At 59.0% G+C, this 57,671-nt stretch carries 39 protein-coding genes (2 of these 39 cut by a window edge); 21 read left to right on the top strand and 18 right to left on the bottom strand.

Annotated features, from left to right (window positions below):
* The 3 genes in view from KTAU_RS18790 to KTAU_RS18780 are tightly spaced (at most 41 nt apart) and all read left to right on the top strand, a layout consistent with a single transcriptional unit that may run on beyond the window.
* Positions 1-271 carry the end of an ABC transporter ATP-binding protein gene (locus KTAU_RS18790; RefSeq protein WP_151729824.1) on the top strand. 695 nt of this gene lie to the left of the window's left edge, so 271 of the gene's 966 nt are visible here — the last part of the coding sequence; its start codon lies beyond the left edge, outside the window; its stop codon occupies positions 269-271.
* Positions 271-1,005: an ABC transporter ATP-binding protein gene (locus tag KTAU_RS18785; protein ID WP_151729823.1), complete on the top strand. Its 735-nt coding sequence runs from the start codon at positions 271-273 to the stop codon at positions 1,003-1,005. Before KTAU_RS18790 ends, KTAU_RS18785 begins: the two co-directional genes overlap by 1 nt.
* A gap of 41 nt (positions 1,006-1,046) precedes the next feature.
* Positions 1,047-4,214, top strand: a complete 3,168-nt coding sequence (locus KTAU_RS18780; RefSeq protein WP_151729822.1) for an FtsX-like permease family protein — start codon at positions 1,047-1,049, stop codon at positions 4,212-4,214.
* A 105-nt stretch (positions 4,215-4,319) separates the two neighbouring features.
* Here the strand turns inward: KTAU_RS18780 and KTAU_RS18775 are convergent, their stop codons facing one another.
* The 3 genes from KTAU_RS18775 to KTAU_RS18765 all read right to left on the bottom strand — a co-directional run bounded on the left by KTAU_RS18775 (position 4,320) and on the right by KTAU_RS18765 (position 11,932).
* Positions 4,320-6,101, bottom strand: a complete 1,782-nt coding sequence (locus KTAU_RS18775; protein ID WP_151729821.1) for an MFS transporter — start codon at positions 6,099-6,101, stop codon at positions 4,320-4,322.
* 219 nt (positions 6,102-6,320) lie between these two features.
* Entirely contained in the window at positions 6,321-7,097 is a 777-nt protein-coding gene (locus KTAU_RS18770; RefSeq protein ID WP_151729820.1) for a cytidylate kinase-like family protein, read from the bottom strand.
* Positions 7,098-7,408: 311 nt separating this feature from the next.
* A complete protein-coding gene (locus tag KTAU_RS18765; RefSeq protein ID WP_151729819.1) occupies positions 7,409-11,932 on the bottom strand; it encodes a serine/threonine-protein kinase in 4,524 nt (1,507 codons plus the stop codon).
* A 424-nt stretch (positions 11,933-12,356) separates the two neighbouring features.
* Here KTAU_RS18765 and KTAU_RS18760 point away from each other — a divergent pair, with 424 nt between their 5' ends.
* Complete coding sequence (locus tag KTAU_RS18760) at positions 12,357-14,960, top strand: glycoside hydrolase family 15 protein (protein ID WP_151729818.1); 2,604 nt, start codon at positions 12,357-12,359, stop codon at positions 14,958-14,960.
* A 338-nt stretch (positions 14,961-15,298) separates the two neighbouring features.
* On the opposite strand, the gene KTAU_RS18755 is transcribed toward KTAU_RS18760, so the two are convergent.
* From KTAU_RS18755 to KTAU_RS18730, 6 genes are all read right to left on the bottom strand, one after another.
* Positions 15,299-17,485 (bottom strand): multicopper oxidase family protein, encoded by a 2,187-nt coding sequence (locus KTAU_RS18755; protein WP_151729817.1) that lies wholly within the window; start codon positions 17,483-17,485, stop codon positions 15,299-15,301.
* Between the two features lie 769 nt (positions 17,486-18,254).
* Positions 18,255-19,442: an agmatinase gene (gene speB, locus KTAU_RS18750; protein ID WP_151729816.1), complete on the bottom strand. Its 1,188-nt coding sequence runs from the start codon at positions 19,440-19,442 to the stop codon at positions 18,255-18,257.
* 229 nt (positions 19,443-19,671) lie between these two features.
* Complete coding sequence (locus KTAU_RS18745) at positions 19,672-20,313, bottom strand: cyclase family protein (RefSeq protein ID WP_170293426.1); 642 nt, start codon at positions 20,311-20,313, stop codon at positions 19,672-19,674.
* 100 nt (positions 20,314-20,413) lie between these two features.
* On the bottom strand, positions 20,414-21,070 hold the full coding sequence (locus tag KTAU_RS18740; RefSeq protein WP_151729814.1) for a GNAT family N-acetyltransferase: 657 nt from the start codon (positions 21,068-21,070) through the stop codon (positions 20,414-20,416).
* Positions 21,067-21,648, bottom strand: coding sequence for a VOC family protein (locus KTAU_RS18735; RefSeq protein WP_151729813.1), 582 nt, complete (start codon positions 21,646-21,648; stop codon positions 21,067-21,069). The genes KTAU_RS18740 and KTAU_RS18735 overlap by 4 nt, the downstream gene beginning before the upstream one ends.
* 636 nt (positions 21,649-22,284) lie before the next feature.
* A complete protein-coding gene (locus KTAU_RS18730; protein WP_151729812.1) occupies positions 22,285-25,665 on the bottom strand; it encodes an ATP-binding protein in 3,381 nt (1,126 codons plus the stop codon).
* A 380-nt stretch (positions 25,666-26,045) separates the two neighbouring features.
* Between KTAU_RS18730 and KTAU_RS18725 the strand changes: the two genes are divergently transcribed.
* The 6 genes from KTAU_RS18725 to KTAU_RS18700 all read left to right on the top strand — a co-directional run bounded on the left by KTAU_RS18725 (position 26,046) and on the right by KTAU_RS18700 (position 32,667).
* Complete coding sequence (locus KTAU_RS18725; protein ID WP_151729811.1) at positions 26,046-26,564, top strand: GspE/PulE/PilB domain-containing protein; 519 nt, start codon at positions 26,046-26,048, stop codon at positions 26,562-26,564.
* A 195-nt stretch (positions 26,565-26,759) separates the two neighbouring features.
* Entirely contained in the window at positions 26,760-27,884 is a 1,125-nt protein-coding gene (locus tag KTAU_RS18720; protein WP_151729810.1) for a DegT/DnrJ/EryC1/StrS family aminotransferase, read from the top strand.
* A 279-nt stretch (positions 27,885-28,163) separates the two neighbouring features.
* Positions 28,164-29,177 (top strand): Gfo/Idh/MocA family protein, encoded by a 1,014-nt coding sequence (locus tag KTAU_RS18715; protein ID WP_112427277.1) that lies wholly within the window; start codon positions 28,164-28,166, stop codon positions 29,175-29,177.
* An 81-nt stretch (positions 29,178-29,258) separates the two neighbouring features.
* Positions 29,259-30,617, top strand: a complete 1,359-nt coding sequence (locus tag KTAU_RS18710; protein WP_151729809.1) for a polysaccharide deacetylase family protein — start codon at positions 29,259-29,261, stop codon at positions 30,615-30,617.
* Positions 30,618-30,957: 340 nt separating this feature from the next.
* Positions 30,958-31,764, top strand: coding sequence for a LuxR C-terminal-related transcriptional regulator (locus KTAU_RS18705; protein WP_151729808.1), 807 nt, complete (start codon positions 30,958-30,960; stop codon positions 31,762-31,764).
* A gap of 162 nt (positions 31,765-31,926) precedes the next feature.
* The gene (locus tag KTAU_RS18700; RefSeq protein WP_151729807.1) at positions 31,927-32,667 is read left to right on the top strand and encodes a response regulator transcription factor; all 741 of its coding nucleotides are present in this window, start codon (positions 31,927-31,929) and stop codon (positions 32,665-32,667) included.
* Between the two features lie 356 nt (positions 32,668-33,023).
* Here the strand turns inward: KTAU_RS18700 and KTAU_RS18695 are convergent, their stop codons facing one another.
* Positions 33,024-34,076 carry a lipid II:glycine glycyltransferase FemX gene (locus tag KTAU_RS18695; protein ID WP_151729806.1) on the bottom strand — a complete coding sequence of 351 codons (1,053 nt, stop codon included), beginning with the start codon at positions 34,074-34,076 and terminating at the stop codon, positions 33,024-33,026.
* 159 nt (positions 34,077-34,235) lie between these two features.
* Positions 34,236-35,465, bottom strand: a complete 1,230-nt coding sequence (locus tag KTAU_RS18690) for a glycosyltransferase (RefSeq protein ID WP_151729805.1) — start codon at positions 35,463-35,465, stop codon at positions 34,236-34,238.
* A gap of 478 nt (positions 35,466-35,943) precedes the next feature.
* Between KTAU_RS18690 and KTAU_RS18685 the strand changes: the two genes are divergently transcribed.
* From KTAU_RS18685 to KTAU_RS18670, 4 genes are all read left to right on the top strand, one after another.
* Positions 35,944-37,116 carry an FAD-dependent oxidoreductase gene (locus KTAU_RS18685; protein ID WP_170293425.1) on the top strand — a complete coding sequence of 391 codons (1,173 nt, stop codon included), beginning with the start codon at positions 35,944-35,946 and terminating at the stop codon, positions 37,114-37,116.
* Positions 37,117-37,231: 115 nt separating this feature from the next.
* Positions 37,232-38,443: a carboxylate--amine ligase gene (locus KTAU_RS18680; RefSeq protein ID WP_151729803.1), complete on the top strand. Its 1,212-nt coding sequence runs from the start codon at positions 37,232-37,234 to the stop codon at positions 38,441-38,443.
* Positions 38,444-38,909: 466 nt separating this feature from the next.
* Positions 38,910-41,174, top strand: a complete 2,265-nt coding sequence (locus KTAU_RS18675; RefSeq protein WP_151729802.1) for a glycosyl hydrolase family 18 protein — start codon at positions 38,910-38,912, stop codon at positions 41,172-41,174.
* A 153-nt stretch (positions 41,175-41,327) separates the two neighbouring features.
* Positions 41,328-42,650, top strand: a complete 1,323-nt coding sequence (locus tag KTAU_RS18670) for a chitinase (protein ID WP_151729801.1) — start codon at positions 41,328-41,330, stop codon at positions 42,648-42,650.
* Positions 42,651-42,783: 133 nt separating this feature from the next.
* Here the strand turns inward: KTAU_RS18670 and KTAU_RS18665 are convergent, their stop codons facing one another.
* Positions 42,784-43,617, bottom strand: a complete 834-nt coding sequence (locus KTAU_RS18665) for a PIG-L deacetylase family protein (protein ID WP_151729800.1) — start codon at positions 43,615-43,617, stop codon at positions 42,784-42,786.
* A gap of 112 nt (positions 43,618-43,729) precedes the next feature.
* Positions 43,730-44,287, bottom strand: a complete 558-nt coding sequence (locus KTAU_RS18660; protein WP_151729799.1) for an acyltransferase — start codon at positions 44,285-44,287, stop codon at positions 43,730-43,732.
* Positions 44,288-44,805: 518 nt separating this feature from the next.
* Between KTAU_RS18660 and KTAU_RS18655 the strand changes: the two genes are divergently transcribed.
* From KTAU_RS18655 to KTAU_RS18635, 6 genes are all read left to right on the top strand, one after another.
* The gene (locus KTAU_RS18655; protein WP_151729798.1) at positions 44,806-45,864 is read left to right on the top strand and encodes a GumC domain-containing protein; all 1,059 of its coding nucleotides are present in this window, start codon (positions 44,806-44,808) and stop codon (positions 45,862-45,864) included.
* A 24-nt stretch (positions 45,865-45,888) separates the two neighbouring features.
* Positions 45,889-46,827 (top strand): CpsD/CapB family tyrosine-protein kinase, encoded by a 939-nt coding sequence (locus tag KTAU_RS18650; protein WP_151729797.1) that lies wholly within the window; start codon positions 45,889-45,891, stop codon positions 46,825-46,827.
* Between the two features lie 28 nt (positions 46,828-46,855).
* Entirely contained in the window at positions 46,856-46,987 is a 132-nt protein-coding gene (locus tag KTAU_RS22235; protein ID WP_265576356.1) for a hypothetical protein, read from the top strand.
* A gap of 102 nt (positions 46,988-47,089) precedes the next feature.
* Entirely contained in the window at positions 47,090-48,670 is a 1,581-nt protein-coding gene (locus KTAU_RS18645) for an O-antigen ligase family protein (protein ID WP_170293424.1), read from the top strand.
* On the top strand, positions 48,670-49,932 hold the full coding sequence (locus KTAU_RS18640) for a glycosyltransferase family 2 protein (protein ID WP_151729795.1): 1,263 nt from the start codon (positions 48,670-48,672) through the stop codon (positions 49,930-49,932). Before KTAU_RS18645 ends, KTAU_RS18640 begins: the two co-directional genes overlap by 1 nt.
* Before the next feature lie 31 nt (positions 49,933-49,963).
* Complete coding sequence (locus tag KTAU_RS18635) at positions 49,964-51,208, top strand: glycosyltransferase (protein ID WP_151729794.1); 1,245 nt, start codon at positions 49,964-49,966, stop codon at positions 51,206-51,208.
* Positions 51,209-51,474: 266 nt separating this feature from the next.
* Here the strand turns inward: KTAU_RS18635 and KTAU_RS18630 are convergent, their stop codons facing one another.
* From KTAU_RS18630 to KTAU_RS18620, 3 genes are all read right to left on the bottom strand, one after another.
* Positions 51,475-52,149 carry a sugar transferase gene (locus tag KTAU_RS18630; protein WP_151729793.1) on the bottom strand — a complete coding sequence of 225 codons (675 nt, stop codon included), beginning with the start codon at positions 52,147-52,149 and terminating at the stop codon, positions 51,475-51,477.
* A gap of 284 nt (positions 52,150-52,433) precedes the next feature.
* Positions 52,434-53,450, bottom strand: a complete 1,017-nt coding sequence (locus KTAU_RS18625; protein WP_151729792.1) for a CapA family protein — start codon at positions 53,448-53,450, stop codon at positions 52,434-52,436.
* A 60-nt stretch (positions 53,451-53,510) separates the two neighbouring features.
* Complete coding sequence (locus KTAU_RS18620) at positions 53,511-54,815, bottom strand: MFS transporter (protein ID WP_228026534.1); 1,305 nt, start codon at positions 54,813-54,815, stop codon at positions 53,511-53,513.
* Between the two features lie 485 nt (positions 54,816-55,300).
* On the opposite strand from KTAU_RS18620, the gene KTAU_RS18615 reads away from it, so the two are divergent.
* A complete protein-coding gene (locus KTAU_RS18615) occupies positions 55,301-56,455 on the top strand; it encodes a glutamate--cysteine ligase family protein (protein WP_151729790.1) in 1,155 nt (384 codons plus the stop codon).
* Between the two features lie 21 nt (positions 56,456-56,476).
* Here KTAU_RS18615 and KTAU_RS18610 read toward each other — a convergent pair whose 3' ends face one another.
* Positions 56,477-57,250, bottom strand: coding sequence for a dienelactone hydrolase family protein (locus KTAU_RS18610; protein WP_151729789.1), 774 nt, complete (start codon positions 57,248-57,250; stop codon positions 56,477-56,479).
* 128 nt (positions 57,251-57,378) lie between these two features.
* A protein-coding gene (locus tag KTAU_RS18605; RefSeq protein ID WP_151729788.1) for an MFS transporter crosses the window boundary here: on the bottom strand, positions 57,379-57,671 show its 3' end. It continues 1,063 nt past the right edge of the window; only the last 293 of its 1,356 coding nucleotides appear in the window; its start codon lies beyond the right edge, outside the window — the gene reads right to left on this strand; the stop codon is at positions 57,379-57,381.

The raw sequence follows: 57,671 nt of genomic DNA, 5'->3' as shown, positions 1-57,671 counted from the left end.
CGAGGCGCCCCTGGCCAGCGTTCCTCCTCATTTGACCACCGCCAGCGCGGTGATCGCCTTGCCCAGCGAGACCCACCGTGAGTCGGTGCTGATTGATCGCGTGGGACGGCTCCAGCTTCCCAAAGAGGCCCTGGAGCGCATTCCTTTTCACGGACGCGCTGAGGTGGTGATTGCCAGCGACCATGTGGAACTCTGGCCCGTTGGCAGCCTGCTCAACGGGAAACCTGCCGTCGGCTCGAACGGCAGCGAGTCAAGGGAGGAGCAGCTGTGATGGAAGAGCAGCTTGGCTTTGATCAGCGCCCTCTATATGGCGAGCGAGCTTTTCAGTCGCCGGCGCCAGCGGTAGTGGAAGCCTACAATGTCTGGCGCGAGTTTCGTAGTGGGCACAGCGTCGTATACGCGCTGCGCGGCGTGACACTGCGTATTGAGCCGGGGGAGTTTGTGGTCCTGCGCGGACGCTCCGGCTCAGGCAAAACTACCTTGCTCAATATTTTGGTCGGTCTCGACGATCCCACCGAAGGGGAGGTGATCCTGCTCGGACAGCGCTTGCGCCGCCTGAATGAGCAGGCTCGCGCTCGCTTGCGTCGGGAGGCCATTGGAATGGTTTTCCAAAACGCCCATCTCTTCCCATCGTTGACAGCTCAGGAGAACGTCGAGGTGCCGCTGCGACTGGTGCACCTGGAGCCGAGGGAGCGCCGTCAGCGGGCCCAGGCGGCTCTGGAGCGCGTGGGATTGGCCCACCGGCTGCGCCATCGCGGTCTTGAGCTATCCGGCGGAGAACAGCAGCGGGTGGCCCTGGCTCGGGCTTTGGTGCATGAGCCACGCCTGCTTGTAGCAGATGAGCCAACAGGCAATCTGGACACGACTACGGCCCGCGCGATGATGCAGTTACTGCGCGAGCTAGCCCATGAACGCGGCATCGGCCTGCTGATGGCTACCCACGATCCCGAGGCCGTGACCCTGGCCGACCGCGTCCTTGAAATCTCAGACGGCACCCTCCGCTAGCCGGGGTGATAGCCAGAGCATAGGAGAGGAGGTAGCAGTCGATGGCCACCACCGAGAGCAGCTCGCCTGTACAGAGACCTTCGCCTCAGCCAGCAGGACCACCCCGACGCGGCAGGCTCCTCCCCGCCCCTTCTGTCTTCCGCCTGGCCTGGTGGCGCGCACGGAGTAGCCGCGGCATGTTGCTGGTCGCTGGGCTTGGCATACTGGCCGCAGTTATCCTCGCGGCCTCCGGGCCACTCTACTCGACGCTGGCTATGACGGCAGGCCTGCGGGCGGTCCTGCTGGCCAGCCCACAAAATCGAGCGGTGATCGTGCAGGCAACTACACAGCAGATCAATGCCGCTGTGCTTACTCCTATCACTAGCTCCATTGACCAGGATGTCCATCAATATCTTGGTCCCTTTGTGGGACCGTTGCATCTCTCGCTCGATGTTCCCTCGCAAAAGGTAATCGCGCGCGACGGCCAGCGTCTGAATCCTGCAGTCGATGACCTGGCCCTTGTTACACAGCCTATCAGTCAGGCCGCTCAGCATCTGACGCTCGTCTCTGGCCACCTGCCCCCGGCACTGACAGCGGCTCAGGCACGGCGCCAGGTGACAACCACAGGGGCCAGTCTGGCGATCGCCCTCAGTCAGCAGGAGGCCCAGCGCTGGCAGGTCCACGTCGGCGAAACAGTGGCTATCCAGCTGGTCTACAATCTCTCTGGACTGACGACTGGCGTGGACCCTTTCAACTTGCGCCGCGTCCGCACGCTGACGCTTCACATCACGGGTATCTTCTCGAACCAGCACCACGGGGCCAGCCTGGACGAAGATCCTTTCTGGCATCAGGAGACTTTCCTCAGCGCCGACCACCAGGGCGTGGGCCTCAATGGCGAGGGGGCCGACTATACGGCGCTGGCCGATACCACGACGCTGCTTACGGTGCTCGATAGTTTTTATCAGCAACTGCAACATGAGCAGAATCCTGCTACGCTTACGACTCAGCCCGTGCTGAGCTGGCTCTATGAGCTGCAGCCAGCCCAGATCACAATCGATCAGCTCCCGGCCATCATTGCCGGCGCGCATAGCCTGCAGCTCGATGTGGCCAATCGCAGCGCTGAGGATAGCCCGGACGCCCTGACGCAGGAACCGTTTGTAACGGGCACAACCGTTCTCCTTCCTTCCAATACACTCCAGGAATATCAGGATCGAATTGGATTGGTAAACATTCCGGCCACGGCGGTGCTGGTGCTCATCGTGGCGCTGCTGCTCTTCTTTGTGAGCATGATCGCCGATTTGCTGGTCGACCGCCAGAGTGAGGCCATTGCCGTGCTGCGCAGCCGTGGTCTGAGCCGCAGCCAGGTTTTCGCTCTTTTTGCCTGGCAGGGTCTGCTATTGAGCATACTTGCGCTACTCGTGGGCCTCGGCGGCGCCGGGCTGCTGGTGCAGTTGCTGGCTGTTTATCTTCTGCCTGCAGATGGTCCGAGCGTGCTGAGCCTGGTAGCCGAGGATTGGCCGACGCTCCTCTCATCTCTCGGCTGGCCCGCCGGGCTGACCGCGCTGGCCGCCCTGGGGGCTTTGCTCACAGCACTTTGGCGCCCTCTCCGCACGAATATCGTCAGTCTGCGCCGCGAAATGGCACGCTCGACGCATCGTCCGCTCTGGCGCCGCTTTCACCTGGACATCGTCTTTTTACTGCTGATGCTGGCAGGATACGGCCTCTCGCTCTATTTTGTGAACAGCAACGTGCTCGATGCCCGCTTGCGCCTGCTCTTGCTCTCCCCGCTCTCACTCCTCGGTGGGGTCTGTCTGCTCCTGGCAGCTATTCTGATATTTTTACGTCTTTTACCACAGTTGTTGGCCCTGGCCAGCAAGTTGGCCGCCAAGCGGCGCGGGGCTGCACCACTCCTGGCGGTGGCCCAACTGGCACGCTCGCCACGTCAGCCGGTACGCATGACCCTCTTGCTGGCTCTGGCCACAGCCTTTGCCATCTTCAGCCTCGTTTTTCTCAGCTCGCAGACACAGCGAGCCATCGATGTCTCAACCTACACGGTGGGGGCCGACTTCAGCGGTCCTCTGGCTTTCCCCGGTCGGCTCGATGATCTGGCCGATTTGACCGCCACCTATCGGCACTTGCCCGGGGTAGAGGCTTCCTCTCTTGGTTTTGCCACAACCGCCAGCGCCGGTGGCTCTCTGCAGCTCCCCATTGGCCTGCGTGCCGTTGATAGCGCCACTTTTGCCCAGGCTGCGCTCTGGCCGCGCCAAGGCTCCGACCCCGCGCTCCCCACGCTGATCACGCTCTTGCAGGCACGCCGTAGCTGGGGCGAGGCCCATCACCTGGTACCGGCCATCATCGACGAAGCCGCTGCCGAGTCGTTGCATCTCTCCACCGGCTCAACCCTGGTGCTCACAGTAACGGCGACGCCGGGTTCGCCGCCCATCGAGACCTCTTTTCTGGTGGTTGCGCAGGTGCAGGCAATTCCTACTGTGCTCTCCAGCCCCCAGGGCAATGTCGCCAACGGCATTCCCGCCGGCGGCGTCCTGGTCGACTACCAGACCTACGCCGATATCTTTGAGGGGCCAGCCCTGGCGGCTGGCAGCGATTTGCTCCCGCTCAATTATGTCTGGCTGCGCACTTCCGAGAAAGCCTCTGATCTGCAGCATCTCCGCCTGCTGCTGGCCAACAGCGATCTAGAGCTGACACAAGTGTATGATCGACGCACGTTGTTAGAAGAGCTTCGCTACGAGCCGCTCTATCTCGATCTCCTCGGCCTGTTGACGCTCGGGGTAACGGCAGCGCTCGTGCTGGCTCTCGTGGGGAATCTGCTGGCATCGTGGCAAAGCGCTCGTAGCCGTCTGCTGCAGTTCGCCGTGCTCCGCGCTCTGGGAAGCAGTAGCCGCCAGCTGGCAGCGACGCTGGCCTGGGAACAAGGGCTGATCTATGTGATAGCAATCGTCTTGGGAACTGTCTTCGGCCTCGTACTTGCCTGGCTGGTGGTGCCAGCGCTGCTCTTTACTGGCGCTCCGAGTGGTGGCTCCGGTAGCAGTGCCGGTAGTACCGCCCTCTATGTTTCACAGCGTGTCCCTACCGTTCAGCTCATTTTTCCACCGGCCCTGCTCGCCCTCCTGGCAGCTTTGGCGCTCATCTGCGTACTGGCGTTGATCTTGCTGGTGAACCTGGTGACGCGCCTGACCGTAGCTCGTACGTTGCGCCTGAACGAGGACTAGTGACCAGTGACAGGTGGATAAGCCCGCCAGATGTCGTCCAAACGAAAGCGAGCGCGGACGATGCCGATCGTCTCGCGCTCGCAGCCGCTGTTGATCGAGGCCTCCCTACTTGTTGGTTCCCCGTCCGCCAGAAGGAGCGACTGGCTGGGTTTCGCTGACCAGCGCACCGGCCTCAACTTCATGAATATAACGCCGGCCACGCAACAGCGAGGCCACCGCAGCCAGCAGGCAGAGAACGAGCGAGAGATAGAAGACCGCCCGCAGGCCGACCATGAACGGCGAGGCAATGAGGTTGGGGAAGAACATCTTACCGAGCAAGTGGGCACGCTGCGCCGGGGCGATGTGTTGCAGCACCGCAGCCGGCAGCAGGGTAGCCATCGGGTTGTAGCCCAGGAAAGCAGCGAAGAGGGCCGAGGTAGGCGGCAGATGAGCAATCTTATCCGCCACCGCCGCAGGGACCCCCGCAGCCGTCAGGCCCGAGGAAAGCGCTGGCGGCAGAGCCGTAGCCAGACCAATGGTCACCACGCTAAAGAAGATGCCGATGCTCATGACTGTGGCCGAGTTCTGGAAGGTCGAACGCATGCCAGAAGCCACGCCGCGTCTGTCCGCTGGTACGCTGTTCATAATGGCCGTCGTATTGGGGGCCGCAAACATTCCCTGCCCAATCCCCATCAGCAGCAGAATCAGCGCAAACCAGATGTAGTCGAAATTGGCCGGCAGGAAAGTCAAGCAGAGGAAGCCCAACGCCTGGATAACCATGCCCAAGGTCGAGAAGAGACGCGCCCCAAAGCGGTCGGATAGCCAACCACTCAACGGCCCAAAGGCGATAAAGCCAATCATGAGTGGCAGCATGTAGATGCCGGCCCACAGTGGCGTCTCCTCAAAGCTGTAGCCGTGAAGTGGCAGCCAGATTCCCTGCAACCAGATGATCAGCATGAACTGCAGGCCACCACGCGCAATGCTGGCTAGCAGGCTGCTCAGATTGCCCGCAGTGAACATGCGGATCTTGAAAAGATCCAGACGGAACATGGGATCGCTGACGTGTAGCTCGACGAAGACGAAGGCTACCAACAGAATGATCCCGACCACAATCGCCAAAATGACCAGAGGATTGGCCCAGCCCATCGGCTGGTTGCCATACGGCTCAAGGCCGTAGGTGATGCCAATCAGCAAGATGGTTAGCCCCAGCGCAAAGGTAATGTTGCCCAGCCAGTCAATCTTCTGATGGCCGCGAATGGTTGCTGTCTCGCGCAGCATCCAGTAGGCCCAGACGGTTCCGAAGAGGCCAAAGGGCACACTGACCAGGAAGACTACCCGCCAGTTGATGGTCGCCAGAATACCGCCCAGGATCAGACCTATGATGGAGCCAAGGATCGAGGCAATCTGGTTGATGCCCATCGCCATGCCTCGCTGATGCGGCGGGAAGGCATCGGTCAGGATGGCTGTGCTATTGGCAAAGAGGAAGCCACCGCCTACACCCTGGATCAGGCGGAAAATGATCAGCTCCAGGGCCGCTGCGTTGCCTTTGCCTGGCGTTAAGAAAAGGAGGATGCTCCCCAGGGTGAAGATGGCAAACCCCAGGTTGTACATGCGGACACGCCCGAACATGTCGGAGATGCGTCCAAGGGTCACCAGGAGCGTGGCCGTAACAACCATGTAGCCTAGTAGCAACCAGAGGAAATAGTTGGTCTCCCCAGGCGCTAGCGGATTGATGCCGATGCCAGTGAATATCGCTGGGAGCGCAATGAGCAAGATGCTGGAGTTGATGGTGGCCATCAACATGCCCAGCGTGGTGTTCGATAGCGCGATCCACTTGTAATGTGGGCCAAGCTGGGGCCGCTCTCCACTGACCTGTACCTGTTGCTGTAGTGTCTCACTCCGTGCCATACCGCTCTCGCTCACCTTCTTCCTGCTCTACATACTCTTCAAACAATACATTTCACTTTATGAATACAACGACCAGAGAAAAAGGCCGCCAGCGTCGCGGGCAGCCACAGACAAGCAACTCTTGTGGAAGGCACCAGCCCGGTCTTGACTGGTGCCTGGGGGTTGGCTCCGCCCCGTGCCGTTTCACGTCGTCCTCGCTGGCCGCCTGGCAGAGCCTCTCTAGACTTTGTCCGAGGCTCGCTCATAATAAGGAGGGCGCAGGTCGCCGGGGCGTCCACTGTAGGGAGCCAGACCTGCACCTGGACCAAGCTCCCGTTCCGGCACATTCAGACGGCGCGCTTTGCGCTCCAGGGCCAGTAGAATCAGATCGACGGCGCTATCCAGATCGAGCACATCGGTATTGACCACCAGGTCATAGAGATGCGCATCAGCGGGGTGCCGCCGATACTCAGTCTGCAGATAGCGCTCGCGATCATGATCCTTGCTCTGGATACGCGAGCGCGCCGCGTGCTCATCCAGACCCTCACGGCGCATCACGTAGGGTATACGCCTCTCCAGCGAGGCCACAATGCGCACATGTAGGACGTCTCGCCGATCGCCTAGCACAACCTGGGCCCCGCGTCCGACAATAACGACGTGCCCAACGGCAAAGGCTCCCTTGATGACGCGATTGACGGCTTCGCGATATTCTTCGGGATTGGTAAAGAGGGCTACCGGTGTGCTTTCGTCATAGATGGCCGGATAGACTGCTGGTGCAATGCCCTGCATGCTGGTGAGGATTCTTGAGAGCAGGCTCTCAACGTGCTCATCGCGCGCTGCCGCCTCTTCTTCGCTCACTCCCAGCTCCCGCGCCACCTGGACCACAACTTCGTGATCCACCAGATGCCAGCCTAACCGCTCAGCTAGTCTTTTGGCAATCTCCCCCCCACCGCTGCCATATTCACGTGAAATGGTCACGGCTCTCATCTGATTGATACTACCAGACTCTCCGCTCATACCCTCCCTCCTTCGCCTGGCCGCCGTGCCAACGCTCCCTACGCGCCAGCACTCGGAAGCGACCGGCCTTTAATTTGATATTCAAACTATCTCACTTACCAACTATACTACATTCAAACTAAATGATCAAGGTCAGCAGGGCAGCGATTCCTGCAGTTGAACAACGAGGAGGCAAAGAGTGAGCAGGTGCAAGGTGCGAAGGCAAGGGGTCAGATACAATGGTAACCGATGACCACCCCGACCCGAGAGGCGGGCCGGGCCAGGCCGGGTAAGGCAGGGAGCAGGAAGCCGAGGGCGCGATGCGCCCTCTCTCACTGCGCTGTGGGGCTATACTCGTAGGCCCCGATATCGCAGGCTCCCTGCTGTGGTCGTCGCAGGCCGCGCTGATCGACCGCGACATCGCAGTCGGCGGCAGGAATACGGTTGATCGCAGGACTACCTGCCAGCAAGGCATGTGTCTGCGTGGGTCCCCCGTTGGCACGCAGCAGTGGATCAATGTCGAGCGGAGTCGAGCCAGTGCCCACGAGATCAAGATGGTGGCGTCCACTGGGGTCGAGGAATTTGGCCCCAGAGGCGCGCTGAATGAGGTTATAGCCTCCGCTCGTCACCTGACCCAACAGGTCAGGGGCTACGTTCGCAGTATTAGCGGCCAGCAGCGAGTCCTGGAGCGTAATCTGTGAATCCTGTCCCTTTCCACTCCCTGCTAAGATGGCCAGACCACCTCCGCCAGCCGCGCGGTTGCCATAGATAGTGCAGAAGTCAAGTCGGCCATCGCTCTCGTTGATGAACACGCCGCCACCAAGGCTTCCCTGTTTCCCCTGCGCGCTATTATCCGAAAGCGTCGAATTGACCAGCGTGAGCGTAGTCTTCTGGGAGCCCGACGATGAAGACAGAGAGAGCGCTAAGAGGCCTCCGCCTTCGGCATCACTGTCAGCGGACTGGGCCTGATTGTCTGCCACGGTACTGGCCGTCATCACCAGGCTACCTGTCACCATGATGCCACCGCCCATGGCCCCCCCTTTGACCGAGGTGGTCGAGGCCACCACGTTATGGCTGACAGTACTGTTGCTGATCGTCAGCGTTCCTTCGGCAAAGACTCCTCCGCCCGTAGCGAGGTCACCCTGACTACTGACACGGTTGCCACTCACCGTGCTCTCCATGATGGCCAGCTCCCCTTCCGCCAGGAAGAGACCCCCACCGCTAGCGAAATGGGCCTGCACCTTGTTATTGCTGACCAGGGTGTTCTTCAACGTTACTTTGCTTCCAGCAGCCTGTAGACCTGCGCCTGCCCCCTGCTGGGCTGCGACGATACTGTTGTTAACCAGGCGCGTGTTGATGAGCTGAACAGTGCTATCGAGGGTGAAAATGCCGCCGCCGAAGGCGCTTTCCTGGCTGCTGACCTGATTGTCAGAAACGTCGCTGCCGTTCAGGGTCAGGCTGCCTTTGAGGCTGACGATAACCGCCCCTGCTGTACCGTTGCTGCTGGTCCCGTTATCCTTAACGCTATTGTCCGTAATCTGGCTCGCGTTCAGAGTGACCTTACCCCCATCATTGAGAATAGCCGCGGCGTGAGCCTCGGGCCCGCTGACCTGGACATGCGTTATGCTGCTCTGCAGCAGGGTCAGATTGCCTTGCTGGCTATTGTCGATAGCGCTGCCTCCGGGCAGGGATGACCCGCCGCTCTCGCTGACCGGAGGAATGGTAATCTGAGCAATGCGACAGCGTTGCAAGGTCAGGTTCCCTTGATTGAGAAAGAAATCTCCTGGACTCGGCTGCCGCTCGCTGAAGCTGAGGTCACTGAAAGTGACATTGACGCGGGCGAGAACGCGAATGGCATAGCTGGCTTCGAGGCCCGGTTGACCGCTAATCGTGAGCCTGGCAGCTCCCGGGCCTCGAATGGTGAGACTCTTGCCGATGTCAAGATTGTGTGTAAGGGAGAGAACACCGGTCAGGCCAGGCTGCACGCTAATAGTCTGGCCAGGCTTCGCTTCAGCAATGACCTGTCGCAGCGAGCCTGGTCCGTCGTCCTGGAGCGAGGTCACCTGCAGTGGCGCTACCTGCTGATAGAGCAGCCAGCTCGCAGGAATGAGAAGGCCCAGGATGAGAAGGACGACCAGCGCTAGCCTGACTCGCGCCAGTGTTCTGGCTCTCCGACTGGCGCGCAGAAACATCGCTTCCTGCAGACTCAGCGAGGCACGCTCCTGCCAGCGCAAGGCCTCTTTGAGCAGGGAACCGCGGTAGAGGCGATCCCGCGGCTTGCCGCGCCGCCACCATTCCTGCACATCAGCGCTCACCCTTTGTTGCAGAGGCAGATCTTCGCCGGCCTGACGCACCCAGTCCACCAGCTGCGGCCATTCCTGCAGCAGGGCCTCATGGCTGACCTCTACTATCACCTCCCCCGCCCGGCGCTCGACCGTCAGCAAGCGCGCTGCTATAAAGGCCTCACACGTCTCCTGCATCAGACGGGTCTCCTGCTCGTCTGTCAGAGCTAATTCACTCTGGCGCGCTTGGCGGCGCATTGGAGCCTGACCCTCTCGGCCTGGCAGAACCAAGCGCAGGAAGAGCTGACGCGCCAGAGAGCGATGGCGATCCGAGGGGAGAGAAGCGTAAGTGGCCTCGGCGTGGCGGGCCAGAGCACCACGCACCCCTCCAATGGCCTCGTAAGCACGTCGCGTGAGACGGCTACCGCGCCGTTGCTGAAAGAGCTGGTCCAGGGTGAATTCAAGCAGAGGCAGAGCACCGGGCTGGTCACGGATATCCAGGAGCAAGTCGGCCACCAGATCTTCATCGAAGACCAGCTGGACATCGGGCAGCAGGGCTGGCTGTTCGATGACGGCCCGCAGCTCATCAAGAGTCATAGGTCCTATCGGGCAATGCGTTGGCCCCTGCAAGAGCTGCGCCAGGGACGGGTAGGCCAGAGGCCGATCGTAACAATCAGCCCGCAATGTGAGGAGGAGAAGCAGTTTGCCATGAGGAACAGAGACCGCTGTGGCGATCAGATCGATGAAGCGCCGCCGCTCAGCTTCGGCTACCTCGGGAGTGAACAGTTCTTCGAACTGATCAATGACCAGGACAAGATAGGGATGATCAGGGGCCAGGGAAAGAGCCAGCCGGTGCAGGGCGGCACTATCACCCTGAACGAGGGCCGTATGGATAGCTTCCTTCTCTTGCTGGCTGCCGCCGGCGGCCAGCACTTCCGCGAGCGCCTCTAGGGGCCGATAGGCTGGCCTGAAGACGGCAAGATAGCGCCAGTTCTCGCTGCCCGGTAGCGCCCCAGCTTGCAGCCGGGGGAGCAGGCCAGCCATGAGAAGGCTCGATTTGCCAACACCGACGCCTCCGATGAGAGCCAGCAGGCGCGCAGAGGAGGACTGAGCCGGCTTCTGACCCAGCAGAGCGGCGAGCCGTGCGAGCAGCTCCTGCACGAGCCGCTCACGTCCAAAGAAATCACCCTGGTCCTGCTGGGTAAAGGCTCGCAGCCCCTTGTAGGGATTGCGCGCTTTTCCCTCTTCTTCCAGCGTCAGTATCGCTTGCCTCTGGCGCCGCCTTCCCCATTGCCCATCTTCAATCTGCTGTATAATCTCGTCCAGGGCTTGTCGATAGCGGGCACCGCTTCCATCGTAGAGAAGAGCTGGCGGTACCACCTCTGCCAGCGGCCAGCTGCTCCCAGCTGGGAGCGCTGCGCCTACCCGGAGATAGCGCACTGGACGCTGATAGAGATGGGCCATCTGCAGAAGCTGCTCAGAAACAGGCAGGGCTTGATCCTGGGCCGTAAGCCCTACCAGCACGAGCTGAGCCGCCCGCATCGCCTGTCGAAGCTCCAGCTCATCAGCTTGCTCATAGCGCTGCGCCATAATCACGGTCAAACCACGCTCTTGCAGCGCTTGCTGCAGGTGCTGACTGGCAGGAGACTGCTCGTCCCCAACAGCTAGAATCACGCGCCAGGAGCGCTCACTGTCAACAGGCCACACAACAGGATATTCCTCTCCTGGGCGCAAGGTCTGGCTGCGCTCGATCACCGAATCCGACAGGGCCTCACTGGCAGCCCTGCCCAGGGCACGCGCGAAAAGGATGATGGCCGGATAGCGCTCCTCCACCTTCTTGGCGAGGGCACGACGAATGACACGGTCAACCGACTCTGGCAACGCCGGATCATGCTCACGCAGCGCTGGTGGCTCTTTGGTGAGGTGCTGGTTGATCAAATCAGCAGCCCCACCCTGGAAAGGTCGCGCGCCACATAGCAGCTCGTAGGCCATGATGGCTAGGGCATACTGATCGCTGGCAAAGCTGGGCTGCCCGCGGACTTGCTCGGGAGCCATATAGGGCAGCGTACCAACTGGTGCCGACTCGCCAGCCCCTTCCTTCTGTAAGAGCGGTAGAGCAATCCCGAAATCGCTTAAGAGCAGCCCTTCGCTCCCAAGGAGGACGTTCGCCGGCTTGACATCCCGATGGACAATATTCCGATCGTGGGCATATTGCAAAGCGCCTGCCAGCTGGTAGACGTAGCTGACGACGGTAGCAAGAGGAAGACGCGTACCGCGCGGATGCCTGTCGAGTAGGGTCCCTCCCGGCAGATACTCCATGACAAGATAGGGCTGACCACGCTCGATGGCAAACTCATGCACGGGTACGATGTGTCTGTGGCGCAGACGGGCCAGAATCCGGGCTTCGTGCAAAAAAGCCTGCTCATCTTTTTCTTTCAGAAGCTGCGTGAGAACCTTAATCGCGACCTGAGTTTTCAAGTAGAGATGCTCAGCCAGATAGACCGCACCATATGACCCGCTGCCTAGCAGGCGAATCAGGCGGTAATTGCCAAGTCGCTGGCCCTGGCGCATCATTGCCAGGCTCCTCCATTGTTTCCAGGTAGGCCCCAATGGTCAGTCAAGAGTGAAAGATCCTCTCCATACGCTCATTGTGCCTGACATGTCCAGCACATGAGCCTGCAAGAGAAGGTTACTCCTCTTGCTTGCTATTGTCAAGTGATCCAGCTCACAGAAGATAATCGCCTTGAGAAGGTCCCTCGCGGTCAGCTCTTTTCCGGCTTCTCTCACGGTTTCACTGGGTCTTTCCCGTGTTGAAGTGTGTCACACAGAAATTTGGCATGATTATTGCTGTGATTGAAGAGTGTAAGCCAGGGCAGTAAAACGAGCGCCTGCCCTGACTCCTGGTCGCAGGATGGACCTGGAAGCTGCTTATCCGATCAATGTGAGTCACAGATGACCATTTGACTGATCTGTCAAAGACGAACAAAGGAGAGACTACATGGGCAGCAACACGCATGATGCCGCACCACCCGACTCTGTGCACTGGCACGCTGCCTGTGCCTGGTTCTTCCGCCTCGGGCGCTCCAGCCTGCTGGCGTTCCTGCTCGTCTGTGCGCTGCTTCTTCCTAGCGGCCTCCACCAGGCGAGAGCAGCAGGTACGGCTCCCAACGGCCCGGGCTACTCCTCTATCTGGGCGCCCTCGAACAAGGCTTTCCTTGGCACCGCTGCCAACACTACTAGCGATGTCTGGTTCACCGGCTACAACGGCATTATCAGCGAGGTCTTCTTCCCTACTGCCGATACGGCCAACACCACCGATCTGCAGTTCCTGATCGGCGACAGCGGCCATACCTGGGTCGACGAGGAGAAGGTCGCCACAACCTCCACTGTCCAGCTCTACAATGCCCACTCGCTCGCCTGGCAGGTGACGAACACCGCCAAGAACGGACGCTATCGCATCACGAAGATCATCTACACCGATCCTGCTCGCAATTCGCTGATTCAGCAGGTGACGTTTACCGCCCTCAGCGGCACCCTCTCGAATTACTTACTCTACGTTCTGTATAATCCGGCCATTCACAATGCCGGCAACAACAACACCAGCTCAACTCAGACCTATAACGGTCGTACAATGCTGGTGACAACCGATAGCTCAGGCAACTATGCCAGTGCCCTGGCCGCCTCTATCCCCTATGTCTCTGGCATGACCAGCTCAGGCTTTGTCGGGGTCAACGATGGCTGGACCGACCTGAAGGCCTCCAGTAACTGTGGCAGCAGCACCTGCCCAGACTATACGATGAACTATACGTATAGCCTGGCCAGCAATGGCAATACGGCCCAGACAGGCCTGCTCGATCTCTCAAACGGTGGCAGCGTCAATACGAGCACCGCCACCTCGATCACCTTTAACCTCGTCCTCTCCCTCGGCCAGACCAGCGGCAGTACTGCCGCTGCTACGGTCGCCGAGCAGACACTCAATGCCACCCTGAGCGATACCTCGAACATGCTGGCGACCTATGTCGCCCAGTGGAATAGCTTCGATAACAATCTCACCAGCCCGCCAGCCGTCGGTAGCACGACAGCAATCCAGCAGGCCCGCCAGCAGGAGTACTACCTGGCCGCGAACGTGCTGAAGGCCTCGCAGGATAAGCAGACGGGGGCCTTTGTGGCTGGCCTGGGCGTCCCCTGGGGCGACAGCAATGGCGATAGCGACGCCGGCTATCACCTGGTCTGGGAGCGCGATATGTACAAGATCGCCAGCGCTCTGATTGTAGCCGGCGACAGCGCGGATGCCCTGCGTGCCGTGCAATGGGCTTTTAACACCCAACAGCAGTCCGACGGCCACTTCCCGCAGAATAGCTATGTCAACGGGACGCCCTACTGGAACGGCATCCAGATGGATGAGCAGGCTTTCCCGATCATCCTGGCCTGGAAGCTCGGCCTGACTGATAACAGTACGTTTGTGAACCACATCAAGAAGGCCGCCGACTATATCGTCAATAATGGCCCACGCACAGGCCAGGAGCGCTGGGAGGAGAACAGCGGCTATAGCCCGTCGACAATCGCGGCAGAGATCGCTGGTCTGCTCTGCGCCGCCGATATCGCCCGTGTCAACGGAGATACGACCGATCAGACGCGTTATACCAATGTCGCTGATTATTATCAGGGCATGGTCCAAAACTGGACCTTCACGACCACTGGGCCACTGGGCGGCGGCTACTACTTTGAGCGCATCGATGGCAATGGTAACCCCAACGATGGCGCCTCCATTACGATCGCCAACGGCGGGGGCACCTACGATGAGCGGACAATTGTGGATGCCGGCTTCCTGGAACTGGTACGTCTGGGAGTGATGCCGGCCAATTCCCCCTATATTACGCTCTCCTTGCCAGTGATCGATGCCACCATCAAGGAGACGATCAATGGCTACCCTTACTGGTTCCGCTACAATCACGATGGCTACGGCGAGCATAGCGATGGTTCGAACTACAATGGTACGGGCATCGGGCGCCTGTGGCCAGTCCTGACAGCTGAGCGCGGGATCTATACGATCGCCGCCGGCGGTGATGCCGACCTCTACCTGAGCGCGCTCATGGCCGCGGCCAATTCCTCTGGCATGATCCCCGAGCAGATCTGGGATGCGGCCGCCCCCAGCGGCTATACACCCGGTACACCAACGAAGTCGATGAACCCGCTCAACTGGGCGATGGGCGAGTATATTGTCTTGCTCTTCTCTGAGGCCAATCATCGCGTGGTGGACATGCCTTCGATCACCTACAGTCGCTACGTGACCAATGCCTACCAGCCTCATAGCGGCTGGGTGGTCGACTACGACCCCAATCAGCTCCACCCCGGCAAGGCGCTGACAATCTACTACAACGGCTGGCTGGCCTCACATACCCATGTCTATATCCGTTGGGGAGAGAACGGTTGGCAGAACATTCCTCCCGATGCCGCCCTGGTGAAGCGCAGCGATGGCTTCTGGCAGGTCACGATTAGCGTGCCGACCGATGCCACCCAGATCAATTTCGCCTTCCATGACGACGCGAATAACTGGGACAACAACGGCGGCGGGAACTGGAATGTTCCTATCACTGCCTGAGCAGGCTGGCCCCATCCAGTGAACACGGGGAGGGCCTGGCCGCGCTGCTGCCGATGGTCAGCCACAGCCAGGCCCTGGATCAGGGTACAACTCGTTGGCAATGCTGGCTAGATATTCTCCCCTTCCCCAACGAGCACTGTTGGCCCTGGTAAGGAAGGAGCGAGGGGACTGCGCCCACTTCACTGCCTCAGTGATATTTCCTCGCTCTTTCCTTCTCTCCCTGGCACAGCTGGCTACTGGCGAGTGAGCAGACGCGCCGCTCCTTCATGCAGGAGGTATTGTATCGCATTCAAAGAGTATAAAGAGGAAAACCCGGCAATGCTAACTCAGCGGAGTTGCTAGGGCACTGGCAGATACGGGCGCATCATCTCGTTATCCTCGTGATCAAGGATGTGACAATGCCAGACGTAGCCTGGCCCCTGGGTAGGATCAAAGGGATAGAGATTTTGACCCGGACTAACCTCTTTGAGCGGCGTCGTGATCGGCGCCCAGCGCACGACCAGACGTGTGACCTGGCCGGGATACATCTTGATGGTGTCTTTCCAGCCATCTTCACCCGCGTCAGGAAGCAGCAGCGGGCCGCGCAGATACGGCGTCACATCGGGATTGCCGCCCAGCGCGCCCCGGGCGTTTGGCCGGCTATAGGGCAAGGGAGGACCATAGCCCGGAATAAAGACCCCCGGCGGATATTGTACCGGCCCCCAGGAACCATCTGAGCGGAGACCGTTATAGGTCCCCCCAGGGAAGAGTGAGTCGTAATGCGCTCGATAACCCTCAACATCCAACGCCTGGCGATTGAGCAGCTGGAACTGGACAAGATGAATATGAATGGGATGAGCATCCTCAGTGAGGTTCACGACCTCCCAGATCTCGGTTGCCCCAACACGCGGCAACTCGGTCAGGTAACTCCCCTGCCCCTGCCTGTCGGGCTGAGACCCTGGCACTGGCTGACCGCTCCCCTCGCGCATACCGCTCCACTTGGTGTTATTGACCAGCACCTCGACAGGCCCGCCCGGTCCTTCCACCTCAACAAGTACCAGTTGCCGTCTGACCGCGGGCTTCACTTCCGCCGCCAGCATACCCGTCTGAGGATTAGCCAGGCGCACCAGCACCGGCGGCTGGCGGACTCCTCCCCGCAGCGACAGACCGCTGGCCGGATTGTAGGTCCTGTCCGCCTCTGACAAGGGCAGCGAGACCCGAATCTGCATGATCCGCCCGTTGGTAGCCGGATCAGGCGGGTCGCCGTCAGGGAAGGGGGCCGGTGCGCTGTTGATCAAGAGCAAGGTCCGACCAGCATAGGGAGCAAAGTCAATGATCACATCGGCTCGCTCTGCCGGGGCCAGCAAGAGCGACGGCGAGGTCCTATCTTGAGGGTCATTGAGCTTGACTGGCCTGTCAAGCAGGCCTCCATCCGTGCCAATCTGCCAGAAGATCGGCCCTGGCTCCTGGCTCAGGGCATCGACCAGCCGCATCTGGAAGAAGCGAGCATTGGCCGCATTCACAAAGCGAAAGCGATAGCGCCGCGGCTGGACATTCAGATAGGGCCAGGCTTTACCATTGACGACAATGACATCGCCGAAGAACTCGGGAATCCAGTAAGGATGAATAGAGGGATTGGGCGGTGTCCCATTGAGGCCAGTGGGATTGTTGGGCGGCGTCCCATCGGGAAAGAGCAACTGCCCATGCGTGTCAAACTGCCGATCCTGGATCATCAGCTCAATCTCCTGGGCACCAGCCGGCAGACCGAGCGGATTGTCTGGCCGCCCGGTATCGTGGGCATCGCGGATCAGATAAAAGGCCTCCAGCCCCGCGAAGAGGGTCAAACGGGTCACGCCCAGTGTGTGATCGTGGAACCAGAGCGTCGTCGCTGGCTGCCTGTTGGGATACCAATAGACCGCGGCATTCGGTGCCGTCGGCCTAGCAGTGCAGTAACCTTTGCCATGCCGTCCATCGGAGGTAAACCAGGCTTCGGGCGCCCCATCAAAGGCGGAAGGAACTTCGCCACCATGCAAATGGACCACCGTCGGAAAAGCCCCTGCAAAAGGCGCGGTCGAACCCATTTGCCCTAATGGATCAGCCCAGTGAATGGTCTGGTCAACAGTAAGGAGTGGCAAAAGCTTCGATTGATGCGCTAACGGTAGAGCATTGACATAGGTCACAATGGTAGGCACCCCCTGCCGTGCCTCGATAGTGTAGCCAGGGTAGTGCGGCGGGCGCTCACCTATCTGGTAGCCCCAGACATAGGTACCAGCGCTGAAAGGGGGACTGAGGCGGGCATAGCAACTGGTCGGCAGAATGTGCTGCTGAAATTCGACTATGTGCACCTGAAGCTGAGAGGCACTGACCCGAGAACCGGCAAAGGTGGGCAACGGCTCGACAAACTGCGGGATCTCAGCCCCCGGCAAGGGTGTCTGGGCAACACGTAGCGAGGCAGAGACACGCGAAGCCCTAGGCAGCGAGAGGGGAAGTAGACCTCCGAAACCCAGGGCAGCACCAATTTTGAGTAGCTGCCTGCGAGTCGGCATATGCTGATGCTCCTTTCCAAGGACGTTTCGATAAAGCGAGTACTCCTTGCAAGCTGCATTACAGGGAACTGTCTTATGAAATAAAAGGAGCAACAAACTCTGGTGTAGCCGGCTTCCTGCTGAACAAGAGGGACAAAAAGAAGAATCAGAGGAGTAACGAGAGACCGGTCAGACCAGGGATCATTGTAGAGAACAAGCGAGTATGCAGCGTCTCGGGCTCCCTTGCCAGGCCAGTCGCTCGAGGCAAGCCATGTCACAGGAAGCGAGGAACTCGTGTTGCGCTTGGCTCTTCCTCTGTTCTCTGGGGGATAGTCTCGCGAGGTCCTTTCCGCTGGGAGGGGCGATGAATGAAGGATTACACAATGGCTATGTTTTCGATCCATTGTGTATATATACAAGCAACTGAGACCTTTGAGAGTAGAGCCGTGAGGAAGGCTCGTCCCTGTTGTCCCTCACTGGCCCTGGCACGGTGAGAGAGTAGCAGACTCCCCATTGATAGGGTAAAAAAAGGCCGTCACGTATTGTCAAGAGAGCATTGCTTATGAAATATTTTTCAGCAAAAGCTCTGCTAGCATGCCATGCCTTTTTCGTAGGTGATACAGCAGTCGAGGACCTGGCGATCTCAGGTTCTCAGCTATAGTTGAGGCCAGGGCGCCTCTCCTCACGACAGAAGAGCTATTCATCTTTCCCATGCCCTTGGGGTCATAGGGACATGGTGGGTCCTTGCCTTCTCCTTTGTAGAGAAGCCCGGTGCCGGCAACCGACAAAGCTAGCGGTCCTGCGGCAGGCCGTCTGGTTTTGGCCAGCGTCCCAGTTTACCCTGGGCGACCAAAGCCCCCAGCACCTCCATGATGATCCGTCCAGCAAGCAGAGCTGTCAGATCGGCCACATCATAGGGAGGGGCCACCTCCACCAGCTCCATACCTCGCAGGCCCTCACGCGCCGCCAGACGGACCATTCTAAAGACCTCACGTGGTAGTAATCCCCCTGGCTCGGGCGTTCCTGTTCCCGGAGCAAAGGCCGGGTCCACCACATCAATATCAAAGGAGAGCCAGACCGCACTCGCTCCTTTCCAGGCAACCTCTAGCGCGTACTCCATGATACGCTCGATACCATAGCGATCGATGTCGTCGAGCGTGATCACGGTTGCCTGCCGCTCATGGGCCAGGCGCATGCCTTTCTTGGAGCCAGTCCAGCCACCGATACCGATCTGCACCAGGTTGGTGGGGGGCACATTCGGCAGGGTGGTGGCATGAAAGAAAGGCGAGGCATGCATGCGCTCGTCGTAGGTCCGCTCGCTCAGGTCGCTGTGCCGGTCAAAGTGGATCACGCCCAGCTTGCCCTCAACATGTGGCGCGACTCCACGCAGAGTGGCGTAGCCAATGGAGTGGTCGCCGCCAAGGACCACAGGGAAGGCTCCTCGCTCGACGATGTAGCTGAGAGCGCGCGTGATCTGATCGAAGCTCTTCTCGATGTGCGAGGGGATAACCTGGATATCGCCAGCGTCAACCATAACCAGGGCTTCGTGCAGATCAAGGCCACGCTCGGGATTGTAGCCATAGCTCAGAGCGGAGGCCCGCCGAATAGCCGCCGGCCCGAAGCGCGCCCCTGGGCGGTAGGTGGTACCGCTGTCCAGGGGCACCCCGACGATGACCACATCCTGCCCCCCAAGCTGCTGCATATCACGAAGAAAGGGCACCTGCAGAAAGGTAGCCTCTCCTGTCCCTCCGCCTAACGTCCAGGGTTCGCGTCGAAAGAGGGTGAGGTTGCGATCCTCAATGCTGGCTGCCGCCTCCAGCCCATAGCGCCGGGCTTGCTCTCGCCGCGCGCTGACCTCCGCCCCTTCCTGCTGCTGAGCCTGCCAGCGCATGGCCCATGTGCCCCGCAGGTCCTCGCTCCGCAGCTTCTGATGCCCCTCTTGCTGTTCGTCACGATCGCTGCTCGCTCTGTCCACCATGCTACGATTATCCTTTCCGGTTGCCGCGCAACACGAAATAAGGTCCTCTTCCTTTTCAAGTGAGAATCTCGGGAGAAGATCCCCGACCCAGGAGACCAAGAGAAGCCGTTGCTCCTGGACAGGCTCAGACCAGCATCTGCCTGACAAGCTAGTGGGCCGCGCAACGCGCTCGAGTCGGCCTGGCCCGCCGTGCCGCTCGTCAGCAGGCTAAACGGCGGGCCACCAGTGCTCACGAGGCAGCGCGCCAGGCCAGAGCGCGTACTGGAGAGCCATCAAGGCCCCGTAGCGGCAAGGGTAGGAAGGAACACTGATAGACGACACCGCCGACCAGCCGATCCAGGCGCGCCAGATTCTCGACAATGAGTACATCATTGCCCAGCAGGGTAGTATGAGCATGCCGGGTACCCTGCACGCTGGAATCGACACTGAGGGCATCGATCCCTACCAGCGAAGCGCCGGCTTCGACCAGCAGCTGCGCAGCTTCTGGGGAGAGATAGGGATGGCGCAAGTAGCGCTCACTCTTCCAATAGAGGTCCCAGCCGGTGCGCAGCAGCACCGCCCCACCAGCTGGCAGCACCTTCAGCTGAGGCCGCAGCGCCTCCGCAGGGATTGGCGTATCCTCTCCACACCCTTCCAGGGACACCACAATGCCAGTGAGCAGGAAGCGCTCCGGGGGATACTGCGTAATGGTCTTCCCCTCCGGTATCAGATGGGAAGCGGCGTCAATATGGGTACCGGTATGCGTCCCCAACACCAGACGCGACACCTGCCAAGGTGGCTCGGTCTCCACCGCCTCAACGCGCGGCTCCGGATCACCAGGGAAGACCGTCATTCCCTGCTCGATTGCATGAGAAAGGTCGATGAATTGCATCAGAGTGACCTTTCCCTCCTTTCGCATGCCAGTTGCTTTTTAACATCCCTCACCGGTTGATTGCTCTCGCTCTCCCTTCTCAGTCTTGCCCACCGTCCGATCACGCCGACCGGCTCTCACCCGGCGGCGCGACCAGCTCAACCTCGTGTGAGAGGGACTGGCACAGATCCTGTAGCACTTCCTCAGGCACTTCAGGCCGGGGGCGCAGCAGATAGCGCGTCTTTATTTCGACGCCGGCGATGCGCGTCACATCGGCCACCGCCTGGAAGCCAGCCACTTCGATGCCACGCCGTGAGGCATAATTGCTGGCGTCAGCCCCTATCCAGAGACGGCGCAGGCCCTGCTCTCGTAATACTCTGGCCATATAGACGAGCAGGGCAGGATAGAGCCGCCGGCCACGGTATGGCGGCAAGGTGGCGCAATCCCAGATATAAGCCCTCCTTGCCCGGAGGCGAATCGTGAGTCCCAGCTCACCTATCTCTTCCTGATTGAAGGAGACCCAGCCATAGGAGGCCAGGATTTTTCCTCCGTCCAGATAGGCCACATAACACTGGCACCCGCGTGCAAAGCGCTCCACTACTACAGCGGGATCGGCCACCTCCATCGCTGTCGCCAGCTCTTCAGCACGCTCCGGGCCAGCCTGCAGAAAGGTAGCTGGTAGCCGCGCTGGCGAGCTGGTCATGATCGGACGACGGTCAAGATCGAGAAACCAGAACGTTCCTGTGTGTTGCACCACGGAAGCAGCCACATGACTCATCGGGTGCGCGCCTCCACTCCCTCTTCTACCGTCGCAGGCGCGCGTCGCTGACTGAGTTCGGCAATTGCTTCAGCTAGATGCTCCTCTTGAATATTGTACGCCCCCGCCGCTACACGCAGCTTGTGAGCTGTTGCCAGCACATCGGCGATGGTATAGCCCTGCGGCGGTTCAAATTTGTAACAGGCCATCTCCAACAGTTGCCCGTTTGGATCACGGAAGTAGATCGAGTCCATAAAGCCGCGGTCGATGTTGCCCGTGTTCCAGATGCCGCGCTCGTTGAGTCGTCGGGCAACCTGATTGTAGGTGGCACGCGAGACTGTGAAGGCCAAATGGTGCAGGTTTCCAATGCCCTCGGGGTTGGGCGTCGGGTCATTGGCCCGGTCCGGTCGCACAAAGAAGGTGATCAGACGCCCATCACCAGCATCAAAGTAGAGATGGATCTCCTCCGGCACATCAAGATTGGGCTGCTCCATGATGAGGGGCATGCCGAGGAAGTCCCGATAGAATTCGATGATAGCCTCGCGATTGGAGCCAACAAAGGTAATATGGTGAACTCCCTGTACCTGAAGTTTTGCCATGTCTCACTTTCCCTGACAGTGCAATCTCGTGTTTACCAGCTTGCTATATTATATTCTCAAGGAAAGATGACTTGCGAGATCAACTATCTGCGGGCCTGGGGAGCGCTCCCTCTCGCCGAGGAAGCTCACGCCAGCCAGCCTTAGACAGGCCCAGATCAGGCTGAAACGCAGGACTGCTCAGGCCGCCTCTGGTCCAGCACGCACCTGGCCAGGCAGAGCTGAAATCGGTGGATTCGCTGCCGCGTCCAGCCAAACCAGGATAACAGCTATGAGGGGGCCTCGGTGCGACTAGTGGAAGATATCTTCGCGATAGGAGCTAGAGGCTTCCTTGACTCCTGCTGCTTGGAAAAGCCAGGCAACGCCTCGACTACGGTGCCACTGGCATTGTGGCCTTACCTGGGGGAGAGAGCCATGCCGCATTCTCCGGTATTCTCGCCTTCCTCGGTTTTGGAATGATAGCTACGCCGCGGCGAGCGATAGCCACCAGAAGAGCTGCGGGACCGCGCGCGGAGAGCCCCGATGATCTCGCTCGGGCCAACACGAAGATCTGCCAGTAGCCCTCCACGCGCGTTTGGCAAGCTGCCATTACTTAGCATAGGCACCGACTGTCAACGCAGCGTCAATGCCTGGCCAGGCTTAAAATGTCGCAGCCAGCGGCAGCTGAGCCAGTTCGCCGCGCGCCTGATACTTTTCCAGCGTGCCCTGGGCCTCCTGCAGGAGGACACGCGCCTTCTCGTGCTGCACCGACGATCCCGCTTGCAGCGCCGCCTGGGACTGGAGCACCTGGATACGTGCTTGCTCTAGCGGCAGCTCCAGTTCTTCGGCCTGTCTGGCAGCTTCGTGGAAACGTCGCTCGGCTTCCTCCCAGGCTCCGCATGCCGCACGATACCAGGCCCACAAAGCCGTCGCTCGCATTGCTAGTAGCCGGCGCTGCTGACGCTGAGCCGTGGTCAGGGCTGCCTCCAGATAGGGAGCAGCCGCGACAGGTTGAGCACGCAGCAACCAGACCTCAGCCAGCCATAGCTGGAGACGCGTGCGCAGATGGTGATAGCCATACTCATCGATCAGAGCCAGAGCCTCCTCTAGCAGGGCAGTCGCCTCCTCCAGGCGCCCTTGACAGCGCGCACAGAGAGCCAGGCCCCCTCGATACCCTGCTTGCCGTTCAAGGTTGCCCAGCTCTTCAGCCAGAGCCAGCCCCTGACTAAAGGCTTCGGTCGCGGCCCGCCACTCTCCCGCATAGAGATGCAGCTCCCCCTGCGTGCTTGAGAGATGGAGCAGGGCGCCCAGCAGCTCGTAAGTCTCAGCGATTCTTCGCCCTTCAGCTAAAGACGCCTTAGCCGCCTCCAGTTCTCCCAGGAGGAGATGATGATAGGCCGCATTGTTGTAGGAGAGGGCCAGAAAATAATAGTTATGGGTTGCCCGAGCAGCCTCAGCCGCCTCTCCATAGAAACGCAGAGCCTGACGCAGCTGGCCATACTGGGCCGCAATATTGCCCAACTCAAAGAGAGTTGCGCAGAGATCGCCCAGATTGCCACACTGGCGGAGCGCACGCGCCGCCTCCTGGAGATGCTCCTCGGCAGCTACGAGATCGCTGCCCTCCATTGCCAGTGCCGCGCCAAGCAAGCGCTGACCAGCCGCAAGCAGTGCCAACCGTTCGCTCTCCTGGAGAGGATCTGGCACCGCCAGTCCAGCTTCAACACAAGCAATGGCCTCACGATAGTCGTTCATAATCAGCGCCAGCTCTCCCAGCTCGAAATAGGCGCTCTTCCAGGCTACGCGATCATTGAGCTGGCGCGCCAGCATCAAGTAGCGCCGGTACCAGGCAGCTGCCTGCTGGAGCTGTCCCAGGGCACGGTAGACCTGTCCCAGCGCCATCGTCAGGCGCAGCTCCTCCTCCAGGGCGGCTGCCGGGGCCACCAGATCGTAGAGCTGCTGCAAGAAGAGAGCCACCTCCGTGCTGACGTTTTCGCGCGCCAGTTCATCCAGAATCTGCAGTCCATAGCGCCGGGCCCGTTCACTGTCGCCCCCCATCACCGCATGGAGAGCAATCTGCCGTCGCGGAAAATCCTGCTGCAGCGCTGGACATCGTTCCAGAATGGCCGCCAGCTCACGGTGAATCTGCTGCGTCCGCACCTGACTAAGCCGATGCATGACAGCCTCGCGCAAGAGCGCATGTGAGAGGCCATAGCAGCGCGGAGCAGCTTCTACGAGCAAACCACGCCAGAGCAGCTGATCTACGATAGTCAGGAGGGGGGCCTCACGCATCTCGGGCATCTCCTGCAAAAGGGCTAGGGGCAAGGGCTGGTTAGCGATCGCCAGGACCTCCAGCAGCGTGCGAGCCTCACCATCGAGATCGATCAAGCGCCAGAGTACTAAATCATGGGTGGTCTCGGGAAGAGCATGCATGGCTCGCCACTGCAACCAGCGCCGCACATCCAGTCGTAGTCCTTCAGTGCTCTCGCTCAGGACCCCATCAGCTTGCAGCTGCCTCAGCAGCTCCAGCAAGATAAAGGGGCTTCCTCCTGAGCGCTCGTATAACCAGGCCGGGAAGGTGGAGGCCACCGGCAAGGTCACGATGCGAAGTGTCTCTACCAGAGTTGTCACCGCCTCCGGCGTCAACGGTCCCAGTGAGAGCACCTGCACATGCCCATGTCGCCGCCCAAGCGTCAGCAAACGCTGCAAAGCTGGGACCAGCTCAACCGAGGCACTGGTCCCTATGAGCAGGATAGGCAGCTGGTGAACACGCAGAGCCAGAAAACCAAAAAGCTGGAGTGTCGAGCTATTGGCCCAATGGAGATCGTCGATCGCCAGGAGCAAGGGAGCTGTGTGCGCCAGGGTCCGCAGCGTCTGCCAGAGCGACCACATAAAGCGCCCCTGTTCCTCCGGCAGAGCGCTTCCGAGAGCGGGTGAGGCTGGCGTTAGCGCATCGGCGAGAGGATCTAAGCCCAGTCCCTGCAGGGCCTCCCAAAAAGGGCCGTAGGCCAGCAATTCATCAAACGGCGAACAGGCCCCTCGCAGCACGATCCAACGCACCGAGAGCGTCTCTAGCCCCGCCATCAGCTCATCTAATAGCCGCGTCTTGCCGCTACCATCCTCACCCTGAATCAGGACCGTTGCCCCCTGACCCGCTCTCGCCACCTGCGCAGCCAGCTTCAGCAGATGGCTCAGCGTTTCCTCACGCCCGACAAAAGGCAGCATCCAGCTCGACCCACCAGATCCAGAGCACCCTGGCCCGCCCCTACCAGCCTGGCCACCGTCACAGGCCCCAGTACTCCGGCGTCTTGTCAAAGCCTCTCTCACACGCTCCTGTAGGTCAACAGGAGGAGGGAGGCCCAGTTCCTGCCGCAGAAATCTCTCGTATTGAGTATACTGCAGCCAGGCCCTGCCGAGAGAGCCAGAGCGCAGAGATAGCTCAATCAGCCGGCGCTGATCAGCCTCGGAGAACGGATCTTCGTGGACCAGGCGCTGCAGGTATTCTATGGCCTCCTCCCAGTGCCCTTCTTGCTCAGCATAGGTCGCCAGGCGGCTCAACGCTGTCAGATAGCTCCGGCTAAGAGCCGCCTCCTCTGCCTGCAGCCACTCATCAAAGAGCGGCGCCCCATTGAGCGTAAAGCCCTGCAATAGCCGCCCGCGGTATAACTGCACCGCCTCCGCCAGAGCTTGCCTGCTGCTCTCCTGGAAGAGATGTCGGAAACGTCGCAGGTCACAGACTAGCAGCTGCTCGGCCAGAGAGACATAGGGGCCATCGACCACTAACGCCTCGGCCAGGCCATACGATTGGAGGGTACGACGAATGACATACAAGTTGGAGCGCAGCGAATGGCGGGCGTTATCTTCAGGCACATCGCTCCATAACAAGGCCGCTAGATGCTCACGTGGCTGAGGGCCTTCAGAGGCCGCCAGATAGTAGAGGAGCGCCTGCGCTTTCTGATGATGCAAAACCAACGGTGTACCGGCAATGCGTACTTCGGGAACACCCAAAAGACGGAAAACCAGTTGCCCGGAAGACATGTTCATAGCTGTACACTGCCGTTTTTAGCTTGCAATGATCCCTTCGCTGCCTTGAAGAAAGCGATCATTTTTTTACTCTATCCCCATCCCTTCGCATTTGCAAGAGCATTATTACGGCCCTGCTCTCTTCCCTCCAGGTCCAGCAAGTACATCTTCGCACCCGGCACGGCTGGTCACCACCCCTCTATAGCCTTTGCCTCTGTCATCTCTGAAACAACGGAGTCTTTACACAACTGGAAGAGACAACACCGTATCTTTTTCCCAATCAACATCTCATCAGCACGCCTGAAAACTACACTTCTTAACGCAAGCGAAAAAGCAGGAACTGGCCACTACGTTCCCAGTTCAAAGATCAAAGAAAAGCTTCATAATAGGATGCCTCCGGCATGCATAGTCTATCGGCCTGGCATAGCCAGTATAGCCGCTCAGGGCAGGAGGAGGTCACGCAGCAGGGACAAGAGCATAACATAGCCGGGCAATTGGCTAGCGACACCCCATTACGGGGAAAAGAGAGCGTTGCCAGCATGGGGACACTGAAAGAGATGGCCTATCTCGTTCGCCAGGGACCTCTCCCACGCCTCCCTTCGCTGAGGTATGTCCCTCTGCGCTACCGAGGTTGGCTTCCTATGCCGGTGGCCAGGCGCTACCAGTGCCTGGTGATCGGCGTTGCCCAGGGCGTGGCCACCGTGGCCCTGGCTCGTCCAGGCAACGCCGCTTTTTATACGCTGCTGGAAGAGATCACCGCCTGTACTGTCTTCCCGGTGCTCGTTTCTCCGTCCTCACTGCGTCTGGCAATCAGGCGTCTTGAGCGCGATCAACGTCACTCGAGTCTCGCTCTGCATCCTGCCTATTTTCTTCATCCTCGCCAGTTCAGCACGTTATCACGCCTTCCACTCCGTTTCTGAGAGCGGCAGGCTGACAGCTGCAGCCTCTCCGGCATCACCGCATTTCAACCAGCATAAGCATCAGGCAAAAACCGGCGGGTGATATTGTGCTTCTTGAAAAGAAGGCAGGGCAGCCACCTACCCTGGCGACATATCACTGCTCAGCTCGCTTGCTATGGTAGCTGCCACCACGGCTATTTCAGGAGGCTGGCTTCTATGCATATACCACTGGTGGACCTGCAGGCGCAGTATCAGACGATCAAGGAGGAGGTCCGGGTGGCCCTGGATGAGGTTCTGGCCGACATGGAGTTATTCCTCGGACCGCATACCCTTGCTTTCGAGGAGGCATTTGCCGCCTACTGTGGCTGCCGCTACGGCATCGGAGTTTCATCGGGCACCGATGCCCTGACGCTGGCCCTGCGCGCCTGTGGCATCGGCCCCGGCGATGAGGTAATCACTGTAGCCAATACTTTTATCGCTACCATTGAAGCAATCGCCCAGGCCGGGGCCAGACCGGTCTTTGTGGATATCGACCCCCAAACGTATACGCTTGATCCCGCGCAGGTCAGCGCAGCTTTGACGCCCCGCACGCGCGCGCTGTTGCCTGTGCACCTCTATGGCCATCCCGCTGAAATGGAGCCGCTGCTGGCTATTGCGCGCCGCGCCGGGCTGCGCGTTATCGAAGATGCCTCTCAGGCCCACGGCGCTACTTATCAGGGTCGCCGCGTCGGCAGCCTGGGCGATATTGGCTGCTTCAGTCTCTACTATAGTAAAAATCTGGGCGCCTATGGCGAGGCCGGCATCTGCGTGACTAACGACGCAGCGCTGGCGGAGCGCCTGCGCATGCTGCGCGATCACGGCTCACGCGTTCGCTATCACCATGAGCTATTGGGCAGTAACGCCCGCCTCGATGAGCTGCAGGCTGCAGTGCTGCTCGTGAAGCTGCGCTATCTGGAACGCTGGAACGCCGCTCGCCAGTCACATGCTCACTTCTACAGCGAGCACCTGCGCACTACCATGGCGGCCCTCCCCGTGACCAGGGCCTGGGCCTCCCATGTCTATTGCTACTATGTGATCCAGGTTGAGCAGCGCGATCAATTTCGTCGCTTGCTGGAGCAGGCGGGCATCAGCACCGGTATCCACTATCCGCTTCCCTTGCATCTACAGCCAGCCTGCTCCTATCTCGGCTATCAACGCGGGGATCTCCCACAGACCGAGGCCTGTGCTGCTCGCGTTGTCTCGCTGCCAATGTATCCCGAGCTAACGGAGCAGCAGCTGACTTATGTGGTGGAGATGGTCCACAAAAGCCTGGCGCTGTGCACACCTGTGGCTGACCGCTAGGCTGTTTACGCCGCCCCTGGCCAGGCCGGAGGAACGAGAAGGCCCCTCCATTCTTAGTCAGCCTTCTGGCCCTCGGCTGGGCCTCCCTGCAATGAGACCACTGCGCTACGGACCAGAGCACAAGACTGTCGTTTGTCCGGCGTGGGTTGCTGACAGGACGCCAGCCCGTGCCGTTACCACTATCCTGGTAGTAAGCCCAATTTCGCCTGGCTCAGCCGTCGACTGGCTGTCACTGGCCAGAGCTATGTATGGTTCATGGAATGGAAGAGGTAGACCGTTATGGAAACACTGCGCTTCGCTATCATCGGCTGGGGGTATTGGGGTCCTCGACTGGCACGCAACCTTGAGTCGCTCCCCTATGCCAGCGTCACTTTGATTGCCGATAGCAATCCCGCCTGCCAGTTCTCACCCGCGCTGCGCCATCATCCGCGGGCCCGCTTTACTACCTCCGTTGAGGAAGTCTATCGCTCCGACGTGGATGCTGTCGTCGTCGCCACCCCAGTGAGTACCCACTACACTTTTGCTCGTGCCGCCCTGCAACACGACAAACACGTCCTCGTCGAAAAGCCTCTGACCGCGAGCGTGATCGAGGCAGAGGAGCTGGTCCACCTGGCCCAGGAGCGACAGCGCATCTTGATGGTCGGTCATACCTTCGAGTACAGCCCGGCAGTCAATGAGCTGCGCAAGCTGATCCGCAATAATGATCTGGGTAGGATCTATTGTTTCGAGGCGATCCGCGTGAATCTGGGTCTCTTCCGTCAGGACACCAATGTCATTTGGGATCTCGCCCCACATGACATCTCTATTCTGCTCTACCTGCTCAATGAGAAGCCGGCAGGGGTGCGCGTGCAGGCCCACGCCCATATCCAGCCGCGTATCCCAGATATCGCTCATCTCGATCTGACTTTCGCCAGCGGCATGACAGCCCATATTCATGTGAGCTGGCTTCACCCCTGCAAGATCCGCCGCGTCACTGTCATCGGCGACCAGCGCATGGCGGTTTATGACGATACAAACCCCGCCGAGATGCTCAAGATCTATAACAAGGGGGCCGATGTACATGCCGATCCAATTGTCTCCTACCGCAACGGCGAAATTACCATTCCACATATCGACTGGGTCGAGCCACTCCGCCTGGAGTGCGAGGACTTCGCCGAGGCGATCCGCACAGGCAGGCAGCCGCGTGCAAATGGCCTGGTCGGACTGGAGGTCGTCCGCATTCTGGCAGCAGCTCAGCAAGAACTGGAACACCAAACACGCCAGCCCCTGACAGTAGTCAGCCCGGCCAGCTAGGTTCAGAGCAGCACAGCAGAGACCTTATACACTTCTTTTTGGACCCAAGCGCGCTGTATCAGGGAAGGAAGCAAAGTTGCAATGAATCTGGTCGCCTTTTCTTTGCGGACGAAGGGCACGCATAATTTTCTGCGTCGCCTTTGGACGGTCTTCGCTCGCTTTGGCCTGACAGAGCAACGCACCGCCCGCGCCTTGCAGGCCCTGGTGACAACACTGCGCCAGTATGGAGCCTATCCTACCTTCTTTATCCCCGCCGTGGTGCTGCGCCGCCACATTCCCCTGCTGCGCCAGATCGCTGCCAGCGGCGCCGAAATCGGGATTCACGGCTACGTCCACAACGATTATCGCACCTTGACACGCCAGGAGCAGGAGCGCCAGACACGCCTGGCCATCACCGCCTTCACCCATAGCCAGATCTCCTTTGCCGGCTTCCGCAATCCTTACCTGGGCTGGACCGAGGAGGCGCTGGCGATCTTCGCCTCGCTGGGCTTCACCTATGAAAGCAATGAGGCGGTCATTCACGATGTGATCGATCTGGAAGCTCTCTCACCCCTACTTCGTAGTGGCTATGAGAAATCCCTGCATTTGTTTCAGGCAGTGCCCCCAAGTATCTATGACCTGCGCCCACATTGCGAGGGATCACTGGTGCGCCTGCCCACAAGCATCCCCGACGATGAAATGCTCTTCGACCGCCTGCGCATCACTGATCCGCAACGCATCGCTGCCATCTGGTCCGAGGTCATGGCACGCATCTACGCCTTGGGTGGTCTGTACACACTCAATCTCCATCCTGAGCGCGGTTTACTCTGCCAGACCGCCCTCCGCGGCCTACTCGACTACGCCACCCACCAGCCGGAACCAGTCTGGATCGCTCGTCTGGGAGAGATTGCTCGCTGGTGGCGCGAGCGCTGCCAGTTCCGTTTCGACTTCACCCCCGCCGGCCCTCAACGATGGCAGGTTCGCCTGCTCAGCTCGCCTCGCGCCAACGTTCAGACTCAGCAGCTCACGGTGCTCTCCCGCTCCAGCCCCAGCGTAGACAAGCAGACGGCTCAGGGAGAACTACAACAACAAGAGTGGCTTGTTGAGGCCGAGCGCTGTCCCGCCATTGCTCTCTCGCCAGCGACTCCGCCAACAGTCATGGCCTTCCTCCAAGAGCAGGGCTACGCTGTGACTCAGACCAGCCCCGAGGAGGCCACCACTTATAGCCTTTTTCTGGATCTGCCCGCCGGCCTGGGAGCTTCTCCCCGGGAGCAGCGGGAGCAGCGCCGTCAGCTCGTTGACCAGATCGAAGCACTGTCGGCCCCCTTGCTCTCTTTCGCTCCCTGGCCTACCCCCTATCGCGCCGCTCTGGCCATCAGCAGCGATATCGACTCGGTAACAATCCAGGACTTCTTCCTCCGCATTGTTGAAGTTGCCCGCGCCAGTCGTCTCCTTCTATAGCTAGCCCGGGCATACAGAACAGTGAGGGTCCTTGGACCAGGTCGGAACAAAGGAGGAAGGGAGGGAAAGAGAGAGCCAACCCAGACAGCACAAGCCGAGACGTGCCAGCATACAACAGGCACGTTTTTCCTGGCCAGCACTTCAGATGATCACTCACCCAGGCAGTCTCGTAGAACTGCGGGAAGTGCGACACGCTGGTATCGTCTGGCGCTCCTGGTTCTTAAGTCAGCAAGAATACTCACCAGCTACTTCATCTGTAAAAAACTTCGATCTACTACGTCCATACTTAGGGGGTTAACGAAATGGCATTGACTAGAGCCATGAGGAAAAGGATGAGCGTATGCCGTCTCAAGAAAGACAGCAGTTGTCTTTTTACAGGAGGACTCAGCGCGTAGTCATCGCCCATGAAGCTGATATCTTCTGCCGCGGGCTACACAGCCTGCTGGCAACTAGTGAGGGGTTCGAAGTGCTCGCGGAGGTTAATTCTTGCACCGCTCTGCTGGAGATCGTAGCGACGACCACCGTGGATACGGTTCTCATCGATTGCATGTTGGCAGATGGCGATTGCATCGAACTGACACGCCGCCTGAATGAAGCACCCTCGCCTCCTCACGTGGTTCTGCTCGCCTCCCGTATCAACGACGAATTGCTCCTGCGCTCCTTGCTCAACGGCGCCAGTGGCTACCTGACCAAGGATACCCCTGGTCACCAGGTGCTTGCCTGTCTGGAAGGACTGCGCAAGGGCGAGCTGGCGCTGACCCCCCCTGTGGCCAGCGCAGCTATCCGCCTGCTGACCTGGGAGTGTTACCGCCTGGCCGCTACCTTGTCTGCGACCACCTCCTCCACTGGCCCGGCAATCGCTATGGATCAGACTCAGGCTGGTTCTCCACAGCACCGTTCCGAGCCAGCTTCCGCAGAATCTCGCAGGCCGGCGGCCCTGCCTCACCTGACCGAGCAGGAGCAGAAAATTCTTCGCCTCCTGCGACTCGGCTTGAGCAATAAGCAGATCGCCGCCCGACTCTCGATCTCTCCCTACACAGTAGGGAAGCATGTCCAGCATATTCTGCGCAAGCTCGGGGCCAGCAATCGCACGCAAGCAGCCTCCCATACCTCATTTGAGGGACCTCAAGTAGAGGATGAGCAGTAATTATTGACAAGTTCCTGCTTTTCAGAATACTTCACTTGAGGAGTTGTAAACCTGTAGGTCATTGTGTTTTAATACTAGGGAGTCAAGCGTTCCCGGAAGGCAGAATCTTCTACTATACGAAATCCGGTAGAGTATCGGCAGCTATGAGAATGGGGTATTTTGATGAAATTGCTTATTGTTGATGAAGACCGTGATCTTGTTGAAATGTTGACAGGCTGGTTAAAGACGCTGGGGCATGAGGTGCGACGCGCTTATTCCGGTGAGCAGGCACGCCGTGAGTGGGAAGAGCACAAACCAGACCTGGTGATTCTGGATACGGCTCTCAAAGACACCGATGCTCTCGCCATGTGCCGCGAGATGCGTACGCGGCACGATGCCCTTGTGCTGGTCATCTCACAAGAGCGGGACGTCCACGATGAGGTCCAGTGCCTGGAGGGAGGTGCGGATGATTATCTGCGCAAGCCTTTCTTCCCGGCCCAGCTCCTGGCACGCATCCGAGCTGTCAGCCGGCGCGGGCGGTCAACCCTCCTCTTACGCCCTCCAGCTGTCATCACCGTTGGCCCTCTCTCCATCGACTCGCTCCACAACGAGGCGCGCATCTCTGGTAAAACGGTGCATCTCACTCCCACTGAGAGCAAGCTACTGCATCTTTTAGGAGTCAATGCCAATAATGTCTGTACAGCAGGGCAGATTGTGGCCCACATCTGGGGTTATGGGAACGACGGGGATGCCAGCCTGATCAAAGCCCATATCCACCATCTCCGGCAGAAAATCGAGCCAGACCCGGCTAATCCGCGCTACATTCTAACCGTACCAGGTGTTGGCTACACATTAGTACGCCACCCAGACAAGGCCGAGGTCCCGGCTAGCTCTCCTGGGCACACACAACGAGCCTCTGGCTAAGCCGGCCAGGTGCCCCGCCCTTGTCTGGCCAGAGACACTCACCCCCGCTTTCCCGTCTCGCACGAGCCGGGCCAGTTGCGTGGCGGCTCACCCGCCAGCTGCGCCTCGAAGCTCGCTGATCTCACGGCCAGGGGGCCAGGGATCAGGGGGACACTAGCGACTCGACCCACGAGCCGGCAGGGAACGCTCAGCATCAGCCGGGCAGGCAGGGGAGCAAAGAGATAGATCGAAAGAGATCTTTCCTGTCCAGCTCCTCTGCTTGCCCCTCTCGTCTCACCGTCACGTGATCGCAGGACGCCTGTGCGGTCACTATCTTTGCCTGGGCTTTGGGACCCGTAGCGTCCTGTCCCTGCCCCCTATCCCAGGTAGCGATAGAGCAGCCCTCCGAGAGGACCACTCACCTGGAGCGGCAGTACCCGCCAGCAGCTCGTCAATAGACGATAGACACGGCTCTCCTCCGAGGTACTAACCGGGCCGGCCTGGCGCGGGTAATAATAATAGGGCAGCGGCACCTTCTCAGCTCCCCAGCGACGCTTAAACTCCATCAAGCCCTGATTCGCACAGGCTGTGCGCCCGAGGTCCAGCACCCTGAATCCCTCGTTACACGCCTGCTCAATTGCCTGCCACATCAACAGATTATTGGGCGCCAGCTGCAGATAGCCTTCGTGCGAAGCCCCATAGGCATAGCGCAGCGTTCCACCCGCTGCCAGGAAGATCATGCCAGCGATCGGCTGCCCCTCATACTCCGCCAGCCATAGCCGCAACCGTCCGCTGCGCGCAAAAGTCTCCCACAGTTCCAGAAAGAAACGCCGCGGCTGAGCCGGCAACCCATGTTTCTTACAGCGCGTGCGCAGATGGAGCTGATAATAGCGCAGCATCTCCTCGCGGCGCTCTGCCAGGCGCACCTGAACCCCTAACTGGGCGGCCTTGCGTACTTGGCGCTGCACTGGCTTACGCAGCTGGGACCACATCATCTGGGCCTCCTTCGCTAGTGGGAGCAGCCAACGCACATAGAGATCGCTGGTCACAAAGCGACTGTCTACCTGTAGCAACTCACTGGGGCCACAGCGCAGCTCTAAGCAGTCCGCCCTCTGGTCCGCAGTCAGGGCCAGCGCCTGATCAAGCAGTTCCTGGGCATGCTCCGCGCTGTCAGCCAGGAGCGGGCAGTAATCCGAAAAAGGGAAGGCCACTAAACGTCGGCTTCGCGGACGGTTCTGCACGAGACAGAGAGGCAAAAAGCCACAGAGTTGACCAGCCTCATTGCGCAGCCCCAAGGGCAGCAGTTTGTAGCCATAGAGGCGACTAATCAACTCCAGCCACTCTGGCATGAGATAAAAGGTCTCACTGGCCTCCTGCGCCAAGGCCGGCGACCATGTCTGCGAAAGAGAGAGCGTTGCCTGCGTCATCATTACTGCTCCTAGCCGTGCTAGCCTGGTAGCTATCTTTTCCACTGCCCCCACTGCCACCAGTCAGCGGGATGGGTGCGAGCCCACTTTGATCTCTGGCCATGCATCCAGCCATCAGCAAGCGTGCAGCAAACAAAGGCACCCTCACTGGCCTTGCTCTGGCTAGAGAAGCGAGCTGCGGAAGAGCGGCCTTCTCTCCAGAAGCTCCTCCTCAGCCAGGAGGGTCGCCAGACGCTCTTGGCAGCGCTCCCAGGAATAGGCCTGCTCCACCAGTCGTCTGCCAGCCTCAGCTAATGCCTGCCGGCGCCTGGCATCTTCCAAGAGCAAGAGCACTGCTCTCACAAAGTCATCGGGGGTGTCGGCGAGCAACAGATGGCGACCAGAGGCCACGGCCAGGCCTTCAGCCCCTAATGTCGTTGAGACCACTGCCCTCTTCATTGCCAGCGCCTCTAGAATCTTGAGCCGTGTCCCGCTGCCGATGCGCAACGGCACCACGACAACACTGGCACGAGCGAGATAGGGACGCACATCGGGCACTGTACCAGTGACTGTCACCCCCGGCAGTCTGGCCAGCCGCTGTACCGAGCGGGGCGGATTGCGCCCCACAATCCACCACTCAACCGCAGGCATCCGTTCACGGATGAGCGGCCAGCACTGACGCGCAAAGCCGAGAACGGCCTGCTCATTGGGATAATAGTCTAGCGAGCCGGTGAAGACGATCCGCTGCCCCTCCTCCTCGTCCGTAGAGGGAGGAGCAAAGAAGGAGAGATCCACGCCATTGGGAACGACTCCCACACGAGCCTGTGGGAGCAGCTCTTGCAAGAGTTGACGCTCGCGCTCGCTGGCTACCAAGACAGCAGCCGCCCGCTGACAGCAAGCCAGCTCGCGTGGCTTGACCAGGCGATACTCACGCCCGTTATACCATCTGCGTAACCAGCTTCTCTCAGTGAGATAGGTGCGATAGAGTAGTTCATGCTCAAGGTTATGCTGCAAAATGAGCAAAGGCAGAGAAGCAGGAAGACGCAGGCCAGCTGCGGTGAGAGCGCCATCAACATAGACCGCCTGATAAGCATCAGTGGCCAGGGCACGATCAAGCGCGTCCTGTAAACCAGGCGGACAACGGTCAGCGATGGCACTTGATTCTCCCCGCACCACATGAAGCGCCTGCCGCCAGCGGCGCCAGTGTGAGGCCGGGGACGCGACCAGATTGACACTCTGCAACCGCTCTAGCAGCGGCCCGCAGCTCACTGCTCCTTGCGACTTCTCTCCACGGCTCAGCGCGATAAGCGAAACAGGATACTTGCTCGCCAGCGCCTCTAAAACATAGAAGCTGCGTGCTCCACCTCCCCAGGTTGGAGCAGGAATATAAGGGATCACCGCCAATAGCTTCATCAAGGTACCTCTCTCGCTCGGCGTTGCCTGCCAGCGCTATAGGCAAGGCGCACTGGCTCCTCCAGGTAGCTACTCCTTCCAGGCTGGTTGCCATTGCCACCGAGCGCATGGAGACGCAGACGCTCGGCACGGGGGTCGCTGCAACCGCAACCCTTTCATTGTTGTTGCTTATCAGCTAAGGAACCTGCCCAGTCAGTAAGCATAGCGCCTGCTGATCGCGGAACGGTTGACCTTTCGGTCAAGAATGTGTTCCTGAAGAGGCCAGGAAGTGCATATTCACAATCGAAAGGGGAACGCTTGCTATCTCTACCAATTCACATAACCCTTCTCGCTATCACGACATCTTCTTCACCAGAAGAAACATCGCTTCCCAACGCACAAGCAGTATGCTGTCAAAGACAGTAAGACTGCACTCGCCAGCAGGCCGCATTGACTGGTGGCCGGCGGCGATCAGCTGCGAGAGAGGGAGGGTGCTTGCGTGAGCAACGATACCACAGTCGTCATCGGCGCTGGACCATACGGGCTTTCGATCGGCGCTTATCTGAAGGGGCGCGCTCAGCCCGCCCTGGTCTTTGGTCGTACAATGGAGTTTTGGCAGCAAATGCCCACTGGCTTTCACCTGAAGTCAGTCTGGAGCGCCTCGACGCTCTTCGATCCGGATGATCGCTATAGTCTGGATCGCTACTGCACCGCTACCAGCACGCCACGCCAGGAGCCGCTGCCAATCACGCTTTTTCTGAGTTATTGCTGCTGGTTCCAGCGTCAGGCGGTTCCCGATGTAGACCCGACGTATATCACCAGGCTGGTCCGCGATGGTGAAACATTCGTGCTTGAGCTGGCAGATGGCCGCTCTCTGAAAGCGAGGCGCGTTGTGGTCGCCAGCGGGATCGCCCCGTTTTGCTACGTGCCTGAGTTCGCGCGTCACCTGCCGCCCGAGCTGGCTTCCCATACGCAGGCCCACCGCGATTTCTCCAGCTTTGCGAATCGCGAGGTGGCTATCGTTGGACGCGGCCAGAGCGCCCTCGAGTGCGCCGCCCTGCTCCACGAGGCCGGTGCCAGCGTGGAGCTGATTGCTCGCGGTCCGGTGATCTGGATTAACCGCGCGCTTTACCACCGCACCGGTCCCGCTCGCCGTATCTTCTACCCCCCCAGCGATGTCGGACCCCCGGGCCTCAACTGGCTGGTCGCCTCGCCACTGCTCTTCCGTCTCTTCCCAGAGAAGACGCGCTATGCCCTCGACCGTCGCGCCGTCCGACCAGCAGGGGCAGAGTGGCTGCGCCCACGGGTAGAGGGCCATGTCCGTATCACAGATACGGCGGAAGTCGTGAAGGCCGTTCCTTGCGGCGAGCGCCTGGAGCTGACGCTGAGTGACGGAAGTACACGCCTGGTCGACCACCTGTTCCTGGGGACTGGCTATCGTCCGAATATTCATAAGCTGACTTACCTTGACGAGGCTTTGCGGGCGCAGATCCTGGCCCGCGATGGCTATCCCGTGCTCAACGAGTGGTTCGAGTCGTCAGTGCCTCGCCTCCACTTCGCTGGCGCGCTGGCCAACCACAGTTTCGGACCAATCTGCCGTTTCGTGGCTGGGGCGAAGATCCCCGCTCGCCAGATCTTGCGCTGCGTCCAGCGCGACCGCCGCTTCGCTTAGCTTCGGCTGAGTGCCTTGCCTTTCTTGAAGCTGGCCACCGCGCTATTCTCGGTCGGTAGGTACGCTGATGCCTGGTAGATCTGTTGAGGGGGGAGAGAAGAGACTCCCCCCTGTCTTGATCCTGGGAAGCGATTTCAAAGCTCTGGGAGTCGCGCGCCGCTTGGGCCGCCGAGGCATCGCCTGCACAGTACTCGATGCCGTGCCACGCTCTGCGTGGTTCTCACGCTATACGCGCCAGCGTATTCGCTGGCCCGGCTCCCTCGGCGATGAGGCGCTGCTGACATTCTTGCTTTCCTCTGAACCCGCCAGCAGTCTGCAGGGCGCCGTCCTTTTCCCTATGCAGGATGAGGCCGTCGAGCTGATTAGCCGCCACCATACGGAACTGGCTCGCCTTTACCGGCTCACAACTCCACCCTGGGAGGTGGCTCGCTGGGCCCTCGATAAACGCTTGACTTACCGCATGGCCCAGGAGCTGGATGTCCCGACACCACGCACCTGGTACCCCGCCGATGAGCAGGCCCTGGCAGACCTCGATCTCCAGTTTCCTGTGATCGTGAAGCCGGCCATCTCGGTCCACCTGCAATATACGTTGCGCCTCAAGGCTCTGGAAGCCCGAAGCCACGCTGAGCTGCTCAGCGCCTATCGCCAGGCCCGCACAGTCCTGGAGGCCGATGAGATCTTGCTTCAGGAGCTTATCCCCGGTGGAGGCCAGCTTCAGTATTCGCTGGGCGCTTTCTGTGAGAACGGCCAGCTGCTCTACGCCTTGACCGCCCGCCGCCGCCGCCAATATCCAATCGACTACGGCCTTGGCTCTAGCTTCGTAGAGGCTGTCAAGGTCCCGGCTCTCTACCCTTTGGCCGAGAAGCTGCTCCACTTCATGGGCGCAAACGGCATGGTCGAGGTCGAGTTTAAGCTTGACCCTCGCGATGACCGCTATAAGCTGCTCGATATCAATCTGCGCCCCTGGGGCTGGCACACGCTCTGCGTGGCCTGCGGCCTGGACCTGCCCTACCTGCAGTATTGCCAGGCTATCGGCCAAGCTGGCGATCACCCCGGCCCTATCCGCTATGGCGTTCGCTGGCTGCGCCTCTTGACCGACCTGCCCGCCGGTCTCCAGGAGATACGCGCTGGCCTCTCCAGCCCCCTTGCTTATCTCCGTTCACTGGTCGGCCCTACCACCTTCTCCGTCTTCTCTTTGACCGATCCTTTGCCCGCCGTCGGCGATTTGCTCGTCGCCTTGCTGCGCGTCAGTCGCTTCCAGACTACTCACTCCGCTCCCTGCCCTCCCTCCACCCTCCCTCAAGAGGCAGCCCCCCCAGCACGCTAAAGCATCCCTCCACCACCCTCTTCCCCCTCCAATCTATCTGGTCTATACATCTTGACATATACACCATAAATGGGTACACTCCATATGAGGAGATCAACCGGCCTCCGGGGCCTGCCGGGATCTCTTCGCGGCAGGTAGCAGTCTGGCCTCGTTGTCCACAACCGACGCGAACGCGCCACAGGTGGAAGACAAGCACTGAGGACTTCCGCTGAGACAGGGCTTGCACACTGCGACACATGTCTTCGGGCCATTTGTGGACAGAGGCCGGCCCTGACCTGCCTGAGTTCGAGAAGAAAGGAGGAGAGAGTGGCGAAAGGGCTGCTCTGCTCGCTTTCAGGCAGCCCTACATAGCCCTGTCCAGATCCGCACGCGCGACGCTCAGCACGCGGTTGGTCGGCTGCCGCGTGTCTTTGCCAGGGTCCTCCCAGCCGAGACTGCTAGCAAGGAATGTTAGCAAGGAGAAACCATGAGACGACAGGAAAGACTCTTGCAGCTTGGAATAGCGGTGGCTCTGCTCTGCTCGGGCCTGGCCGCTCTGCTCTACTCTCATCCGCTCCAGGTGCGTGGGGCCACGGTGATTACCACACCAACCAATGTCCATGTAGTTGCCACCGGTCCGCAAGCGATCACCCTGGCCTGGTCACCCTCCACTGACAATTCCGGTACTGGCGACGTGCCAGCCTACTACGTCTATAACGGCAGCAATATCGTTGCCACCTCGATGGGTACGGCTGTGACCATCAGCTCGCTGCTGCCCTCGACGAGCTACACCTTCACCGTTCAAGCTTACGACAAGGACGGCAATACCTCGGCTCCCAGCGACCCCATTACCGCCTCCACTCAGGCAGCCAGCACTCCCACTTATCAGAAAATTGCCTACTTCGACCAGTGGAGCATTTACGGCAACGCTTACTATCCCTCAACCGTCGATACCTCGGGAGCAGCCTCACGCCTGACCATGATTATCTACGCTTTCGAGAACATCGACCCCACGAATCTGACCTGCTTTGAGGCGATCAAGGCGGCAGACTCCAGCAATGAGAACGACCCCAACGCCGGCGATGGGGCAGGCGATGCCTTTGCGGACTATCAGAAGAGCTATAGCAGCGCTAACTCCGTTGACGGCAGCTCGGACTCTTACAGTCAGCCGATCAAGGGCAACTTCAACCAGCTCCGTGAGCTGAAGGTCAAATATCCCAATCTGAAGATTCTGCTCTCCATCGGCGGCTGGACCTATTCAAAGTACTTCTCCGATGTGGCGGCAACGGCCTCCTCACGCCAGAAGTTCGTTAGCTCCTGCATCGATATGTTCCTTAAGGGGAACTTGCCCACGGGCATCAGCGGTGATCCCTCGGGCGGTCCTGCCTCCGCTGCCGGAATCTTCGATGGCTTCGACATTGACTGGGAGTACCCCGGTGTCCTCGGGCATGTTGGCAACCACTATGGCCCCCAGGATAAAGCTAACTTCACGCTCCTGCTCCAGGAGTTCCGCAACGAGCTGGACGCCTATGGGGCCAGCATTGGCAAGCATTTCACGCTAACAGCGGCTGTCCCTTCGGGACAGGATAAGATTATGCAGATCCAGACCGATCAGATCGGGAATTACCTGGATTACGCCGATGTCATGACTTATGACATGCACGGAGCCTGGGAGAGCAGCGGCCCAACGAATTTCCAGGATCCGCTCTATGGGTCGCCCCAAGATCCCTCGGCTCCTATCCCCCCCGGTCAGGCCAAATATAATATTGATACGTCCATCCAGGCCTGGACAAGCGGACTGTCAGCCTACAGTATCCCTGGCGGCTTTCCCGCCAGCAAGCTGGTGATGGGCTTCCCCTTCTACTACCGTGGATGGACAGGCGTACCCGCTGGCAATACGCATGGCCTCTACCAGTCTGCTACTGGCCCTTCACCGTCTTTCTCCTACAGTCAGACCCCCGGTGTCGCTTTCTACAAGGAGCTGGCCGCCGCTGGCCTGACGAGTAACGCGAGTGACAACTTCTTCGATTCGACCACGCAGGCTTCCTGGATCTACGACGGCACGAACTTCTACACCGGCGATACGCCGCAGTCGATCGCAGCGAAAACGACCTACATCAAGAACAAGGGCCTGGCCGGTGCCATGATGTTCTCCCTGGAAGATGAGGACACAGCCGATACGCTGCTGAACGCCATCGTCAATGGTCTGGGAGGCACCTCGAACCCTGGTCCGACACCAACACCCACACCAACCCCGACAGCGACCCCGACGCCCATACCGACCAGTACTCCCACGCCTACGCCAACGCCCACATCAGCGCCGACGGCTACTCCTACCCCTAGCCCAACACCGACCTCTCCTCCGTCCGGAGGCAACCTGGTCGCGAACCCCGGCTTTGAGAGTGGCTCACTGGCACCCTGGAGCTGCGACTCAGGTGATCAGGTTGTTACCTCGCCTGTTCACAGCGGCTCTTACGCGCTGCAGATCACTCCGACGAGTTCTACAACAGGCCAGTGCACTCAGACGATCAGCGTCCAACCGAATCATACCTATACGCTGAGCGCCTACGTGGATGGTCCTTATGCCTACCTGGGCATCAGCGGTGGAGCGAGCAACTGGACCAGCAGCAGTAGCTACACGCTGCTTTCGGTTTCCTTCACAACTGGCTCCTCGACCACCAGTGTCACCATCTACGTGCATGGCTGGTACCTGCAGGGCAACGTCTATGTAGACGACGTCTCCCTTCAATAGGCTGCAACGCGAGACCACGAGCAAAGGGGGAGCGAGAGCAGGCAGCACAGCCTTGTCCAGGTCTTAGACTGTTCTGTCACTCTCCTCCCTCACCCTGACTTCTCCTTATGGCCCTCCACAATCACTAGCACTAGCAAGCAAAGGAGCTAAGATATGCTGCCTCTGAGAACTTCCTGCACAAGTGGACCGCCAACCCGAAGAGCCTTGCTGCTCGTCTCTGTCGCTTTCCTTGTAGTCTGCCTTGCAGCGGTAGCCTTCAGCCTCCAGTACCAGCAGCGGCCAGCCCAAGCTGCCGCGTCTCCAGGGACGGCCTGGTACAATGCGGCTCCTTACGTCATGCCCCTCGCCAATAACCCACCGTCCCTTACTACTGTTATGGCCGCGACTGGCGCACGCGTCTTTACACTGGCCTTCATTGTGGCAGACAACAGCTGTACACCTGCCTGGGAGGCCGACAGCGGCTTGATCGATGTCTCAACCGATACCCAGGTTGGCCCTATTATCAATGCTGTGCGAGCAGCCGGCGGGGATGTGGTGGTCTCTTTCGGCGGCTATAATGGCACGAAACTGGGACAGGTCTGTGGTACCGCCCAGGCTACCGCCGCTGCAGAGCAAGCAGTCATTAGCAAGTACGGCCTGCGTGCGATTGACCTCGACCTGGAAGAACCGGAGTACGAGAACGCCAGCGCTATCAACAACGAGCTGGGAGCCGCTCAGATTCTGCAGGCAAACAACCCCGGCCTTCTAATCACTATCACCCTCCCGGGAACCACCTCGGGGACTGGCTACTTTGGACAGCAGCTGCTCACGACCGCGCGCAGCCTCGGCTACACTCCGAGCAGCTACTCCATCATGCCCTTTGACGGAGGCTTCAGCGGTGCCAGCAGCCAAATCAGCGCTTTGCAGAGCTTCCACACCATGCTAATGAACACCTTTGGCTGGGATAGCGCGACTGCCTACGCCCATGAGGGCATCTCTTCTATGAATGGGCGCACCGATAGTGGCGAGTACTTCTATCAGTCCGATTTCCAGACGGTGCTTAGCTTCGTCGAGAGCAATCACCTGGCCCGCTTTACTTTCTGGTCGGTAAACCGCGATCGCCAGTGCACGCCGCCAGATAACAACGGGAACCTCTCGGCCACCTGTAGTAGCGTGCCTCAGAACGACTGGGACTTCACCCGCATCGTTACCCAATTCGCTCAGACGAGCACAGCGACTCCTACAGTAGTTCCTTCGTCAACGCCATCAACGCCAACGCCCACCGCCACACCTGCCCCGACTCTCACTCCCTCGCCGACGCCTACACCCTCAACTGGCAGCAGCTGCGCAGGCATTGCCCCGTGGAGTCCTACCACGGCTTATAGCGGGGGCAGCAAAGTGACCTATAACGGCTATCTCTGGCAGGCCAAGTGGTGGACATACAACGACGTGCCGGGCGGTCCAGCCGGCGTCTGGGTCCAGCTGGGTCCCTGCTAGCGAACGAACCATTACCCTCCACCCCCTCTTAACACCCAGCAAGATCAAAGGAGGTCTGTGCAGGTTTCCTCTAACTCCGCTCCGCGATTGGAGGCGACTGGCGGAGATGTCTCACCCTCCGCCAGTCGTTTTACTAGTGGGGATGCGGGCAGTCACTCTGCAGAGCCGGTCGCCAGAAACGCTCCACATGCGCCCCCTGCTTCGGACTGATCTGGCTACTGTAACATTCGATGCTTTGATAAAGCGTTGCCGCCGTGCCAAAGTTGATGCGCACCTGCGAGGCATAGAGGCTGGCAGCCTGCTGGCGCAAAGCCAGCGTATCCGAGATCTCCACTAGCTGAGGCTGCATCATGAACCCCAGCTCCTGCAGGCGCTTCTTGAGAGCAGTGGGATGCAGGACATAGGGGAAATCCTCATAGAAGGCAACATTAGCTCCATATACGAGAAGCCGGAAGGCAGCGGCAGAAACAACACGATGATCGACATGGCCTCCAACGCCCAAGGGCGCATACCAGTGGAGCGAGGGGAGGCGACGATGGAGAGCCAGACAAAGGTGAAGTAAATCTTCGACAATCCAGGCATCGACCTGACGCATACGTCCGCCGATAGCCCGTTTCCAGCGATAGAGAGCAGGAGAGCCGCGATAGATGGCGTCGAGATAATCTAACCAGAGGCAATCGGCCTGCAGCGAGGAGCAGGCTCGCTGGTCTTCCTGGCGACGAAGCTCCACCAGACTAAATGCCTGCTGGTGACTGCTCATCGTGCGCTGGATGCGTCGCGCAAAGGAGCTTAGCTTTAAATCGGGTCCTGGAAGGCCAGCGAATACAGTTACAACCAGTGAATATTCCTTTTGAAGCGTTTGTAAGGCAATAGTTCCACCACAAGAATAGACAGCATCATCGAAGTGTGGTGAAAGATAGACATGCTGATACTCTGGACCAACATCGTCCATAGCAGAGACAAGCAACCCTAAACTCCTTTCAGCTCACGACCAAGCGGCTTCCTGAGCTAGTTGGCACAGCGAGGGAAGGAATCGAGACAGATCAATCCAATCCCTTGCCGCCAGCCTAACAGGGGTGTTAACCAAACAGAGGATGAAAATGAGCCAGAGAATAGGAAGGATTGCGCAGCTGGCGCTCTCCGACCACGCGCGCAGGCACGCCGCCCACGATTGTATAGGGAGGAACATCATGGGTCACGACTGCGCCCGCCATAACGACGGCTCCTTCGCCGATGGTCACACCTGCCAGGACCGTCGCCCGCGCTCCCAGGAAGGCATAGCTTCCTATTACAATCGGCTTGTAGATATCTTTGTGCTCTGGATCGTTGATATCATGCGAACCAGTGATCAGCCAGACCCCCGGCGAGAGACTGACATGCTCGCCGATCATCAGTCCCCCTGTTACATAGAGCAGACAGCCATAGTTAATCACCGATCCTTTGCCAATCACAACGCGACGCCCCCGGCCACGCAGGCCTGCCATCTGAATACGCACGCCAGAAAGGATCGTTACTTGCGGACCGATCTCCCACCCCAGCACCGCGCGATACCAGGCATAGCGTAGTGTATAAGAAGGAATATAATTGATAACCTGATTGGTGAGATATTTGAGCAACTCACGGATGGCATCCCTCATTTGAGCACCTCCGGCAGCGCGGCCAGGGACAGGAGTCGACCCCCCCACACCGAGAGTGGAACGCGGGTGATCTTGGAGCAGGCTCACCAGCAGGCATACAGATCACGACCATCCGCTCTGCGCCCTCCCCATTGGCCCAGAGCGATCAGCAACTCAGGCCATAGCTGTCTTCCTGGCAGCGAGCCACGCTGGTCATGCGAGAAGTCCTCCGACGATTGGCTCGCTCCTGGTCTATTCGGGTTATAGCATGCCTTTGTAGTGACAAGATTGCGAATCTGGTAAAGAACGAGTCTTTTTCTTAGAGCAGAGTAGACGAACAGCACCCCAACCTTCATCAGCCTCTATCTCAGCTCGCCGGTAGCGCGATGTACACATCGAACCCCCAGCAGAAACGACATCTTCACATACACGAATACCACTTTACCATCGAGCCGGTAGTACCCTTGTAGCAGACCACATACCAGCAGAAAAAACGAGAGGTTACCTGATGCTACGCGAAGCGAAGGAGGTCTGTTCTTGTGGGGCGTGTACTTGAAGCTATCTTTTGCCGGCCCCTGCAGCTCATTCTGCTGCTCGTAATGTTCCCGGCACTAGCAATTGCAGTCGTGTTGGTTCTCCCTCGATCGTACGAAACAACGGCCTCACTCTGGGCCTTGCGGCGCTACGAGGTCATCGGAGCCACCGGGCCAGAGACGAATCTCCAGGCAACACCAGCAGAAACGCAAGCCACGGCTCTGAGCGAGCTGCTGCAAAGTCGCACCTTCGCTTTAAAGGTGGCTTCTCAAACACAGCTCGCCTCAACACTCGACGCGCACACGCGCTCTGATCCTCTCTTACGTGACGATGCCCTCTTCACGGAGATCTCTAAGCATGTACTTGTACGCGCAGTGGGCTATAACCTGTTCACTATTACTTATGAGAATCAAAGCGCACAAATTGCCCAACAGGTGGTAGAGTCTGTCATCGACAACTATAGTCAGCAGAGTCAGCAGTTCAGCATCGCCGAGGCACAGTATCTGCTCCAAAGCTATCAGGGCCAGCTCGTGAAGGCCCAGCAGGACGCTGCCTCTGCCGCAGCTGCCGAGGCCCACTATCTCACCAATCATCCCGATCTCGCTCATCAGGTACTGACTTCTGGCCCTGATTACGCTGCTACCCTCGACCCCGCCTACGGCCTCCTCCATAGTCAGACCAAGCAGGCCCAGGCGACGGTGGAAAACTTGCAATCGCTGATTGCCAGCCTGAATCAGGAGATCAGTGCTCAGGGTACTGGCACCAACAGCCTTTTTAAGGTAATCGATGCCCCCAGCGTGGGCACACAGCCAGTCTCACGGATAAAGTCATTCCTGATCGGCGGCGCGATTGGTCTGGTGGCAGCGCTCGTCAGCTGCTCCGCCCTGGTAATCATCCAGGTTCGCCGCAATCGCGCAGTCTATACACCTCTCGACTTGCAGAAAATCACAACGCTGCCGGTGCTGGCTCAGCTTCCACGCTTGGGACAGGAGGGTATTACGGCCTTGCTCCCTTCAGCCGCTTCTGGCGAGCTGCTGCCCGGCAGGGACGGTGTCCCTTCCTAACTAGCTGAGGAGAGGAGAGCGCTTATGGCAGAACATGATCAGCTCAATAATAATAAGAAGCAGCACCCTAGCTCACACGACTCGGAAAGCGATACGGTTAAGCTGCCAGCTCGCCGCTCGCAGTCGGTTACCGCTGCCCTGGCTCCGTCAACTCAAACGGAGGAACAGGCCCCAGACGAGCCTGGTCTGCCTCCGAAAGGCTCCAAAGAGCCGACCGAGGCACTCAGCAAGATAAAGGTGCCAGAAACGCCCGTGCCGACTAGACCCGCAAAGGTAAAGCTCCAACAGAAGGAGCAGGCGGCTTCTACCAAGGGTCATAAGAATAAGGCACGCGAGTTGCTCAATGCCCAAGCACTACGCGAGCGCTGCCGCCAGCTGTGCACCACCACTTTCTTCCGGGAACACTCGACGATCCGCAGCCTTGGCTTTACGAGCGCTACCGCCGGTGAGGGGAAGACGCTTCTGGCCCTGGCGACCGCTACTGTGCTGGCTAACGACAGCGGAAGGCCTGTGACGTTGCTAGAATGCACCTGGGAGCGCCCGCGCCTGCAGGAGTTGTTCGACCTGCCGCGTGGACAGGGGCTGGCAGAATGGCTACGCGGCGAGTGCAGCGAGGAGGCGATTCGCTACCGCGTGTCGCCCGAGCTAACGGTTATCCCTGCGGGCGATGCCGCAGGGCAGGCTATGAAGTTAATCCACCTGCTCTCTGAACGCCAGCTTCTCTCTCGCCTGCCCAGCTCCCAGGAGTTGTTCATTCTTGATCTGCCGCCGCTGGTGACCTCGGGCTACGGCGCTCTGGCGGCTAGCCTGGCCGATTCGCTGATCCTGGTGGTGCACGCCGGCGTGACGTCTGAGGTGCTGGTCAGCGAAGCCTGTGCTCAGCTGAGGGACCTTCCTGTCCAGGGCATCTTGCTGAACCAGATCGAGAGCCATATTCCGCGCTGGATACGCCAGCTGCTGTGAGAGTTGCCCTAGAGAAGGTATCTGACCCATGAAAACGATCGTGATCTTGCTCGGCTTTTTCCTGGCGCTCAGCCTCTTTGTCAGGAAGTATAACGCTACAACGCGGCTGCTCATGCTGCTGGCCATCGCTATGCTAGTGACTTACAGCACTTTCTTCTGAGCAGCTCAGCAGATCATGAACGCAGTGGATCCGGCTTGGTCGTCGTCTTTGCACAACAGATAGTGAAAGCCTATGCCTTCTTTACCAGAATCACCGCCACGGTTGAGACAGATCTATAGGGCTTATCCCGACGAACCAGTAGCCCAGCCACAAGGGAGGGGTATCCTCCCTTTCTGGGTCGCTCTCATGTTGGGCTTGACCGTCCTTCCTCTGTTGATGCTGGCCGGCGCCTCCCTCGGCTTCAGCATCGTTGTGGCCTTGCTCGCCGCCTGTACTGCGGGCTTGCTGATTATGCGCTGGCCCGTTAGTGGCCTCTTTTTCTGCCTGGCCTGCGTCCTACTCATTGAGCAGAATCCCTTGCAGTTCCATATCGGCACCGATCAGTTGAATATTTTCTACTGGCCGCCCAATATGGCCGGGATGATTGAACGCCCAATTGGGTTTTTAATGCTGTTCACACTTTTTATGAGCATCTGCCACCGCCTGGCGAAGCGCCGCCCGGCCCTGGAGGGCGGCCCTTTGCTCTGGCCTTTCATCCTGTTCCTGGTCTGTGTGGCGATTGGCGTCCTTCATGGCCTGACCACTGGTGGCGATCTGAAGATCACTGTTCTGGAGGTGCGACCGCTCTGGTACCTGTTCCTCTCTTACTTGCTGGCTTATAATCTGATCTCGCAGCTGCGACACGTCCGCCTCTTCCTGTGGTTTGCAATCTTCGGAGCTGGCTTCAAAGGCTTACAAGGCTGCTATATCTATTTCTTCGTGCTGCATGGCGATCTGACGAATCAGAATGAGATTATGTCGCACGAGGAATCTTTCTTCTTCGTCTCGATTTTGCTGCTCATCATCCTCTTCTGCCTTCTGTATAGCTATAGACCACAACTGTACGCGGCGCTGGCCGTCCTGCCAGTCGTGCTAATCGCGCTGGTCGCCAATAAGCGACGCGCTGACTATATTGCTTTGATTGTAGGAGTGCTTGTCGCCTGGGCCTTTGTGTTTTACTTGAAGCCACAGCTGCGTAAGCCTTTGCTGGCCGGACTGGTAATCTGCACACTCCTGGGCGTCGGCTATGTCCTCGCCTTCGCGCATGGAACGGGGAGCCTTGCGGAGCCAGCCCGGGCGATCGTCTCGGTCATTGATCCCTCGGCCTCCGATACTCGCGACCAGGCTTCAAACGCCTATCGCAACGCCGAAAACTATGATCTGAAATACACAGTCCAGCAAAATCCATTGCTGGGACTGGGGTTCGGAAAGCAGTTTCTACAGCCTGAGCCGCTGCCGGTCCTGGCTAGCGATGATCCCGACTTCGGAGGTAACCCTTATCTGTATGTGCCACATAATACGATCTACTGGATCTGGATGCGTCTCGGGCCGGCCGGTTATATTGCTTTCTGGTTCTTGTTAGGCTCGTTGATCGTGCGTGGCGGTCTGATCGCCCGCCAGCTCCAAGATCCCTACTTGCGTCTGATCGCTGTCTACGTGATCGCCATCACATTCATGGAAGTTATGGTGGCCTACGCGGACTATCAGCTCTTTTTCTATCGCAATGTAATCTATCTGGGTCTGCTGGCTGGCCTGTTGATGCGCCTGCCAGCGCTGGAACGAGGGCGTTCCGCGCAGCAGGCAGCGCAGAAGAGTATGCCCACCGCTCCACAGACCCACGCGGTCCTGAGCGAGGTCAGCTGATGACGCTTATAACGTCCTTTGCTGTACTCCTTCCCTTGCTTTCGTGGACCCTGCTCCTGGCAGAGCTGGCGTTGGCTCTACCCATCGGTTACTTGACTGTGGTGACAGCAGCTGCCCTGCTAACCCGCTTTTCTCAACGGGCCACTGCCTCGGCCCCAGAATCCAGTGCAGTCGAGCCATTACACTTTGCGGTGCTGATTCCTGCCCACAATGAGGAGCTGGTGATTGGAACACTCCTGGCAAGCTTACAACGGCTTGCATATCCGCGCAGCCACTATCAGGTCTACGTGATCGCCGATAATTGCACCGATGGCACAGCAAGCCTGACCCGCTCTACAGGATGGGCCACCGTCTACGAGCGCCTTGACCTTCAGCGACGCGGCAAAGGCTATGCATTGAATTGGGCCTTGAGACAACTGGCTGAGAACGGCGTGATCTACGATGCCTGTGTATTCCTGGATGCCGATGCAGTGGTCGAGCCTTCTTTTTTACGTGCCCTGGAGCAGGCCCTACAGGCCGGCCTAGCTCGCGGAGAGCGTCTCCAGGCTTTGCAGGCCAGTAATACTGTGCTCAATGCTTCCGCTTCCCCAGGGACAGCCCTGCGCTGGCTGGCACTCTCCTTGATGAACCACGTTCGCCCCCTTGGACGAACCAGGCTGGGCGCGTCGTCGACTCTGACAGGCAATGGAATGTGCCTGACCCGCGCCCTGCTGGAGCGCTATCCCTGGGAGGCTTTTTCACGTGGCGAGGATTATGAGTATTATCTGCATCTCGTGGAGCAGGGGATCTGCGTCCGCTACGTGCCCGCAGCGATCGTCCGCTCTCAGATGCCACTTCGCTTTGCACAGATGCGCTCGCAAGATCTGCGCTGGGAGGCTGCCGAATCAAGCACGTCCGCGCTAAGGCGCGCTTCGCGCTTGCTGCGAGCTGGACTGCAGGCCGGCGACTGGCGCCGACTGGAGGCGGTGGCTGAGCTGCTGACGCCACCGCTCTCCGTGCTGCTGGCTGGAACCACACTGGTGTTCCTGGCTAGTCTGCTGCTTCACTGGCCGCTAGCTCTGCTATTAGCCCTGCTTCTGCTGCTGGGGTTGAGCCTCTATGTGCTCTCCCCTCTCGCTTTATTGGAGACGCCCAAAGGGATCTATAAGGCTTTCTTCTTCGCACCCGCATTTGTGCTCTGGAAACTCTGGGTCTATCTCGTGCTCCGCCAGAGACAGAGGCAAAAAAGAGATTGGCTGAGAACCGATCGTACGCCTGCCTGAATTGTGGTTCGGTCTGAAAGGGGATTTGGGAATGTCGCCGTTACGCATTGTTCACATTAGCTACGACTGGTATCGTTTTGATCCTCTGGTGCGTCGCCTGGCTGAGGCCGCCCGCGCCAGAGGTCACCTGGTTGATGTCATTTGCCTGCGTCATGGCGCCGAGCCTCCCTATGAAGAATGCAACGGCGTCGCGGTCTATCGCGTCCCTCTGGATCGAGGCTTTGGTCAGCCTTTGCCGCTGACCGTGCTCGGCTGGCTCAGGTTTCTGCTTCTCGCCGCCTGGACAGTGACACGGCTTCACTTCCGCAAGCGTTATGATGTGATTCAGGTGCATAACATGCCGGATTTCCTGGCCTTTGCTGCTCTCATCCCACGCCTCTTTGGAGCACGGGTGATTTTGGAGGTCCAGGATGCTTCGCCAGAGCTGATGGCCGTCAAGGCTCACGGACGCCTGCGCCCCCTGGCCCGAAGACTGGCCGCTTTGCAGGAGCGGCTGTCCACTCTCTTCGCCAACCATGTAATCACCGTGGGCTGGCCTTTCGAGGAGCTGCTGCTCAGGCGCGGCGTCCCCCGCCACAAGCTGTCAGTCATCCTGAACAGTCCAGACCCCCGCTATTTCCCCCCTTCACAGCGCATTCGCGCTCCGTCTACCGAGGAGGACAGCGATTTTATCCTGATGTATCACGGCACAATGGCAGAGCGACATGGCCTCGATGTGGCCCTGCGCGCCCTCGCTCTGGCTCTGCCGGCGGCCCCACGCCTTCGCCTCGATCTTTTGGGACGCGGGGAGCAAATCCCTTTTCTACGCGCGCTTGCCGAGGAATTGGGAATCAGCGATCGCGTCACTTTCAGGGAGACATGCACGGTTGAGGAAGTGGCTCACTTTATCGCTCACGGGGATGTGGGCATCATCCCCTACCGCTGCGATGGGTTTATGGACCTCCTGCTGCCTACCAAAGCCTACGAGTTTGCCTGGTTGCATCGCCCGATTATCGCTACAGACACTAAAGCGATCCGCTCGATGTTTCGTCCCGAGTCGGTTGTTCTTTGCGAGCCGGAGAACCCCCTCAGCTTCGCAGCGGCTTTTGTCGATCTCTATCACCACCCCGAGAAGTGCGCTCAGCTCGTTGAGAATGCCGCTAAAGACTTCGAGCCATTCCGCTGGGAGCTGATGAGCGAGTGCTATAACGAGTTACTGGAGAGACTCTGTGACCGCCGCCGCTCTACACCCTCTGTCTCTATCTCTCAGGAGATCAGCAGACAGCACCTGCACTAGTTTTGCGAGCAATCACAGCCACCCAGCTACCAAACTCACCGTGAGGTGAGGTCTCTGCCAGCGAGCGACCTGCTTCCTCGCCAGCCAGGAGGAGGCAGGGCAGCTATCCTATGACTATAAGAATATCCAAAGAGGACGGGCGTCCTTGCCCTTTCCGGATGAGTGGATGGATGGAAGAGACGAAGACACAGAGAGAAGGCAGTCTCTAGTAAGAGGTGAGCATCTACAGCGGTAAACAATAGCCACAAAAGAAAGAGGCCAAAGGCTCAGGCACCGCCACGACCGCTCAGCATCACCAGTGGGGTCAAAGCGATGAGCCTGAGATCTTCCCAGATCGATTGGCGTTGCAGATAAGCAATATCCATCTCAACCATCGTCTTAAAATCGACCTTGCTGCGTCCATAGACTTGCCAGTAGCCAGTCAGGCCAGGCTTGCCTGCGAGGCGCAGCCAGTCCCGTTCACTATACTGTTCCACCTCATAAGGCAGGGGAGGGCGTGGTCCGACGAGCGACATCTCTCCGTGCAGCACATTAAAGAACTGTGGTAATTCATCCAGACTAGTACGGCGGAGCAGACGACCGATTCTCGTAATGCGCGGATCATCGTTCAACTTGTAAGGATTGGCAGCCTGCTGGCTACTGCTGAGCCGATCACCGTTCATATAACGCCTGATAGCCTCGCGATGCAGATAATCATCGCTATTGGCATACATCGAGCGGAACTTCAGCAGCGTAAATTCCTTACCGTTCAATCCCAGGCGCTTTTGGCGGAAGAAGACAGGGCCAGACGAATCGAGCCGGATCAGGACGGCTATCACCCCCATCACCGCCAGGAGTAGAGGCAACAAAGCCAGGGTAACGGTTACATCGACCAGTCGTTTGAGGCGCAGGTAGCCAGGGTCAACAGGGATTTGCAAACGAGGTTCAGCGAGAACCGCCATTGAGCATCCTCCCTCCACAGAGCGTAGAGACAGCGTGTGTACAGCCGTTGTCAGATACTGGCCGTGTTCTGTTTAATTAAGAGAATAGCGCTCTGAGGTAGAGAACGGGTGCAGGTGCTTATAAAGATATGGATAAAGAAAGCTCTGACCGAGGCTGGGATGGTACACAATGGTTGAGTCGTCATTGTCGAGCTATCTGCTGAGCCTGACGTCGCCCCTCAGCGGCGCCTACACACAGAGAGGAGAGCAGCGGCAGCAGCCAGAGGCCGTCTCACAGGCCAGGCTCATACCCTGACCACCTCTATTTCCAGGCAAGCTTCTCGTTCAGACCAACGCGCAGCTGTGCCCAGCAGGGAGCAGAGGCGCAGCATAGTGGTAACAAGCTCCTCACGATCGGAGCCGTGGGCTCTCCGGGCCTGGAAAGCCCGTATCACCGTCGGGTAGAGCCGCAGGCGCATGAGCTGAGATCCGACAATTTCAATGCTAAAGATGAAGCTAAGATCGTTGCGCCCACGCGGCTCAACGGCGTAATCGTCGACAAAGTCGCCACAACTATAGAGCACCGGGCGCCCTCGATAGATCTCAATACCACGTACGACATGAGGGGAATGGCCATAAACAATATCCGCCCCCGCATCGATGAGCGCGTGCGCGAAAGCTCGATGTTCTGCTGGTGGAGTACCGCCCCAATTGCCACCCCAGTGCAGGGAAACAATCAGCCAATCAACTTGAGCGCGCACAGCCCTGAGCGCAGCGCGCAGCTCTGCAGCCCGCGGGTCGCTCAGGGCCATCGGCATATACCAGATACCGGGCCGCTCAGGGCCAGCCTCCCAAGCCGGCTCGTTATCGGTGAGTGCCAGCAGCCCCAGTTTCTGACCAGCTGTTTCCCAGAGAGCAGGCTGCCTGGCCTCTGCGCTATTGCTCCCTGCACCAGCAAAGTGAATGCCGGCCCGGCGCAGTACAGCAAGCATCTGCAGCAGAGCCTCGTAGCCAAAGTCGAGTGTATGATTATTCGCCAATGAGACTGCCTTGATGTGCGCCTCCTGTAACGCCGCCACGTTGCGCGTGTCTGAACGGAAGTGGAAGACCTTTGGTGTGAGCGACCAGGGGCTACCTGTATCAGCGAGAACACACTCCAGATTACAGATACACACATCCGCCTGTAACAGAAGCGGGAGAGTATCTCCCCAGGGATAGGTCGCTTCAACTTGCTGCAGGACCTGGTTCATTAGGCGTCCAAGCATGACATCGCCCAGGAACAGAAGTCGAAACAGTCTGGCGTTGTTCGATGAAGCTACCATGCCTTCCTCCTCCAGTTGCAAGAGAGGGGAACGAAGAGCGAGGCTAGACGGCAGCCTTGACTAGGGATGAGAGTCTGATCCCAAGGTCACCACCTTGGCCTGATCCTCTTGCAGCACCTGAGACCGGGGTAGATTTTTGGTCTCCTGGCGCCGAATGATCAGCCCTCCAACGAGGATACAGAGACCATAGCACAGTCCCATCATAAACCAGGGAAAGCGGAAGTTGACCAGGTAAAGAGGAATGAACAGATTGCTTCCGACAAAGGCGCCGATCAGACCTATCGTGCTGTAGAGACCCTGAATACGTGCGCGCACGTGATTTCCAGAAAAGGCTGCCAGATGAGCATCAATGGCCGGCTGGACAAAGGCATAAACGATCCCATGCACGGCGAATAACAGCAAGGCCAACAGGGCCTGACTTAGCATTCCATAGAGGAAGTAGAGCGGCACCTGGGCCAGACCAAAGATTAAGATCAGTGTGGAACGCCGCCGGCGATCAGCCACTTTCCCCCCAAGCGGGGAGCAAATCGTGTTCGGCACCGCCCAGGCGGTGTAAGTTAGGCCAATCAGGGCCACGGAAGCCTGCAAGTGATCATGCATCCAGACTGGCGTCAGGGTGAGATCAAAGCCTAAATAGAGATAGTCCCCAAAGGCAATTAGATAGGAAGCGAGCAGCGGCCAGGCAAATAACTCCTTGAAGACACTACCGAGGGCAGGCTGCTTTGCATTGCGGGAGCGAGCCTGTGGTTCCTTCCGAATGAGCAGCATAACAAGAACGATACCTACCAGCCGGATGAAAATCGCCCCTATAAAAGCCCAGCTGTAGCCTAGGGAGGCTATCAATCCCCCAAGCGCCGGCCCAAGTAGAAAACTGGCATTGAAAAAGGCGTTAAAGACTCCAAATGCTTCACCTTGCTGCTCAACAGGCACGGCATCAATGAGTAACGCCCGCGCCGCCGGCAGCAGGGAGGCCGCTGCGATTCCTTCCAGGAAGCGCAGAACGATAAAGAGGACCGGATCGGAGACGGGGAGATAGAGCGCGGAGAGTAATGCTTGCGCCGCCATGCCGATGAGGATCACCTGCTTGCGTCCCCAGCGATCGGCTAGCCAGCCTAACGGGTAGCCAAAGAGAAAGTCAGAAACCAGGTAGGCTGAGGCCATCGCGCCAATAATCGGTAATGAGGCACCGTGCTCCTGGGCGTAAAGAACGCGCACAGGGTTGATCATTGCTGTGCCTATATAGGCCCCAAGCACAGAAAAGGAGATGGCAAGCAGAGTTCGGTTGCGGAAGCCAGGACTGTCGAGAACTGACTTGATAAAACGCTGAAGGACCGACGTTCGCTGATATCGTTTATTTGCAGTCATAGGTGTAATAGCGGCAGACCCTCTTCCTGCGCTCACCAATAGCGCAGTGCAAGAGCCAGTATTGTATTCTATCCTGCGCTCCTGCTCAAAAGCAAGAGAGAACAGAGAAAGGTCCATTCGCTTGCTTACTTGCTATACCAGCCACTCCCTCATTACGCCACCCCCTCTCGTGACTCTGATCTGTCCCTTCTCCAGCTATCTCATCGCCGCCGGCTGATTGCTCGTGCGTATCGCACAATGATCTATTCCTGATACTACGCGCTATGCCAGAAGTGCCTTTCCCCTTGACGTCAATGTTAGGTCATGCTAATATCTGAGTTGCTTACTCTGATTTGGGATCGTTCCTTGCACTACCGCAAGGGAAGAGCACTTTTCCTCCCAGGTGGTTGGTAGCTGGCGGAGGCAGACCTCCCCTCTCCCACTACAAGGCGACTCCCAGGTAGCTCTCTCTTGTGGTCTTCTATTTCAGGCAAAGGACAAGATAGATGAGCAATTTCTGCTTTGGTATTGAACACGAGGTGGCTTTTGTTGACCACAATGGACGCTTTGTGGATTTCGTTTCGACTCCTTATAGCCTGCTTCAGGCCGTGGTTGAAGAGCTGCCGCTCTATCCCGGCGATGAACAGCAGCTGCGTATCGGCGATGCCGGTATTCGTCTCAAGCGTTGGTACCTTGAAGCTCTGGAGCGGCTCAGCCCTGAAGGCGAGTGGTTGACCTGCCTTCCAAAGGGAATAGAAATCAGGACGACCATTCATCCTGACATCGAGAGCGCTATTGACGAGTTGCAAGAGAGTTTCGCTCTCCTTTGCCAGGTAGCTGCTCGCCACGGCTTCACTCCGGTCTTGACGAGCTATAACCCCTATCAAACCTGCCTCATTCTCGATCCTCCGCTCAATTCTTATGAATGGCGCCTGCTGGATCGCTCGCCAGAAGATCGCACCGCCCTGAGCACCTTTCTGACCTACGGCCCCGATCTCAGCCTGTCTTGCCCGAGCTGGTCGACAGAACTGCTGATCGATCGGGGGCGTAAATTGACCTATTATAGTCCCTATATCGTGCCATTTAGCTTCAGCTCGCCCTTTTACGAGGGCAAGCTCTGGGAAGGACTCTCTGTGCGTACATTTCTGCGTACTGGCCAACGTCCAGCAGCGCTGGTCTTCATCGCGGATGAGACCAAGTTACTCTATAGCAACCCTTCGCTGACGAAGCTGGCACGTATTCCGGCAGAGATAGGGCGGCTGGAATTCAAAGCCTGTGATAGCTGCGCGGATTTCTCGCTCTATGCCGCACTGCTGGCTCTCCTCAAGGGCCTGACACTCGATGATACTCTGCCCGGACGAGCCACTGTGCCCGATGCTAACCTTCATCAGCGCGCGGCTCTGCGCGGTTTTGAGGACGAGACAATTTTCGAGGGGGCACAGCAGATCCTGACAGCTGCTGCACAAGCCTTAAGCGAGGATGAGAACTACTCATTGCTGGAACCGCTTTTCGCGCTTCTGGAACAGCGTCAGACACCTGCTCAGCAGATGATCAAGCACTACCGCCAGACAGGTAGCTTGCAGGAGGCGCTGCGCTTCCCTTATCTGGTCTCACAGGGAATGGCCTGCGAAACCAGGCAGAGAAGCGTAGCAACCTCATGAGGTTTTCTGAGTGAGGAGGGCCTAGGTACGGCTATGGCTATGGGCGGCAATGAAGTCGCGGACGCGCTGCCAGGCATCGGCACAGGCTTCGGCATACTCGCTGTAGCGACGGTCAAAGAAACTATGGGGCGCCCCTTCATAGATGTGAATCTGGTGCTCAAGGCCGCGTTGGCGTAGTTTTTCCTCTAGCTCGTGCACCTGGCTGACAGGAATGCCTTGATCCGCGCCTCCAAAGAGGCCGAGCAGCGGATAAACCAGTTGATCGGCACGCTCCAGTGCCGTGCCATTACCCGCAATTGGGCGGCTCAGCCCTGCATAAAAGGCTATCAGACCGGCAAAGCCGAAGGAGCGATCGCAGCCCGAGAGGATGGTTAAACTGCCACCCATACAGAAGCCAACGGGGAAGGTCGCTCCCTCGGCACTGGCGTGGCTGCGCAGGTAGTCGAGAGCTGCCCTCACATCCAGAAAGAAGTTCTCTAGCTTGAGCTGCTGGACATGGGGCCAGAATTCAAAGGAATCGTCGCGCGCTGTTAATCCGGCGGTCCTTCCAAAATAGTCGAGCGCGATGGCGGCGATGCCAATGTCGGCAAAGCGCAGAGCTAGCTCTTTGTAGAATTGATGCAAGCCACGGACGTCAGGATAGATGATCACCTGCGCTCCCGTGGGGGCCGCAGGACGGGCAAAGTAGGCCGCAAAGCGGTTGCCATCCGCGGCAGTGAGAACCAGGTCTTCTCCTTGAGCTTGCCCATCCGCCCCATCTGGCACGGGTGGACGAGCATTGTCATCGTAGCACATGGCTTGAGTAACCTCCCTCGCTAATCTCTGTTTCCTTGTCTTTCCTCATGATAGCGCATCAGGCAAGAATTGCAACAGGTCCTGGCCCCAGCGGGGCAATGGACGACGATAACCATTCCGCCAGCGATCTACGAGGCGGTTGGTGGGGTCGGTTGCTCCTGGTTGGCACCACTCCCGACCAGGCCGATCTGGCATTGCCCGGCATCGAGCAGGGCCTCTCGATCTGGTCGGCGCTCGGGCAGCAAAGCCCCCAGCATGATCAGCAATAGACAGGCGATAAGGACAGGAAGAAAAGCAAGAGCCGGCACCCCGAGGTGGTCCCAGAGGGCTCCGCCAATGAGTGGACCAATGAAGGCCACTGCATAGGTGAGCGAGAGGGTCATGCCGGTCAGACGAGCGACTTCACTGGGCGAGGCCAGCA

The sequence above is a fragment of the Thermogemmatispora aurantia genome, from assembly GCF_008974285.1.
Taxonomy (GTDB): Bacteria; Chloroflexota; Ktedonobacteria; order Ktedonobacterales; family Ktedonobacteraceae; genus Thermogemmatispora; species Thermogemmatispora aurantia.
Note: the sequence above shows the minus strand (reverse complement) of the source record. Positions and strands in the feature narration are given on the sequence as shown.

What these genes read in the sequence shown, in the direction of transcription:
- KTAU_RS18770 (WP_151729820.1), bottom strand. Translation starts at nt 7,097, where the DNA reads ATGAGCGGAGAGTCTGGTAGTATCAATCAGATGAGAGCCGTGACCATT.
- KTAU_RS18610 (WP_151729789.1), bottom strand. Translation starts at nt 57,250, where the DNA reads ATGTGCTACGATGACAATGCTCGTCCACCCGTGCCAGATGGGGCGGAT.
- KTAU_RS18670 (WP_151729801.1), top strand. Translation starts at nt 41,328, where the DNA reads ATGCTGCCTCTGAGAACTTCCTGCACAAGTGGACCGCCAACCCGAAGA.
- KTAU_RS18765 (WP_151729819.1), bottom strand. Translation starts at nt 11,932, where the DNA reads ATGATGCGCCAGGGCCAGCGACTTGGCAATTACCGCCTGATTCGCCTG.
- KTAU_RS18620 (WP_228026534.1), bottom strand. Translation starts at nt 54,815, where the DNA reads ATGACTGCAAATAAACGATATCAGCGAACGTCGGTCCTTCAGCGTTTT.
- KTAU_RS18705 (WP_151729808.1), top strand. Translation starts at nt 30,958, where the DNA reads ATGCCGTCTCAAGAAAGACAGCAGTTGTCTTTTTACAGGAGGACTCAG.
- KTAU_RS18785 (WP_151729823.1), top strand. Translation starts at nt 271, where the DNA reads ATGGAAGAGCAGCTTGGCTTTGATCAGCGCCCTCTATATGGCGAGCGA.
- KTAU_RS18710 (WP_151729809.1), top strand. Translation starts at nt 29,259, where the DNA reads ATGAATCTGGTCGCCTTTTCTTTGCGGACGAAGGGCACGCATAATTTT.
- KTAU_RS18740 (WP_151729814.1), bottom strand. Translation starts at nt 21,070, where the DNA reads ATGAGTCATGTGGCTGCTTCCGTGGTGCAACACACAGGAACGTTCTGG.
- KTAU_RS18640 (WP_151729795.1), top strand. Translation starts at nt 48,670, where the DNA reads ATGACGCTTATAACGTCCTTTGCTGTACTCCTTCCCTTGCTTTCGTGG.
- KTAU_RS18745 (WP_170293426.1), bottom strand. Translation starts at nt 20,313, where the DNA reads ATGCAATTCATCGACCTTTCTCATGCAATCGAGCAGGGAATGACGGTC.
- KTAU_RS18735 (WP_151729813.1), bottom strand. Translation starts at nt 21,648, where the DNA reads ATGGCAAAACTTCAGGTACAGGGAGTTCACCATATTACCTTTGTTGGC.
- speB (WP_151729816.1), bottom strand. Translation starts at nt 19,442, where the DNA reads ATGGTGGACAGAGCGAGCAGCGATCGTGACGAACAGCAAGAGGGGCAT.
- KTAU_RS18650 (WP_151729797.1), top strand. Translation starts at nt 45,889, where the DNA reads ATGGCAGAACATGATCAGCTCAATAATAATAAGAAGCAGCACCCTAGC.
- KTAU_RS22235 (WP_265576356.1), top strand. Translation starts at nt 46,856, where the DNA reads ATGAAAACGATCGTGATCTTGCTCGGCTTTTTCCTGGCGCTCAGCCTC.
- KTAU_RS18755 (WP_151729817.1), bottom strand. Translation starts at nt 17,485, where the DNA reads ATGCCGACTCGCAGGCAGCTACTCAAAATTGGTGCTGCCCTGGGTTTC.
- KTAU_RS18660 (WP_151729799.1), bottom strand. Translation starts at nt 44,287, where the DNA reads ATGAGGGATGCCATCCGTGAGTTGCTCAAATATCTCACCAATCAGGTT.
- KTAU_RS18760 (WP_151729818.1), top strand. Translation starts at nt 12,357, where the DNA reads ATGGGCAGCAACACGCATGATGCCGCACCACCCGACTCTGTGCACTGG.
- KTAU_RS18675 (WP_151729802.1), top strand. Translation starts at nt 38,910, where the DNA reads ATGAGACGACAGGAAAGACTCTTGCAGCTTGGAATAGCGGTGGCTCTG.
- KTAU_RS18775 (WP_151729821.1), bottom strand. Translation starts at nt 6,101, where the DNA reads ATGGCACGGAGTGAGACACTACAGCAACAGGTACAGGTCAGTGGAGAG.
- KTAU_RS18635 (WP_151729794.1), top strand. Translation starts at nt 49,964, where the DNA reads ATGTCGCCGTTACGCATTGTTCACATTAGCTACGACTGGTATCGTTTT.
- KTAU_RS18695 (WP_151729806.1), bottom strand. Translation starts at nt 34,076, where the DNA reads ATGATGACGCAGGCAACGCTCTCTCTTTCGCAGACATGGTCGCCGGCC.
- KTAU_RS18625 (WP_151729792.1), bottom strand. Translation starts at nt 53,450, where the DNA reads ATGGTAGCTTCATCGAACAACGCCAGACTGTTTCGACTTCTGTTCCTG.
- KTAU_RS18730 (WP_151729812.1), bottom strand. Translation starts at nt 25,665, where the DNA reads ATGAACATGTCTTCCGGGCAACTGGTTTTCCGTCTTTTGGGTGTTCCC.
- KTAU_RS18690 (WP_151729805.1), bottom strand. Translation starts at nt 35,465, where the DNA reads ATGAAGCTATTGGCGGTGATCCCTTATATTCCTGCTCCAACCTGGGGA.
- KTAU_RS18700 (WP_151729807.1), top strand. Translation starts at nt 31,927, where the DNA reads ATGAAATTGCTTATTGTTGATGAAGACCGTGATCTTGTTGAAATGTTG.
- KTAU_RS18630 (WP_151729793.1), bottom strand. Translation starts at nt 52,149, where the DNA reads ATGGCGGTTCTCGCTGAACCTCGTTTGCAAATCCCTGTTGACCCTGGC.
- KTAU_RS18720 (WP_151729810.1), top strand. Translation starts at nt 26,760, where the DNA reads ATGCATATACCACTGGTGGACCTGCAGGCGCAGTATCAGACGATCAAG.
- KTAU_RS18780 (WP_151729822.1), top strand. Translation starts at nt 1,047, where the DNA reads ATGGCCACCACCGAGAGCAGCTCGCCTGTACAGAGACCTTCGCCTCAG.
- KTAU_RS18725 (WP_151729811.1), top strand. Translation starts at nt 26,046, where the DNA reads ATGCATAGTCTATCGGCCTGGCATAGCCAGTATAGCCGCTCAGGGCAG.
- KTAU_RS18715 (WP_112427277.1), top strand. Translation starts at nt 28,164, where the DNA reads ATGGAAACACTGCGCTTCGCTATCATCGGCTGGGGGTATTGGGGTCCT.
- KTAU_RS18615 (WP_151729790.1), top strand. Translation starts at nt 55,301, where the DNA reads ATGAGCAATTTCTGCTTTGGTATTGAACACGAGGTGGCTTTTGTTGAC.